The 43,020-nt window shown below is 62.4% G+C and carries 51 protein-coding genes (1 of these 51 cut by a window edge); 33 read left to right on the forward strand and 18 right to left on the reverse strand.

Going from position 1 to position 43,020, the window contains the following annotated elements:
* From QHC67_RS03405 to QHC67_RS03420, 4 genes are all read right to left on the reverse strand, one after another.
* Nucleotides 1-1,260, reverse strand: partial view of a capsule biosynthesis protein gene (locus QHC67_RS03405; protein WP_319290987.1) — the 5' portion only. It extends 372 nt beyond the left edge of the window; the window shows 1,260 of its 1,632 coding nt (coding positions 1-1,260); its start codon is at nt 1,258-1,260; its stop codon lies off the left edge, out of view.
* A 211-nt stretch (nt 1,261-1,471) separates the two neighbouring features.
* A complete protein-coding gene (locus QHC67_RS03410) occupies nt 1,472-2,272 on the reverse strand; it encodes a manno-octulosonate cytidylyltransferase (RefSeq protein ID WP_319290990.1) in 801 nt (266 codons plus the stop codon).
* A gap of 28 nt (nt 2,273-2,300) precedes the next feature.
* On the reverse strand, nt 2,301-3,269 hold the full coding sequence (locus QHC67_RS03415; RefSeq protein WP_319290993.1) for a KpsF/GutQ family sugar-phosphate isomerase: 969 nt from the start codon (nt 3,267-3,269) through the stop codon (nt 2,301-2,303).
* Nucleotides 3,270-3,436: 167 nt separating this feature from the next.
* Nucleotides 3,437-4,462: a phytanoyl-CoA dioxygenase family protein gene (locus QHC67_RS03420; protein WP_319290996.1), complete on the reverse strand. Its 1,026-nt coding sequence runs from the start codon at nt 4,460-4,462 to the stop codon at nt 3,437-3,439.
* Between the two features lie 164 nt (nt 4,463-4,626).
* Between QHC67_RS03420 and QHC67_RS03425 the strand changes: the two genes are divergently transcribed.
* The 6 genes from QHC67_RS03425 (at nt 4,627) to QHC67_RS03450 (ending at nt 13,840) form a co-directional block, all read left to right on the forward strand.
* Entirely contained in the window at nt 4,627-5,982 is a 1,356-nt protein-coding gene (locus QHC67_RS03425; protein WP_319291113.1) for an exopolysaccharide biosynthesis polyprenyl glycosylphosphotransferase, read from the forward strand.
* Between the two features lie 31 nt (nt 5,983-6,013).
* The gene (locus tag QHC67_RS03430; protein ID WP_319290998.1) at nt 6,014-7,330 is read left to right on the forward strand and encodes a hypothetical protein; all 1,317 of its coding nucleotides are present in this window, start codon (nt 6,014-6,016) and stop codon (nt 7,328-7,330) included.
* Nucleotides 7,327-8,502: a glycosyltransferase gene (locus QHC67_RS03435; protein ID WP_319291000.1), complete on the forward strand. Its 1,176-nt coding sequence runs from the start codon at nt 7,327-7,329 to the stop codon at nt 8,500-8,502. Before QHC67_RS03430 ends, QHC67_RS03435 begins: the two co-directional genes overlap by 4 nt.
* The gene (locus tag QHC67_RS03440; RefSeq protein ID WP_319291002.1) at nt 8,499-9,278 is read left to right on the forward strand and encodes an FkbM family methyltransferase; all 780 of its coding nucleotides are present in this window, start codon (nt 8,499-8,501) and stop codon (nt 9,276-9,278) included. The genes QHC67_RS03435 and QHC67_RS03440 overlap by 4 nt, the downstream gene beginning before the upstream one ends.
* A gap of 203 nt (nt 9,279-9,481) precedes the next feature.
* Nucleotides 9,482-11,026 carry a hypothetical protein gene (locus tag QHC67_RS03445; protein WP_319291005.1) on the forward strand — a complete coding sequence of 515 codons (1,545 nt, stop codon included), beginning with the start codon at nt 9,482-9,484 and terminating at the stop codon, nt 11,024-11,026.
* Nucleotides 11,027-11,104: 78 nt separating this feature from the next.
* Complete coding sequence (locus QHC67_RS03450; protein ID WP_319291008.1) at nt 11,105-13,840, forward strand: TonB-dependent receptor domain-containing protein; 2,736 nt, start codon at nt 11,105-11,107, stop codon at nt 13,838-13,840.
* Between the two features lie 22 nt (nt 13,841-13,862).
* Here the strand turns inward: QHC67_RS03450 and QHC67_RS03455 are convergent, their stop codons facing one another.
* Nucleotides 13,863-14,513: a 2OG-Fe(II) oxygenase gene (locus QHC67_RS03455; RefSeq protein ID WP_319291010.1), complete on the reverse strand. Its 651-nt coding sequence runs from the start codon at nt 14,511-14,513 to the stop codon at nt 13,863-13,865.
* Between the two features lie 203 nt (nt 14,514-14,716).
* Between QHC67_RS03455 and QHC67_RS03460 the strand changes: the two genes are divergently transcribed.
* The 13 genes from QHC67_RS03460 to QHC67_RS03520 are packed head-to-tail and all read left to right on the forward strand — an operon-like array spanning nt 14,717 to nt 26,617.
* Nucleotides 14,717-15,526, forward strand: a complete 810-nt coding sequence (locus QHC67_RS03460; protein ID WP_319291115.1) for a type II secretion system protein N — start codon at nt 14,717-14,719, stop codon at nt 15,524-15,526.
* Nucleotides 15,523-17,748, forward strand: a complete 2,226-nt coding sequence (gspD, locus tag QHC67_RS03465; protein ID WP_319291013.1) for a type II secretion system secretin GspD — start codon at nt 15,523-15,525, stop codon at nt 17,746-17,748. Before QHC67_RS03460 ends, gspD begins: the two co-directional genes overlap by 4 nt.
* A 31-nt stretch (nt 17,749-17,779) precedes the next feature.
* Entirely contained in the window at nt 17,780-19,378 is a 1,599-nt protein-coding gene (gene gspE, locus QHC67_RS03470) for a type II secretion system ATPase GspE (protein WP_319291016.1), read from the forward strand.
* Nucleotides 19,371-20,591 carry a type II secretion system inner membrane protein GspF gene (gspF, locus tag QHC67_RS03475; RefSeq protein WP_319291018.1) on the forward strand — a complete coding sequence of 407 codons (1,221 nt, stop codon included), beginning with the start codon at nt 19,371-19,373 and terminating at the stop codon, nt 20,589-20,591. The genes gspE and gspF overlap by 8 nt, the downstream gene beginning before the upstream one ends.
* A 4-nt stretch (nt 20,592-20,595) precedes the next feature.
* The gene (gene gspG, locus QHC67_RS03480; protein WP_319291021.1) at nt 20,596-21,105 is read left to right on the forward strand and encodes a type II secretion system major pseudopilin GspG; all 510 of its coding nucleotides are present in this window, start codon (nt 20,596-20,598) and stop codon (nt 21,103-21,105) included.
* 19 nt (nt 21,106-21,124) lie between these two features.
* Nucleotides 21,125-21,571, forward strand: coding sequence for a GspH/FimT family pseudopilin (locus tag QHC67_RS03485; RefSeq protein WP_319291024.1), 447 nt, complete (start codon nt 21,125-21,127; stop codon nt 21,569-21,571).
* The gene (gene gspI, locus QHC67_RS03490) at nt 21,564-21,932 is read left to right on the forward strand and encodes a type II secretion system minor pseudopilin GspI (RefSeq protein ID WP_319291027.1); all 369 of its coding nucleotides are present in this window, start codon (nt 21,564-21,566) and stop codon (nt 21,930-21,932) included. The genes QHC67_RS03485 and gspI overlap by 8 nt, the downstream gene beginning before the upstream one ends.
* On the forward strand, nt 21,929-22,564 hold the full coding sequence (gene gspJ, locus QHC67_RS03495) for a type II secretion system minor pseudopilin GspJ (protein ID WP_319291030.1): 636 nt from the start codon (nt 21,929-21,931) through the stop codon (nt 22,562-22,564). Before gspI ends, gspJ begins: the two co-directional genes overlap by 4 nt.
* The gene (gene gspK / locus QHC67_RS03500) at nt 22,557-23,546 is read left to right on the forward strand and encodes a type II secretion system minor pseudopilin GspK (protein ID WP_319291032.1); all 990 of its coding nucleotides are present in this window, start codon (nt 22,557-22,559) and stop codon (nt 23,544-23,546) included. Before gspJ ends, gspK begins: the two co-directional genes overlap by 8 nt.
* On the forward strand, nt 23,543-24,661 hold the full coding sequence (gene gspL, locus QHC67_RS03505; protein ID WP_319291035.1) for a type II secretion system protein GspL: 1,119 nt from the start codon (nt 23,543-23,545) through the stop codon (nt 24,659-24,661). The genes gspK and gspL overlap by 4 nt, the downstream gene beginning before the upstream one ends.
* Nucleotides 24,658-25,137, forward strand: coding sequence for a type II secretion system protein M (locus QHC67_RS03510; protein ID WP_319291038.1), 480 nt, complete (start codon nt 24,658-24,660; stop codon nt 25,135-25,137). Before gspL ends, QHC67_RS03510 begins: the two co-directional genes overlap by 4 nt.
* On the forward strand, nt 25,134-25,856 hold the full coding sequence (gspN, locus tag QHC67_RS03515) for a type II secretion system protein N (RefSeq protein WP_319291040.1): 723 nt from the start codon (nt 25,134-25,136) through the stop codon (nt 25,854-25,856). Before QHC67_RS03510 ends, gspN begins: the two co-directional genes overlap by 4 nt.
* The gene (locus QHC67_RS03520) at nt 25,853-26,617 is read left to right on the forward strand and encodes an A24 family peptidase (protein ID WP_319291043.1); all 765 of its coding nucleotides are present in this window, start codon (nt 25,853-25,855) and stop codon (nt 26,615-26,617) included. The genes gspN and QHC67_RS03520 overlap by 4 nt, the downstream gene beginning before the upstream one ends.
* Before the next feature lie 12 nt (nt 26,618-26,629).
* Here the strand turns inward: QHC67_RS03520 and QHC67_RS03525 are convergent, their stop codons facing one another.
* The 13 genes from QHC67_RS03525 to QHC67_RS19175 all read right to left on the reverse strand — a co-directional run bounded on the left by QHC67_RS03525 (nt 26,630) and on the right by QHC67_RS19175 (nt 35,441).
* Nucleotides 26,630-28,204: a recombinase family protein gene (locus QHC67_RS03525; RefSeq protein ID WP_319291045.1), complete on the reverse strand. Its 1,575-nt coding sequence runs from the start codon at nt 28,202-28,204 to the stop codon at nt 26,630-26,632.
* Nucleotides 28,135-28,311, reverse strand: a complete 177-nt coding sequence (locus QHC67_RS03530; protein ID WP_319291048.1) for a hypothetical protein — start codon at nt 28,309-28,311, stop codon at nt 28,135-28,137. The genes QHC67_RS03525 and QHC67_RS03530 overlap by 70 nt, the downstream gene beginning before the upstream one ends.
* An 82-nt stretch (nt 28,312-28,393) precedes the next feature.
* Nucleotides 28,394-30,058: a hypothetical protein gene (locus tag QHC67_RS03535; protein ID WP_319291051.1), complete on the reverse strand. Its 1,665-nt coding sequence runs from the start codon at nt 30,056-30,058 to the stop codon at nt 28,394-28,396.
* Complete coding sequence (locus QHC67_RS03540; RefSeq protein ID WP_319291053.1) at nt 30,055-30,429, reverse strand: hypothetical protein; 375 nt, start codon at nt 30,427-30,429, stop codon at nt 30,055-30,057. Before QHC67_RS03540 ends, QHC67_RS03535 begins: the two co-directional genes overlap by 4 nt.
* Nucleotides 30,426-30,743: a hypothetical protein gene (locus tag QHC67_RS03545; RefSeq protein ID WP_319291056.1), complete on the reverse strand. Its 318-nt coding sequence runs from the start codon at nt 30,741-30,743 to the stop codon at nt 30,426-30,428. Before QHC67_RS03545 ends, QHC67_RS03540 begins: the two co-directional genes overlap by 4 nt.
* Nucleotides 30,740-32,851, reverse strand: coding sequence for a ParB/RepB/Spo0J family partition protein (locus tag QHC67_RS03550; protein ID WP_319291058.1), 2,112 nt, complete (start codon nt 32,849-32,851; stop codon nt 30,740-30,742). Before QHC67_RS03550 ends, QHC67_RS03545 begins: the two co-directional genes overlap by 4 nt.
* Nucleotides 32,852-32,956: 105 nt before the next feature.
* The gene (locus QHC67_RS03555) at nt 32,957-33,232 is read right to left on the reverse strand and encodes a hypothetical protein (RefSeq protein WP_319291060.1); all 276 of its coding nucleotides are present in this window, start codon (nt 33,230-33,232) and stop codon (nt 32,957-32,959) included.
* Entirely contained in the window at nt 33,225-33,557 is a 333-nt protein-coding gene (locus QHC67_RS03560) for a hypothetical protein (protein ID WP_319291062.1), read from the reverse strand. The genes QHC67_RS03555 and QHC67_RS03560 overlap by 8 nt, the downstream gene beginning before the upstream one ends.
* Nucleotides 33,557-33,799 carry a DUF2312 domain-containing protein gene (locus tag QHC67_RS03565; protein ID WP_319291064.1) on the reverse strand — a complete coding sequence of 81 codons (243 nt, stop codon included), beginning with the start codon at nt 33,797-33,799 and terminating at the stop codon, nt 33,557-33,559. The genes QHC67_RS03560 and QHC67_RS03565 overlap by 1 nt, the downstream gene beginning before the upstream one ends.
* Nucleotides 33,796-33,960: a hypothetical protein gene (locus QHC67_RS03570; RefSeq protein ID WP_319291066.1), complete on the reverse strand. Its 165-nt coding sequence runs from the start codon at nt 33,958-33,960 to the stop codon at nt 33,796-33,798. The genes QHC67_RS03565 and QHC67_RS03570 overlap by 4 nt, the downstream gene beginning before the upstream one ends.
* A complete protein-coding gene (locus QHC67_RS03575) occupies nt 33,957-34,334 on the reverse strand; it encodes an XRE family transcriptional regulator (RefSeq protein ID WP_319291068.1) in 378 nt (125 codons plus the stop codon). Before QHC67_RS03575 ends, QHC67_RS03570 begins: the two co-directional genes overlap by 4 nt.
* Before the next feature lie 104 nt (nt 34,335-34,438).
* Nucleotides 34,439-34,867, reverse strand: a complete 429-nt coding sequence (locus QHC67_RS03580) for a hypothetical protein (RefSeq protein ID WP_319291071.1) — start codon at nt 34,865-34,867, stop codon at nt 34,439-34,441.
* A 298-nt stretch (nt 34,868-35,165) separates the two neighbouring features.
* Nucleotides 35,166-35,441 carry a DNA-binding protein gene (locus QHC67_RS19175; RefSeq protein WP_413818481.1) on the reverse strand — a complete coding sequence of 92 codons (276 nt, stop codon included), beginning with the start codon at nt 35,439-35,441 and terminating at the stop codon, nt 35,166-35,168.
* Between the two features lie 140 nt (nt 35,442-35,581).
* Between QHC67_RS19175 and QHC67_RS03585 the strand changes: the two genes are divergently transcribed.
* From QHC67_RS03585 to QHC67_RS03650, 14 genes are all read left to right on the forward strand, one after another.
* Nucleotides 35,582-35,866, forward strand: coding sequence for a hypothetical protein (locus QHC67_RS03585; protein ID WP_319291073.1), 285 nt, complete (start codon nt 35,582-35,584; stop codon nt 35,864-35,866).
* 61 nt (nt 35,867-35,927) lie between these two features.
* Nucleotides 35,928-36,425 carry a hypothetical protein gene (locus tag QHC67_RS03590; protein ID WP_319291075.1) on the forward strand — a complete coding sequence of 166 codons (498 nt, stop codon included), beginning with the start codon at nt 35,928-35,930 and terminating at the stop codon, nt 36,423-36,425.
* Between the two features lie 162 nt (nt 36,426-36,587).
* The gene (locus QHC67_RS03595; protein WP_319291077.1) at nt 36,588-37,028 is read left to right on the forward strand and encodes a hypothetical protein; all 441 of its coding nucleotides are present in this window, start codon (nt 36,588-36,590) and stop codon (nt 37,026-37,028) included.
* Nucleotides 36,997-37,683 (forward strand): hypothetical protein, encoded by a 687-nt coding sequence (locus QHC67_RS03600; protein WP_319291080.1) that lies wholly within the window; start codon nt 36,997-36,999, stop codon nt 37,681-37,683. The genes QHC67_RS03595 and QHC67_RS03600 overlap by 32 nt, the downstream gene beginning before the upstream one ends.
* 76 nt (nt 37,684-37,759) lie before the next feature.
* The gene (locus QHC67_RS03605) at nt 37,760-38,035 is read left to right on the forward strand and encodes a BrnT family toxin (protein ID WP_319291083.1); all 276 of its coding nucleotides are present in this window, start codon (nt 37,760-37,762) and stop codon (nt 38,033-38,035) included.
* Nucleotides 38,019-38,261: a BrnA antitoxin family protein gene (locus QHC67_RS03610; protein WP_319291085.1), complete on the forward strand. Its 243-nt coding sequence runs from the start codon at nt 38,019-38,021 to the stop codon at nt 38,259-38,261. The genes QHC67_RS03605 and QHC67_RS03610 overlap by 17 nt, the downstream gene beginning before the upstream one ends.
* A gap of 152 nt (nt 38,262-38,413) precedes the next feature.
* A complete protein-coding gene (locus QHC67_RS03615) occupies nt 38,414-38,647 on the forward strand; it encodes a hypothetical protein (RefSeq protein WP_319291087.1) in 234 nt (77 codons plus the stop codon).
* A 12-nt stretch (nt 38,648-38,659) separates the two neighbouring features.
* On the forward strand, nt 38,660-38,833 hold the full coding sequence (locus tag QHC67_RS03620) for a hypothetical protein (RefSeq protein ID WP_319291089.1): 174 nt from the start codon (nt 38,660-38,662) through the stop codon (nt 38,831-38,833).
* Nucleotides 38,833-39,402: a host-nuclease inhibitor Gam family protein gene (locus QHC67_RS03625; RefSeq protein WP_319291092.1), complete on the forward strand. Its 570-nt coding sequence runs from the start codon at nt 38,833-38,835 to the stop codon at nt 39,400-39,402. The genes QHC67_RS03620 and QHC67_RS03625 overlap by 1 nt, the downstream gene beginning before the upstream one ends.
* 25 nt (nt 39,403-39,427) lie before the next feature.
* Nucleotides 39,428-39,850 carry a DUF1190 domain-containing protein gene (locus QHC67_RS03630; RefSeq protein ID WP_319291095.1) on the forward strand — a complete coding sequence of 141 codons (423 nt, stop codon included), beginning with the start codon at nt 39,428-39,430 and terminating at the stop codon, nt 39,848-39,850.
* The gene (locus QHC67_RS03635) at nt 39,850-40,182 is read left to right on the forward strand and encodes an HNH endonuclease signature motif containing protein (RefSeq protein ID WP_319291098.1); all 333 of its coding nucleotides are present in this window, start codon (nt 39,850-39,852) and stop codon (nt 40,180-40,182) included. Before QHC67_RS03630 ends, QHC67_RS03635 begins: the two co-directional genes overlap by 1 nt.
* Nucleotides 40,183-40,459: 277 nt before the next feature.
* Nucleotides 40,460-40,816: a P27 family phage terminase small subunit gene (locus tag QHC67_RS03640; RefSeq protein ID WP_319291100.1), complete on the forward strand. Its 357-nt coding sequence runs from the start codon at nt 40,460-40,462 to the stop codon at nt 40,814-40,816.
* Nucleotides 40,817-40,820: 4 nt separating this feature from the next.
* Nucleotides 40,821-42,590: a terminase large subunit gene (locus QHC67_RS03645; protein WP_319291103.1), complete on the forward strand. Its 1,770-nt coding sequence runs from the start codon at nt 40,821-40,823 to the stop codon at nt 42,588-42,590.
* Nucleotides 42,587-43,000 carry a phage portal protein gene (locus QHC67_RS03650; protein ID WP_319291106.1) on the forward strand — a complete coding sequence of 138 codons (414 nt, stop codon included), beginning with the start codon at nt 42,587-42,589 and terminating at the stop codon, nt 42,998-43,000. Before QHC67_RS03645 ends, QHC67_RS03650 begins: the two co-directional genes overlap by 4 nt.
* Nucleotides 43,001-43,020 lie beyond the last annotated feature (20 nt).

The raw sequence follows: 43,020 nt of genomic DNA on the forward strand, positions 1-43,020 counted from the left end.
CGAAATAGGCGTGCCCCGGTCTATCGCGTCGGCATATTCCAGAGCGACGTCATCGGGCACGTGTCCCTTGCGATGGCCAGCATCTACATCGGGATGGGGACGATAGAGGATGTAGGCTTGCCGCTCGGCCCTGCGCGCGCGCCGCAGCAGGTCGAGGTTGCCACGCACCTCGCCACGTGCCGCCAGAACGGAACGATCATCCTCGACCTGCCCCGTCACCAGAACATGCCGCCTTTCACCTCCGGGGCGTGCCATGCTATCGCCACCGAGGCCGTACTTCGATAGTCCCGAGGATATGATCAGCGTGCGTATTGCTTCTGCACGCGCCAATTGATCAGGACTGAAATTTCCGGTGTTGAGCAGTCGCTCAAGCCCGCTCTCGCCTGCGGGATCGAAGTGGACGCCGATCGCGTCCACCGTGATCGAGAGCGGCGGCACACAGTCCGCACCAAGCCCGATCGAGCGGATGAAACCATCCTCCACTTCATGCAAGAGTGTAGGGTTGTTGGCCGCGCGCCTCTCTATGGCCGCAAGCAGTTCGGGAGGCGTCTTGGCTTTCCATACGGCCACCGCATCATCATCGCGCAATTCTTCAAGCGCACGGACCGTGCTGATATGCCGCACCGGCTCGCCGCCGCCCCAAAGCAGCGGTTCCACTGTTTCGCGCTTCCAGAAAGCCATGCCGGCAGCTGCGACGATAGGGCGATTGGCATCGATCAGCCCACGCCAGAAGGCGAGCAGTTCGATGGTTCGTGCCGCAGTCGTTCGCTCGCCGCTGAAGGGATCGATGTAGTCACAATGGCTTAAAAGGGCATTCTGCACCTGATCTGAAAGCCTCGGGAGACGCGCGCCATCCATTACCTCGACTTCGCGCCCTGTTATGCGGGCGATGAGCAGACGTTCATCATCTTCCCTGCCCCAAAACGCCTTTGCGTTTGCGGCGACGTGCCAAGGATCTGCCGGACCGACAATGCAGGAATGCGGCACCGGCTGCGTTTTCCTGTCGGTGATCCAGAAGACCACTGTATCGCCAGAGGCTGCAGCGCGCTCTGCCATCGCTTTGGCGCTGGCGTCGTCCCACGGGCATGCGATGATTGCATCTTTGGCTATCGGTGGCTGCTTTGCCCAGAAATGACCGCCAACCCTGTGCGCCCGCAGGAGTGCAAGAACGGCTGTCGTGTCCTCGTTCGCCTGTCCCGCGCGGGAGAGCGCGACAGGCTTGCCGCCAGGAAAAGGGGGCGTACGCAGGAAGGGAGTCACGGCTGACGCGTACCTTCTGGCACTCGGGTAATCGACTGCAGCGAGAGACTGTCGACAGTATCGGGCGTGGCCGTGAGCAGCAGTAACGGTAAAGCGTACGCTCGCATCCGTTCAGCTCCCGAAGTGGGGAGCGCTCCCGGATGAGATCCGCTGATGAACGGGCATAGTCACCCCCACACCCCCGGCTGTTCCAAGTTCTTCATGAGCGGAGCTATACTATTCCGCGTGCCGTCAGGATAGCCTCAATAGGTTGCACATCGGACGCGTTATTGAGTTCGATCGCGTCCCAGTCCGGTGGATCGGCCGTTACGACGGCCACGGGCAGCCCGTAAAACAGGAATCGCAACTGCTCCAGCCCTTCGATCGTTTCCAGCTCCGTGGCCGGAAGCGCTGCATAGTGGTCAAGCGCTTCGCGGCGATAGGCATAGAGCCCGAGATGCAGCAGGACCGGAGGCGCATTCTCCAGAGGGCTGCCGGGCGCGATATGGGGCAACACGCGCTTGGAGAAATACAGGGCGTTCCCGTCCGCGCCACACACGGCGGTTGTGCCGCCCACCCGGCCTTGCGCCTGGTCGGCAACAAGGTGCGCATAGGCCGTCGCCGAGCAGCGCACGGCCACTGTCGCGACCTTACAGTCCGGATTTTCGCGCATATGAGCCGCAAGCGCGGTCACCAGATCAGGCGGCGTAAGCAGCGCATCGCCCTGGAAGTTGATGATGATGTCAGCATCATCGGGCAAGGCAGGCAGTGCAGCGGCGACGCGCTCCGTGCCATTGGCGCACTCGGAAGGAGTCATGGCGACCTCGGCGCCGCATTCTTTTGCCGCGTCTGCAATGCGCAGGTCATCGGTGGCTACGAACAGATGCGCCACGTCCGACACCTGACGCGCCGCTTCAATGCTGCGCTGGACCAGAGGCTTGGCGACTCCCGTCGCGCCCTTTATCAATGCCAGCGGCTTGCCGGGATATCGGGATGAGGCGTATCTTGCCGGTATGACTATCGCTGTCGTCATGGCAATGTCGTTGTAGCAGGCAAAGCGATCAGAGGCCCGCCGCCATATTGTGGATATGCAGCAAGCCTATGGGCTGACGCGGGTTATGGCCGCTCATCACGAAAACCACGGTAATCGCGGCTTCGGCCAGCAAGGTCAGTGCATCTTCTATAGCCGTGCCGCTTGGAACCGTGATCGGATTGCGCGTCATGACGTCGCCCGCTGTGGCGATCAGCATCTGGTCGAACGAACGGCGCAAGTCGCCGTCCGTGATGATCCCGATCAGATGGCCGTCATCGTCGACCACGCCAGCGGCACCCTTGCCAGTAGACGTCATCTCAAGCACGACATCGCGCATGCCGGTATGCGGCCGCACTAACGGCAGGGCTTCATCATCGCGCAACAGGCTATCCACCGGCAGCAGTTTCCAGCCGATATTTCCTCCCGGATGCAGGCGCATGAGATCGGCGCGCGAAATGCCACGCACTTCCATGGCTGCGATCGCGAGCGCATCTCCCAGCGCCAACATCATCGTCGTGGACGTCGTCGGCGCAATCTTGACCGGGCAAGCCTCCGCCACGCGGGGCAGGGTGAGTGCTACGGTGGATTGCTGCGCTATTGGCGAATCCGCCTTCGATGCAATGGAGATTATGGGAATGCCTGCCTGACGCGCATGAGCGATAATCGCCCTCAGTTCCAATGTTGCGCCGGAATTGGAAAGCACGACCAGGCTGTCGGCGGGCATCACCATGCCCAGATCGCCATGCGCAGCTTCAGCGGGGTGGACGAAAAACGCGGGCGAACCTGTGGCCGCGAGAGTGGCGGCAATCTTGCGACCTATGTGGCCAGACTTGCCGATGCCGGTGACGATCACACGGCCAGCGGTGGCAGTGATGATCCGTACTGCTACCGCGAAATTTTCATCTATGATGGAGTTAAGTGCAGCTAGACCCAACGCTTCCTGCTCGATGACGCGCCGGCCGCTTTCGATCGGGCAAAGGCCAGTATAAGTGGTCATACGCATCATCCCTGCACAAAACTATTATGTTTTCTGTCCCTTTATTGGGCACTTCATTAGCCAAAGGTATTACGATTGCAAGCTTGATCATGCGGCGCACAATGGCTAGCCGCCAAACTCTGCGCACAAATGTGAAAACATTCCATAATGATACAGGTTACTGCGCGTTAAGGGTCGGCCGGTCGTTTCGCACCCACATCATTCCACGGCTGACCGATCCAGCCTGACAACCTGTCGCGTAATTTCCACATCAGTGCCACGCGGGAAGACGCTATCATGGAGTGTGAAAGCGGATCGAGGCCTGTCCAGGGATAAAATGGGTTTCGGCGGCCATAGGCCCATATCTCGATCCGCGTTGTCGGTCTGGCTGATCGGCCCCGCGCATGAAATCCCGATGTGTCAGCAACCACCAGCGTATTTGCCTTTACCGCCAAACCTACGGGAGCCGGTAAGCCCAGCTGCGCCAGTTCTTCCTCCTGAACCCGCATGGATCCACGAGCGGAGAGGTGATCCACACCCTCTGGTGCAGCAAGGCTGCGCGCCTTTTCCCAAGCTCGCCTTGCCACGGTCAGCTTGTGTGAGCCGGGAACATAGGTGAACGGCCCTTCGTCTTCTGCGACATCCGTCAGGAAAAACCACGCCTTCATCGTGGGATGGAAGGTATCCGCGTGAAGCGCCTCCTGAGGATCGGGCGGTGCGTCGGCACGGTGGGAAAGAATGGTCTGAATATAGTATAAAGGCTCGCTGGCGTAGCTGGCGACGTACTGCATCAGCCCACGCCAGCGCGGCATCTTCAGTAATGCGGCAAGCGCGGGAATGTCGCGCAACATCCGGGCGTCGATAGCGATGCGACGCGTGATCGTATCCCCCTGCAACATTTCGCGTGCAGGCGACGCTCTCTCCAGCAGGCTGGCACGCAGGGTTTCGAACTCCGCCGGGTCGAGCAGGTCGGGAATGGCGACATAGCCCTGCGCGTCGAACTGAATGCGGTCTTCGGCCGAGAGCAGGTGCGCCAATCGCCTCCTTCGCGACGCGGCCATAGTATGCGCCAGCGACTTCCGCTTTTCATGAAGTCCCCACGCGTTCAGCCGCTTCGATCCGATCAGCGGATTGTCTTTGAAGGACTTGGCGCCGGTCGCCAGCTGAAGAAAATACCATGGCGCAGCCACGAATGTGCGAATGGAGCGCTTCATGATCGGGCTTTTGCCGGGCGGAGATGCACATGTAAAGCGTCTCGGGTATGCCCCTAAGCGCAGTTGCGTGCTCCCCTTCCGCTATAGCCATTCACCTGTTAGAGACGCTCTCACTTTCGCAGGCGACAGACAGCGTGAATGCACCAGTTCATCCCACGGTCCAGATGACCAGCGGCCCCAGCCTCTCGGCGCTGCGGCTGCGGCTGTATGTGCTCAGCCTGATTGCGGACCTTACTGTCCTGTTCGGCGCCTTTGCACTCGCCAATCTTCTGGTGATCGGGCGGCTGGTGGGGGAGCCGGCCAAGCCGCATGGCCTCGTCATGTTCGCGATGATTGCACCGGTCTATGCGCTGCTCGCCATTCAGGCAGGCGTATATGGCATACGCAGCCTGGGCAATGTGCGCGCGACGGTGCTGCGGGCCTGCTGGTCCTTTGCCCAGGCCGTGATGCTGATGCTTGTCATCGTCTATTTCGGGAAAATCGCGGAGCAGCTTTCGCGTCTGACGTTCCTTGTCGGCGTAGGATTTGGCGTAACGGGGCTGATCCTGTTGCGGCCGCTGTTGGCTCGCGTGGTCCCGGCCCTGATCGGCGAGATGCCCGCCATTGCGGTGGTGATGGCGGATGGCGTCGCCTTTGTTCCTCCGCCCGGCACGGCACTGCTCGACGCCGTCGCCCTTGGCATCGACCCCACTCGGCATGACGCTGAAATGGCAGCGCGCCTGGCTGCCGCTGTCGGTCATGCGGAGCGTGTGATCGTCGCTTGCCCAAGTGAGCGCATCAATGACTGGTCGATCGCCCTCAAATCGCTGGAGGCGCGTGGCGAGATCCTGGTGCCCGAGCTGATGCGTTTTGCGCCTGCCAGGCTCGATGAATATGACCATCATCCGACCCTCGTGGTAGCGGGCGGACCGCTGCAATATCGGGAGCGGATCATCAAGCGGCTTTTCGACGTGGCCGTGGCTGGCACCGCGACGCTGCTACTGTCTCCCATCCTGCTTCTGACGGCGATGGCGATCAAGCTCACCAGCGCCGGTCCCGTGCTGTTCCGCCAGCAACGGCTTGGCCGCGACGCGCGGTTGTTCTCGATCTATAAATTCCGCACGATGCGCACGGACATGACCGATCATGCCGCTGCTCAACTGACGCAGCGTAGTGATCCGCGCGTCACGCGGGTTGGTGGTTTTCTCCGCCGGACGAGCATGGATGAACTGCCGCAGATCCTCAATGTCCTGAAAGGCGACATGAGTATCGTCGGCCCACGTCCCCATGCGCCCGCAGCCCGCGCCGCTGACAAGCTATATTGGGAAGTGGACGATCGCTATTGGGAGCGGCACTGCATCAAGCCGGGGATCACTGGGCTCGCGCAGGTGCGGGGGCATCGCGGCGCGACCAATGCGCATCAGGACCTGATCGATCGGCTGCAGTCGGACCTCGAATATGTCACCAACTGGTCCGTGTGGCGCGACATCCGCATCGTTCTCGCGACGCTTCGCGTGCTGGTGCACGACAAAGCCTATTGAGTTGAGGCTTCCCGACCTGACCGCCTCCCGAATGTCCATTGTTGCCCGGTTCGAAGACTCGGCGCGCCTGCTTGCGCTGGTGAAGCTCGGCAATGTGGCGCTCGGCATGCTGTGGGGCTTTGCCGTCACCTATGTCTTCGTGCGACTGCTTCCCCTGCATGAATTTCGTGCGTTCCTGTTGCTGGTGGCGTTCGGCAACTTCACTGTCTCGGCGGAGCTTGGGCTCACCAGCATCGCCTATAATCGTCTGCGCCGTCACTGGCTCGCGGCGCGAGGGGAGGGGGAAGCGAGCGACTTTCGGCCGGAGGAACTGGGCGTGCTTGTCGTGCTTCTGTGCGGGTTGATGGTGGCTGGCACGGTGCTGATGGCGAGTGCGATCCTCACCGGGATCATCGCCACGAGTTATCCCTGGCTCTTCCTGTTGTTCTTCGTCACGGCCTGCCTGAACCTGTTCGCAACCCTGGCTAAGCGGACGCTTGCCGCCGTCGACCGCAACATGCTGTGGGAAGGGCTGGACATTGTGCGGCGTCTGGCTTCGCTCTTGCTACTTGCCGCAGCGTTGCGCGGGATGGACATCACGCTATCTGTCCTGCTCCAGCTTCTGCTCAGCATGACTGCGATCGGCGCGGCCCTTTTCATGCTAGATCGCCGCCTCTCGCTGAAACCCCGTCACTGGATCGCCATGCGCGTGGGGGGAGGGCATGTCCGGCGGAGTTACCTCGCAGACTTTGGCGCATCTGCCGCGCTGACGCTCTCCGAGGTTGCAGCCTACAACGCGCCTTATTTCCTCATTGCGCTGGCGACCCATGATCCGCGACCGCTGTTGCTCTTCGACTTCCTGTTCAAGATAAGCCGCGCACTCAGCGCCCTGGTCCGCGCAACGATCGAAGCTGCTTTGCCACGGATCACCGCCGCCTGGTATCGCGGCGACGCGCATCGCTTCCCCCAGTTGATCGGGCGCGGCGTGGCGGTGGCGAGCATCATGGCGCTGGGCATTGGCTCGGCTCTGATGATCTTCGGTCCGCAATTGGTAAATGCCTTGTTCGACCGTAAGCTTGCTGTCGACCGAGTAGACCTCGCCTTGATCGCTCTGCTCCTGTTCGGCCTCGGCGTCACTTGTGTATCGGTTTATGTACAGGCAGCGCTCGGACGTTTTCGCCTGCTGTTGAGGCAGTCGCTGCCGTTTCTCGCCGGGTCGCTCCTATGCGTGCCAATCGCGGCTTTCCTTGCCACCCCGAGCATGTCCTTTCCGACGATTTTCCTGCTCCTCGTGGTCACCACCTATCTCGGCACGGGTATGCTACATGCCTTTGCCCTTGGCCGACTTTCGAGCGGTGTCCGGCCATGAAAGTCGCGATGGTCGACCCGTCGCTGTTCACCGGCCGCTATGATGACAGCCTGTGCTCGGCTATCGGCGCGCAGGGGCATGAGGTGACGTTGCTTGGTCGCCCGCTGCGGCATACCGACGCCATTCATCCTCAGGCTTACCGCTATTCCAAGAGGTACTTCAGGCTGGGAGAGACCCTTCGCCCCCTGATCGGTGAAGGCGCGCCGTTTCGCGCAATGAAGGCAGCCGAGTATCTTGCGGATAGCTTGATCGGTCCGCTGCCGAACGCCGACGTAGTGCACTATCAATGGCTGCCCTTTGCGCCGGCCGACCGCCATATTCTGCGTCGCCTCAGTGGATCGGCTGTGCCGCTCGTCCACACTGTCCATAATGCGAGCGCCTATCATGGCGACGCCGCTTTGCAGGGACGGGGCTATGCCGCACTGCTCGAGATGTTCGACCGCCTGATCGTACATGGCGACACGACGCGGGAGGCGCTCGTCGCGGCCGGGGTGAGGGCGGACCGCATCTCCATCATCCCACATCCCCCGATGCAGCTTGCTCCGGCCACTAAGGAAAGCCGCGCCGCCGTGCCGGAACCGCGCCTGCCGCGCCTGCTCTTCTTCGGCACCATTCGGCCCTATAAAGGTCTCGATCTGCTGGTCGATGCTTGCGTAAAGCTGTGGAAGCAAGGCGCAGACTTCGAACTCGCTATCGCGGGCAAGCCGTTCATGGACATTACGCCTATGCTAACGGCGGTGGCCAAGGCAGGGTTCGGTGAGCGGCTTCACACTGACCTAGGTTTTCTAGAGGAAAGTCGCCTCACTGCCTGGCTGGAAAGTGCCGATATCCTCGTCTTCCCATATCGGCACATCGACTCCAGCGGAGCATTCCTCTCGACATTGCAGCACGGCAAGGCGACGCTCTGCACCGATACAGGGCTCTTTGCTTCGCTCCCCGCCGGCGCGGAAGGCAAGGCGCCCGTCATTCTCGTGCCCAGTGAAGATGCACCAGCTCTGTCGAAGGGGCTCTTGCCGCTGATCGAGAGCGCTGCCATCAGGCGCGACATGGGCGAGCGTGCCCGCACGCTGGGGCGGCGGCTCGGCGATTGGGATAAGGCAGGATCATTGACCGTGGACATATACAGGCAGGCGCAGGCAGAAGCCGCACGTCGCAAGGCGGCGCACGCATGAGCCCCCGCGTCAAACGCGAACTTCGCGACCGCTGGCTGGCGCTGCGCCTGTCGGTGCGGGGCCGCGTGCACGAATATCCTGAGATCCTGCAATTGCGGCGCTTTGTCGCGGCCTTCGACATCGACTGCATCATCGATGTCGGCGCTAACGCAGGGCAGCACGCCCAGATGCTGCGCCGCGATGTCGGCTTCAAAGGCACGATCCTCTCGTTCGAGCCAAATCCGGAAGTGTTCCCGGCGTTGGAGCGCAATGCCTCGCGCGACCCTCACTGGCACGCCTTCAATATCGCGCTGTCGAATGCGGACGGGACGGCGCAGTTCAACGTCATGGCCGCCGATCAGTTCAGCTCGCTGGAGATCCCTGCCGAGGCGATGGATCCGATATTCCACGAACGAAATCGCGTGGATCGCACCGTCGACGTGGAATGCCGCCGCCTGGATGGTCTCTATCCGCAGCTTCAGGCGAAGCATGGCTTCTCATGCACATTGCTCAAAATGGATACGCAGGGCCATGATCGGCTGGTGTGCGAAGGCGCGGGCGCGGCGTTGGAGGGCATGGTCGGCGTCCAGACGGAATTGGCCATCCGCCCTCTTTATCAAGGCGGCACTGGCTATCGCGCCATGATCGACCTGCTGGACAGCCACGGCTTCGTTCCAAGTGCATTCTTCGCGAACAACAAAGGGCATTTCCCACGGCTGATCGAGATGGATGGCCTGTTCGTGAGTCGTAGAGTTCTAACCAATCCCGCGGATTATCCTGCGGTTTCCGGGGCGTAACTGCCGCATGTAACGTCAGCGTAATAACTGACGCACAAACGTAACATAATAGTCTCCAAAACGTCATCCAAGTTCAATCAACCTGTCATGACCGCCGCCTAGTCGCCGCTTCGAGGGCGCCAGGGGGCCGCTGATTCGCAATAAACATCCCCGTGACGCTCCGTTGATATTCACAACCCGGTCAGGGCCGGAGCGGAGACGATATGTCCTATTTTTCCAGCATTTCGAAGATTTTGCTCGGCGGCTGTGCCGTTGCGGCGCTGAGCGCCTGCGGTGCTGACGATGTCGCTTCTCCTGGCGATGGCGTCATCATTGTTCCTACGCCTACGCCGAGCCCTACGCCAACTCCCGGACCCGCCCCTACGCCGGGTTCTCCGTATAGCGGCCCCATTCCCGCCGGCTTCATCGACCGGGGTGTCGTCAACAACCGCCGCGTGTTGGAAATGCCGACCCGTTTCACGCAGGACACGACGCTGCAGAACCTTCCTGGCGCCGTATATTCGCTGGCTGGACCAGTTAACGTGGGCACCGACATGGGTGGCGCGGGCAACGCTGCAGGCGGCCAGGCAGTGACCTTGACCATCCAGCCAGGCGTCGTTGTTATTGCTTCGTCCGGTAACGACTACCTGATCGTCAATCGCGGTTCACGTCTGAACGCGGTCGGTACTGCCAGCCAGCCAATCATATTCACCGCACGGGCAAACCTTGAAGGCACCACGACCGACAGCAGCCAAGGGCTATGGGGCGGCATCATCGTTCTGGGCCGCGCGCCAATCAGCGATTGCAACACCAACGTTCCTGGCGGCGATGTCGCCTGCCAAAACGTTATCGAAGGCACCACCAGCGCACTTTACGGCGGCGCGACGGCCAACGACAACAGCGGCAATATTCAATATGTCCAGATCCGCTATTCAGGCTTCGCCATCGCACCCGGCAACGAGCTTCAGGGACTTACCCTCGGCGGCGTCGGCAGCGGCACCACGATCAACAACATCCAGGTGCACAACAGCTCTGACGACGGCATCGAAATCTTTGGCGGTCGCGCAAATCTGAAGAACCTGGTCGTAACGGGCGCGGATGACGATGGCCTCGACACCGACCTTGGCTATCAGGGGTTCATCCAGTTCCTCATCGCCGTGCAGCGCGACGCGAACAACGGCGACTCGATGGTTGAAGCGGACTCGAACGGCAACGAAGATGCCCTGCCACGCCAGAACACCCGCCTCGCCAACTTCACTTTCGTTCAGCGCAGCACCGTACAGGGTCTGAACGCGATCCTGATGCGCGGTGGAGCCGACTACACGATGGTCAACGGCGTTGTCGTCGCTCCTCGCGTCTGCCTCGATATCGATGCAACTGGTGGCACGACAACTCGCGCGCCTGATACGACGCTGCAGGATGCCGGCCCGCCGCGCTTCAACTCGGTAGTGTTCTCCTGCCAGACGCCGTTCCTCGAAGAGACGAACGTGCCTGCCGCGACGATCCAGACGATCTTCACTACGGCGCCCAGCTCGGGCAATAACGCGAACTTCACGTCGTCGCTGGTTAACGTGTTCACGAACGGCGCGAACGAAAGCGCGGTCGCGGCGTTCAATGCGTCGACGCTGAGCCCGTTCTTCGTGAACACCAGCTACATCGGCGCTGTCCGCGACGCAGCCGACACTTGGTACGCCGGTTGGACCTGCAACGCCAGCTATGTGAGCTTCGGCAGCACCAGCGCAAACTGCACGGCGCTTCCCACAACCTGATTGATACCGCGCTAGTTGGGGGGCGGCGGCAAAGGTGTCGACGCCCCCCGATCCTGTATATTCCCTGGGGGAAACGCCATGACCAAGCCCATCGCCTTTGGCAGCCTGCTTCTGCTGACCACTGCGCTCGTTCCACCAGCGTTCGCGCAAACCGATCCCGCAGCGCCAGCCGGTTCAGCCGCGACTGCAACGCCCGCTGCGACCGACGCCAGTCCGCCTGCTTCGCCCAGCGCCGCCCAAGCGCAGCCCACTGACGCGGCGCCTCAGGAACAGGTTGAAGTTTCGACACCCGGCGGCGACGTCGGCGGCGATATCGTCGTGGTCGGTCGTTATATTCCCGAACCCGTGCGTGCCACGCCAGAAATCGTAAGTGTTCTGTCCAGCGCGGATATCGCAAGAACCGGAGAAGGCGACATTGCCGGCGCTCTCCAGCGCGTCACGGGGCTGAGCGTCGTCGGAAATGGCTTCGTCTTTGTTCGCGGATTGGGTGACCGCTACTCACTGGCGCTGCTGAATGGATCACCGCTGCCAAGCCCTGAGCCGCTCCGCCGCGTCGTGCCTCTCGACATCTTCCCGACCAGCGTCATCGCTTCGTCCCTGGTCCAAAAAAGCTATTCGGCAAATTATCCCGGCGAGTTCGGCGGTGGCGTCATCAACTTGACCACCAAGGCCATTCCGAAGGAAACGTTCCTGGACATCGGCACCTCCATCAGTGGAAATTCGGAAACTACAGCTCGGCTGGGTTATACTTACGACGGCAGCGATCTCGATTTTCTGGGCTTTGATAATGGTCTCCGCGACTTCCCGAAGGGGCTGCGCGACGCAGTAGTCGGCGGCAAGTTGGCCAGCACCCCTTTTGCCGATCGGCAGGCATTTGCCGCAAGCCTGGTCAACGCGGAAACGACCCTGTTGCAGCGGAACTTCGACATCCCCGCGAATTTCTCTGCGGACGTGAGTTTTGGTACAGCTTCCGACCTGTCCGATGGCCGGATCGGCATCATCGCTGCCGCTGGCTACAGCAGCACATGGCGGACCCGTGATATCCGTCAGCAGTTCTCGACGGATCCCGATCTCGCAACGGTAAACATCGATCGTCAGACCGTGATCACCGACAATCGCGTGGTCGTAAACGGCCTCGTCGGTGTTGCAGCAGAGTTCGGCGAGCACAAGGTCCGCTGGACGAACCTCTACATCCGCGACACGGTGAAGCAGGGTCGTCTATCAGTGGGCTACACGGACAGCATCGGCGGTGCCGATCCTGTGCCTAATCCCGATTTCTACGGTACGCCGCCGGTGATCGAGCAGAACACAAACTGGTTCGAGCGTCAGCTCATCAACACGCAGCTGGTGGGAGAATTCAAGTTCGACGATCTCAGCATCGACTTGCGCGGCGCTTATGCGAACACCCAGCGTGAATCGCCCTATGAGCGCACTTTCGTGTACACGTACAACAGCGGCGTCAAAGACTACATCAACTCGCTGACGAGCAGCGGTGGGCAGGAAGCCAGCGTCGCGTTTTCGGACCTGAACGAAGATCTGTACTCGGGTGCTGCCGATCTATCATACAGCATCCCCGGCGATCGCAAGATTACGGTCTCTGGCGGCTATGCCTATACGAAGACCCAGCGTCAGTCGTCCCGGTATCTGCTGTCCTATATAGCGAGCAATACCCTGCCGCTGGGCGTCGCACAGGAGCGGCCGGACTATCTGGTTTCCGACTATAACATATATACTTATGGGATCGGCCTGCGCGATGACTCAGGCGCACAGGGTGCCGCCGTCTACAATGCCGACCTGGAAATCCATGCCGGATATGGTCAGGCGGAAATCGAAATTGCCGATGGCCTGCGGTTTACCGGCGGCGTCCGCTATGAAGACGCGACACAGTCGGTGGTTACGGGCGGTGCAACGGAGGAAACGAACCTTTCCAATAACTACTGGTTGCCTTCCGCAACGCTTACTTGGAATTTCGCTCCTGATTGGCAATTCCGCGTGGCAGGATCCAAGACGATCGCGCGTCCGCAGTTCCGCGAACTGGCGCGGCAAATCTATCAGGATTTCGAAGCCGACCGTGAGTTCCGCGGTAACCCCGCGCTGACGGACAGCGAACTCTTGAACGCCGAAGCCCGTTTTGAATGGTATATCGGTCGCGATCAGCGGATTTCGCTCGCGGGCTTCTATAAGAAGATCGATAATCCGATCGAACAAGTGTCCTTCCTTGCAAGCGGAGCGCAGCTTTCGACCGGCTTCGCCAATGCTCCGGAAGCAACCCTGTACGGCGCGGAACTGGAACTCCAGAAGTACGTGCCGCTGGACGGATTGGGTGCCGGGTTCGAATCCAAGCGTCTCGTCCTGATCGGCAACTACACCTACACGCAGTCGGAATTGAAGATCGATAACAGCCAGGTTATCGGCCCGAATGGAGAAGCGGTGACAGCCAATGTGCTGTTCCGCGACGGCCAGCCGTTAACCGGCCAGTCCGATCACATCGCCAACGTCCAGATCGGCCTGGAAGATACGGATCACCTGCTTCAGTTTACGGTGCTCGGTAATTATTCCAGCGAGCGTGTCACCAGCCGCGGCCTGAACAGCGTGCAGCAGCCGGATATCATCGAGAAACCTGGCTTCCGCCTGGATCTGGTCATGCGCGCGGGCGCAGATTTCCTGGGTATTCCCGTGGAGTTCAAGGCAGAAGCCCGCAACCTCACGCGGACCAAGTATCAGGAGTTCCAGCAGAGCGGCAGAAACCGGATCGACATCAACCGGTACGAACTGGGCCGCAGCTTCTCGCTGGGGGCGAGCGTTAAATTCTGACCATTCGGGAGCGGCCTGGGGTCTAAACCCAGGGCCGCTCCCGATACCATTTCGTGATCACATGCTTGACCCCGCTGCGAACCTTCATGCCATGATGGATCGTCGCGGGGTTCAGTGCGCCGTCAGGTCGCCGGTTGTCCCATGCGAGCAACTTGCCGCTTTCCGGCTGGATGGTCTTCCCGACTTTCGTGAACCGCGTCGCGCCACCTGCCTGCGGCTCGTTCAAGTAGATCATGAGCGTCCACGTACGGTTGCCCGCGACGGAGCAATATCGCTGGAAATCCTGTCCGTCGGGCTCGAAATAGTCCGTATGCGCCTTGAACTCCTGACCAACGGCATAGCGTTGACCCTGTAACGGTTCGCCGTACATCGGATCGATCCCTGCGTACTCCGCTATCGCCCGGTCGATGCTGGCGATGAAGGGGTCGAGCGGGTCCAGGTCGCAGGTTTCGCTGGTCCGGAAATATCCGTCGCCATTGTCGTCGGCGATCGTCGAGGGGCGGCGATTAGCCTCTATTCGCGCGATCAGCTCGGCACACTGGGCATCGGACAGGAATTTCTTGTGGATGAACAAAGTGAGGTCGCGGCTTGGAAACCGCTGAACTCCGGGGTGGGCGGCAATGCGGGCAGCATCGCCGTCGGCCCCCAAGCTCGAAGATGAAGGTGCGTGCATCGCCGATCTCTAACCAATTTATCCGGCGTCGCCAATCGCTTGATGCGGTGCAATAAAACTGTCGCAATTGCGTCACGTAACGGTAAGAATGCGCGCCTAATCGAACCTGCATCAGGGTATTCAGGCCCGGGGGAACCGCAAGCAATATGCCCAGCGCCATCACGGACAGCATACGCGCACGCGCCGCATTGCTCGCCCGGCGAATGCCACGCGCAGCCGTGCCTAGGCTCAATGGCTTTGCTGCGCTCGAATGGCTGGTGCTTGCGCTTCTTGCTGTTCAGATCGCGCGTTTGATCTGGGCCGTGGTCACTCCGGTGTCCAGCTATGGAGCCTGGACCGGGCGGCAGGCGGTTATTCCCTCCGTTGCCGAACGCCTTGCGCTGTTTACCCGCTTCGATCCCTTTTTTCGGACGCCCGATGCGGCGACGGGCGGGAGCCCAGTGGTCACGTCGCTGGCGTTGACCGTCTATGGCATTCGCGTCAATGAAGGTTCGGGCTTGGGAAGCGCCATCGTCGCCACGCCCGACGGCATCCAGAACAGTTTCGCCGTGGGCGATGAAATCCTGCCTGGCGTGAAGCTGAAAGCCGTTGCCTTCGACCACATAGTCATCGAACGCGGCGGAGCCGAGGAAACGGTGTTTCTCGACCAGTCGCAAGCCGCGCCCGTCGCGGCCTCCGACGCGCAACCTGCTTCTGGTCCGGGGCAGACAGTGCCCCAGAACATCGTCCCCCAAAGCCTGACGCCCGCGGCAATCAAGTCCGACATCGGCTTTAGTCCCCGCACCGAAGGCGGCCGTGTGACCGGGCTCGTGCTCTCGCCGAAGGGACCTGCCTTCCAGAGCGCGGGTTTTCAGCCGGGCGACATCGTGGCGCAGATCAACGGCCGTGCGATTACCTCGCTAGCCGATCTGCAGGCGCTGCAAAGCCAGATCGCGCCCGGCGCCCGCATTTCCATGATGGTGGAACGCGGCGCCACCACCGTTCCTATTGCCCTGACATTGCAAGGATCATGAAAATCCAGTTTCTCCTTCGCAGCGCCGCTCTTGCGCTGGTGCTTTCCGCGCCGCTTTCGACGTCCGCCAGGGCTCAGCAGACGCTTAACGTTCGCGACGCCGATATCCGCGCCTTCATTCAGGATGCCGCTCGCGTAACCGGACGGACCTTCATCATCGACAGCCGCGTGCAGGGCAAGGTGTCGGTCGTCACCGACCGGCCGCTCTCCCGGTCAGAGTATTTCGAGATATTCCTCTCCACCTTGCGCGCCAACGGCCTTGTCGCAGTGCCTTCCGCGGGCGGCGCTTATCGTATTCAGCCTGCAGACGGCGCTGCCGGGCAACCGAGCAGCGTCGGCCGGGCCGCCAGCCGCAACCAGTTCGTGACGGAAGTCTTCCGCCTCCGGTCCATTGACGCCGCATCGGCACTTGAGACGCTGCGTCCGCTGGTCAGCCGCGACGGGTCGGTGACGGCCAACCGGAGCGGTAACAGCGTGGTCGTGGCGGACTATGCCGACAACATCCAGCGTATCCGGCAGGTCATCGCCCGCATTGATCGCGATACCTCCGCCACACAGATGGTGATGCTGAAGAACGCAGGTGCGCGCGAGATTGCGGCGTCACTGCAGGCGCTGGTCGGCAGCGGCGGCGGGGGTGGAGAAGGCGCACCTGCGGCTGGCGTCGCCGCCACTGTCGTTCCCATAGACAGCAGCAACGCGATTGCCATTCGAGGGGACGCATCGACCGTTGCGCGGCTTGCCAGCATGGCGCGCGAACTGGATCAGCGCGCCGCCAGCGGCACGGAAATACGCGTCTACTGGCTTGAACATGCGGACGCCGAGAAACTTCTCCCTGTCTTGCAGCAACTGGTGGGTCAGGGCGGCGGCACCCAGGCGATCGAGGCAGCCGCTACGGTGGCCCGGGGCGGGAGCAATGCTCCCCCACCAGCGGCTGCGCCCGCATCCGCTCCTTCGGTTTCCAGCAATGCAGGTTCCGGCACCAGCATTTCAACGCGCGGGCCCGCAATCGTCACGCGCTATGAGGGTGCGAACGCCATCATCGTTGCCGCCAATAGCGACGTGCAGCGAATGCTCGGCGAAACCATCCGCCAGATCGACACCCGCCGCGAGCAGGTCCTGGTGGAGGCGATAATCGTCGAAATCGGCGACAATGCTGCGCGCCAGCTTGGCGTACAGTTCCTGATCGGCAGCACGAAGACGGGATTTGCCGTCACCAATTATAGCAACACCAACCCCAATATCCTGACACTGGCTGGCGCCTATGCCGCGACCAGACTGAACCAGTCGACGACCACGGTCAACGGCACCACGACAGTCACGCAGAACACGAGCCAACTTGGAAATACGCTTCAGGAAGCGGCGGTCAGTTCCTTGCTGAACGCAACCGGCGGATTTGGCGGTATAGCCACCCGACTGGGTGACAATGGAGCGCTTGGCGCAATCATCAATGCGGTTCGCAGCGACACGGACAGCAACATCCTGTCCACGCCTTCGGTGATGACGCTGGATAACCAGAAGGCGAGCATCCTCGTCGGGCAGGAAGTCCCCGTGACCACGGGAGAGGCGCTGAGCCAGAACTTCGACAATCAGTTCCGCACCGTCCAGCGGCAGAATGTCGGCGTCCAGCTGGAAGTGAAACCGCAGATCAATGCGGGCGGCGCGATCAAGCTTTTCCTGCGGCAGGAAGTCAGCAGCATCGCCGGTCCCGTCTCCAGCAACAGCAGCGACCTCATCATCAACAAACGTGAGATAGAGACGACCGTCACCGTGGACGATGGCGAGATCCTCGCGCTTGGTGGGCTGCTCGACGACAATGAGCGCCGAACCATCGAGCGCATCCCGCTCCTGAGCGACATCCCGCTTGTCGGCGAACTCTTTAAATCGCGCAGCAAGTCGCGGGCGAAGACGAACCTCATGGTGTTCATCCGCCCGACGATCCTGCGCAGCAAGGAAGATGCCCAGCGGCTTACCGCTCAACGCTATGGATATATTCGCGGCCAGCAGCTGCTGAGCAATCCGAAGGAAGAGCCGAGCCTGGACGAACTGTTGCGTGACTATATGGGCACGACACCGCCTGTCGCGCCTCAGCCGGGCGATGTGACCGCGAGCGGGGGCGTCATCACAGCAGCGCCGGGCGAGCCTGTCGTCGTGACACCTGAAGTCCGCTCTTCCACTAGCGTCGTGCGGCCGGTCCAGGTTCCGCCCAGCGAACCGAAGCGATGACTCGCCGGGCATCTTTTCAGGAGCGTGCTCGATGAAGATCGATCGTGGCACCAATCTCACGGAGCAGGATGCGGTCCCGCCGCTTGCGGAAAATCCGCTGGCGATCTCTCCGCACATCGCCCCGCGTCTGATCGACATCCCCTATGGTTTCGCTCGCAAGTTCGGCGTGGTCATGTTGGGCGCAGAGGAAGGCACGCGGCTGGCCGTTGCATTCCGGGAGGGCGGCGATCCCCGTATTCTGCTCGAAGTGCGTCGTCATCTCGCGCAGAGCTTCGACGTTCGTTTCGTCGATCCGGTGCAGTTCGACAGGCATCTTTCCGATCATTACGCGATGGACGGCAGCGCCGCCGCCATGGCCGGATCGATGGAAGTGGGTGCTGACGAACTCGACCTGATAGCGGGTGACATCCCGACAGCCGATGATTTGCTCGACAGCGCGGATGATGCGCCGGCGATCCGCCTGATCAACGGCATCATCGCCGAAGCCGCGCGACAGGGCGTGTCGGACATCCACATCGAACCCTATGAAACCGGCCTTGTGGTGCGGATGCGCATAGACGGCGTATTGCGGGAAACGCTGCGGATGCCCCCGCATGTCGCTCCCGTGGTCGTCAGTCGCGTCAAGGTCATGGCCCGCCTCGATATCGCCGAACGCCGCGTGCCGCAGGATGGCCGTATTGGTCTGACTCTAGGCGGCAAGCTGCTCGACGTGCGTGTCTCGACCCTGCCCAGCCGTGCGGGCGAGCGCGTCGTGCTGCGTATCCTCGACAAGGAAAATGCCGGACTGTCACTCGATGTGCTTGGCATGACCGGCAATGCCGATCGCATCTTCCGCGAAGCCCTGGCGGAACCCAATGGCATCATCCTGGTCACAGGTCCGACAGGGTCGGGCAAGACCACCACGCTCTATGGCGGTCTGCGCCAATTGAACGATGGCAGCCGCAATATCCTGACGGTCGAAGACCCGGTGGAATACGCCATCGACGGGGTAGGGCAGACGCAGGTCAATCCGAAGGTCGGCCTAACCTTCGCGGCAGGCTTGCGCGCGATCCTGCGGCAGGATCCCGATGTTGTTATGGTCGGCGAAATTCGTGACCGGGAGACTGCCGAGATCGCGGTGCAGGCGTCGCTAACGGGTCACCTCGTCCTGTCCACCGTCCACACCAACGATGCAGTCGGCGCCATCACCCGGATGCGCGACATGCGAGTCGAGCCGTTCCTGCTGGCGTCGACCTTGCGCGCCGTCATTGCCCAGCGCCTCGTCCGCCGTCTTTGCCAGCATTGCCGGGAGCCGGTGCAGGCCGACAAGTCGGTGTCGGCTCTGCTCGGCTTCGATCTTGGCACCATCGTCTACAAGGCGAAAGGGTGCCCGGAGTGCAGCGAAACCGGGTTCAAGGGCCGCATCGGTGTGTTCGAGGCGATCCGGATCGACGATACGATCCGCCGCCTCATCAACGATGGCGGCGACGAGTCGCTGATTGCCCGCCACGCCTTTCTGAACGCGCCCAACCTTGGCTCCGCTGCGCGCGCACTGGTCCGCGACGGGCAGACCACGGCTGAGGAAGCTATCCGCATTTCGCGCCGCGAAGTTGAGCCCGAACCGGCCGCTGTAATTCCTGCCGATGCCTGATTTCGACTATCTTGCCATCGATACAGCCGGACGCGAAAAGCGTGGCAAAATGCGCGCCGACAGCATCGACGATGCCAGGGCACGGCTGGACGCGCGCAAGCTGTTCGTGGTCAAGGTCGACGCCGGGATCACCGCGACGGCACCTGCGGGCCGCGCCTTGCTGGCGCGCCGTGGCAAGAAGCTGTCTCCCAAGGAACTGACACTGTTCACGCGCCAGCTTTCAACGCTGGTGCAAGTCAGCCCACTGGAGGAATCGCTCCGCACGATTTCCCGCCAGAGCGAGCAGGATCATGTCCGCGCTGTTATTGGCCGCGTTCATGCGGGCGTGATGGAGGGCCGCCGCCTTTCCGACTCCCTGGGAGGCGATCCCCGCAGTTTCCCGCCGCTCTATCGGGCGATGATTTCCGCAGGCGAAAGTTCGGGCAGCCTTCCCACGATCATGGAGCGCCTTGCCGACCTGATGGAGCGCCAGGCGGCGATCCGCTCGAAGGTGATAACGGCGGTGGCCTATCCCTCTGTACTTGCGGTGTTCGCCGTAACGGTGGTCATAGCACTCATGATGTTCGTGGTGCCCAAGATCGTCGAGCAATTCGATAACATCGGCCAGCAATTGCCGTTGCTTACCCGCATAATTATCGGCATTTCCAATATGCTGGTGGGCTACTGGTATATCTTCCTGATCATAGGTTTCATGCTAGGCTTAGGAGCGTGGTATGCGCTGCGCCAGCCTGCCATCCGTTACCGCTTCGATGGCTTGCTCCTGCGTCTGCCGGTGATCGGGCGTCTGATCCGCGATCTTCATGCGGCGCGCATGGCTCGTACCTTGTCCACGATGATCGCCAGCCGCTTGCCGCTTATGGAAGGGCTCGCGCTGACAGCCAACACGGTCCACAATCGGGTTCTGCGCCGCGCGTCCGACGACATCGTCGAAGCCATTCGCGGTGGCGGCAGCCTCTCCGCGGCCCTGCGCCGCGCCGGAGTCTTTCCGCCGCTGCTGGTGTACCTCACCGCCAGCGGTGAGGCGGCGGGGCGGCTCGACACCATGCTCGAACGCGCGGCCGATTATCTCGAACGCGAATTCGACAGCTTTACTTCCACGGCGCTGGCGATGCTTGAGCCGATCATCATCATATTGATGGGTGGCATCGTTGCCGTCATCATCCTCTCCATTCTCCTCCCCATCCTGCAATTGCAAAGCCTCACAGGTGTTTAAGTTCATGAAGTCCCCTTTCACTCGCCGCGAAGTCGAACAGAACTTCGATTGCTCGAGGCGTTCCGCCGAACACGGCTTCGGGTCTGCCAGACGTTCCGCCGAGCACGGCTTCACGTTGGTCGAACTGCTGGTCGTGATCGTCATCATCGGCCTGCTGGCGACGATCGTTGCCATCAATGTCATCCCGGCAACCGACAAGGCGCGCGTCGAAAAGGCGAAGGCCGACGTTGCCACGATCGAACAGGCGCTTGATCAATATCGGCTCGACAACCTGAATTATCCCGGCGCTACCGAGGGTCTGCAGGCGCTTCTTTCTCCTCCAGCGACGCTTGCGCAGCCGGGCCGTTATCGACGTGGCGGCTACATCAAGAAACTGCCCGAGGATCCATGGGGTCGCGGGTATAAATACACTGTGCCGGGCAAGAACGGCCCCTTCGACATCTACTCGCTAGGCGCGGATGGCCAGCCGGGCGGCGAGGGTGACAATGCCGACATCTACTCCAGCGAGATATAAGGCTGGCCACGAGTCTTCGGTGCGCTGCGCCGAACACGGCTTTACGCTTGTCGAGCTTATGGTGGTGATCGCGATCATCGGCCTGACCTCTGCGGCTGTCATCCTTGCGATACCCGATCCGCGCGGACGGGTGATGGACGACGCGGAACGCTTTGCTGCGCGAACCCTTGCGGCGCGCGACAACGCCGTGATCCTTGCGCAGCCCTTCTCCGTCTGGGTCTCCGCCTCCGGTTACGGTTTTGAGCAGCGCCGGGAGGGGCAGTGGGTGCCGTTGGAGGACAAGCCCTTCATCACCACCAACTGGCGCGAAGGCACGACTGCCCTTGTGGGCGACACAGGCCGTGCGCAGGTGACTTTCGACAGCACGGGGCTTCCCGAGGATCCGCTCGCCGTGAAACTCATTCGCGAAGGCGAGGCCGTGACGGTCCGGGTAGACATGGCAGGCAAGGTCAACGTCGATGGCTGACAGGCATCGCCAGGCAGGCTTCACATTGCTGGAGATGCTGGTCGCGCTCGCGGTGTTCAGCCTTGCCGCGCTCGCCCTGATCCGCCTGCAAAGCGTGACCATCCGCACGGCAGCCGATCTTGATACCAAGGTTTCGGCGCAAATTGTCGCAAGAAACCTGATGGTAGGCTGGCAGACCGATCCCGAGCCGCCAAGCCTCGGCGAGGCCGAAGGCGACGTGGAAAATGCCGGGCAGCGTTGGCACTGGACCCGCGAGGCGACCAAGCTGGATGATCCGCGCCTGATCCGCGTGGACGTGCGGGTAGAGGGCGAGAAAAGCCCCGCGCCAGCCATGCTGACATTCGTGCGAGCCATCCCATGATAGCGGCGCCACGCAATGGCTTTACGCTGATCGAGCTTCTTGTCGCGCTCACCATTTTCGCCATGTTGGCGGGAGCGGGCGTGCTGCTGCTGGGCAACAGTGTCTCGGCGCAGGGTGCTATCAAGGTACGGCTGGATGACATGGCGACGCTGGAGCGAATGGATGGCGCGCTGTCAGCCGATCTCGGTCAGGCCGTATCGCGCATCAGCCGCACGGACACCGGCACTCTGGCGCCTGCCTTTTTCGCCAATCCGCAGGGGGAGAACACACCCGCCCTCCAGTTCGTGCGAGCGGGCCGCAGCAACTTCAGCGACGCGCCTCGGTCCTCCCTTCAAAAGGTGGAATATTGGGTGCGGCAGGGCAGACTGGAGCGGCGCACCTATGATCACGTCGATGGCGGGGCAGCAGCCGAACCGGCGGCCTTGCTGGAGGGGGTGCAATCCGTGGCATGGCGCTTCCGTGATGCGAAGGGCGATTGGCTGAACGTCTGGACGCCACAGCAACCCGACCTCCTCCCAAGGGCGGTCGAGATGATCATGGCCCGCAGTGGCAATCCCCCGCTGACCCTGATTTTCGGCGTTGGCCCGGGACCAGAGCCTCAAGCCGCCTCGACAGGAGCAGCCGGTGGCTGATCCGCGGCGTCCCAGTGAACGCGGAGCCGCGCTGCTGACCGTCCTGCTGCTGGTCGCGGTGATGGCCGTAGTTGCTGCGTCCGCGCTTGAGCGCGTGACGTTGGCGACGCGTCTCACCGGCAATGCCGGCGTTCAGGCGCAAGCTCGCGCCTATGCGGAGGCAGCCGAAACTATAGCGCGCCTGCGGATCGCGGATCTTGTTGCGGCGCAGCCCGGCAAGACCACGCTCGCGGGAGGCTGGCTCGGCACACCGCAGCAATTGCCGGTTCCTGGCGGAACAGCCACTGCGCGCGTGACGGACAGCGGCAACTGCTTCAACCTCAACAGCGTCGTGGCGGGCACCGGATCGTCCAACCTTGCGATGCGGCCGATCGCGATCAGCCAATTCCAAGCGTTGATGCAGGCGCTCGCGATCGATCCGCGCCAGGCACAGTTCATCGCCACCTCGCTCGCCGACTGGATCGACAGCGATAGCATACCACTTCCCGGGGGGGGCGAGGATGAAGCCTATCTGCGGTTGCCGCAGCCTTATCGTACCGCCAATCGCATGATGACCGACGCTAGCGAACTGCGAGCCGTTCAGGGCGTCACGCCCGCCATCTACGGCCTGCTGCGGCCCTGGGTATGCGCGCTGCCGGTCAGCGATTTGTCCCCGATCAACGTCAACACCCTGCTGCCTCAGCAGGCTCCTTTGTTCGCCATGCTGTTTCCGGGGCAGGCGAGCGTGGAGCAGGCGCGGCAATGGCTGGCGCAACGTCCGGCAGATGGCTATGGGAGCCTCAATGACTTCTGGGCGGCGCCTCAGCGGGCGGGGTTTACGCCTCCGGGCGAGGTCGGCACGCAGACCAAGCTGACGAGCCGCTGGTTTCGCGTGGACATCAATGTGGAAGTGGGGGGCATCGGCATGAGCGAGACGGCGTTGATCGACGCACAAGCCGCGCCTGCAAAGCTAATCTATCGGCATTGGGGTGAGAATATATGAGCGCCCGTGATGCTCTCATCGTGATCCTTGCGGCAGGCGATAGCGCGCCGACATGGTTGCGAGTGATCGACGGTGACATCGTCCAGCGCGGCACGGGCACCGATTGGCTCCCCGCCTGCGGATTGCGGGAATGGTCTGCGGACGACACCGTGATGCTGGTCGTGCCAGTCGAGGCAACCACGTTGCACTGGATCTCCCTTCCGGATCTGCCAGTGCGGCAGGGCAGGGCGGCGGCCCGCCTCGCCGCGCTGGATGCCAGTATCGGCCAGAGCGACACGATGCTCGCCGTCACTGATCAACAGGATGACCCCGCCGCCGCTCATCTCGTCGCGGTGGTTTCGCGGGCCGACATACAGCACTGGTTGCTTTGGGCACAGCATCACGGGATTGATCCCGACATCATCATTCCCTCGGCGCTGGTCCTGCCTGCCCCTGCAGAGGGGATTGTGAGGGCCGTGCTGGGAACGGAGGCTGTCCTCCGCGGCGGCGACCTTGCGCTGGCTGCCGCCGATGCCATTGCGCCTATTCTCATCGATAGCGACAACGTCGTCGACCTTCCGGACGCGGCAGTGGCCCAGGCACTGGTCGCTGCCTTGGATGCGCCGGCAATCAATCTGCGGCAAGGCGACTTCGCCAAGCGGACGCGCACCACTCTCGACACGCGTCAACTCGCGCGTATCGCGATGTGGTGTGGTTTCATCGCACTGGTGAGCCTGGTGATTGCCCTCATCATGATATTGAAGCTGAATGCCGATGCGCGCCGGCTGGATGCCCAAAGTGTTGAAGTTGCGCAGAAAGTGCTTCCCAGCGCCAATGACGCGGTGATGGCCGAGCAGGAACTGGACAGCAAATTGCGTGTCGCAGGGACCGGCGCTTATGGTTTCTCCGGGTCGACGGCCGGGATATTGGCCGCAATGCGCAGCGCGCCCTCGGTCGCCCTGACGTTGCTTGACCGCGCACCTGACGGAACGTTGAAAGCTACGCTGGCTGCGCCGAAAGCCGATGACATCAACGTGGTCCTTATCGCACTGCAGGCGTCAGGCTTCACGATCACCGCGACCTCGTCTGCAGATCCCAGCGGGCGTGTGCTCGCCGACATAACGGTGCGGCCATGAGTGCTTTTAGAACATGGTGGATCGGCCTGAGTACGCGCGAGCGCGTGTTGGTAGCGATCATGGGCGTGCTGCTGGCGATCGTGATCGTCTGGCTAGGCATTGCACGTCCTGTCGAGGGTGCGCTGGAGACGGCGCGGACGCGACAAGCAGAAGCGCTGGATCGCAATGTCGCCATCCGGGCAAAGGTGAAGGTTTTGCAGGCCATGCCCGCGCAAGCCTCAAGGCCCACCGCGGGGCCGCTGGACCAGTCCGTCGGGCAGAGCGCAGGCGAGGAAGGCTTCACGCTGGAGCGGACGCAAGCGCAGGGCGAAGGGCGGGTTGAAATTGCCATTGCATCCGCCCGACCAACGGCGCTGTTTGGATGGCTGGCCAAACTGGAAGCGCAAGGCGTCATCGTCGACACGCTCACGGTGCAGCCTGCACCTGCCGCTGGAACCATCTCCATACGCGCAGTCCTGAAAAGGGCAGGGCAGTGATGGGCCTCGCTCTTTCTCGACGGGCCAAGCTTGGCCTGCTGCTGGCGCTGCTCCTCGGCCTGATCGCGTTTCTGCCGCTTCGGCTGGCGCTGGGCGCATTCGGCCTAGATCGGATCGGCGTGAGTGCGCGGTCGGTTCAGGGAAGCGTCTGGTTCGGCAAAGCTGCGCAATTGAACATCGGCAATCTGCCTGTCGGTACCGTCAGCGTCGGGCTCTCGCCCGTGCAATTGCTGGTAGGCCGCGCGCGTCTGGACATCTGGAGGAAAGCCGGTGCACCGGACGATATCGAGGGCGCGGTGACGGCGGGGGTCAACCGCATGGGCATAGACGATGTGACCGGCAATATCCCTCTGGGTCCGATTTTCGCGCCCTTGCCCATAAATGCTATCCAGTTCAGTGACGTCAGCGCCTATTTCGCGAACGGCGCGTGCGGACACGCCGAAGGGCGCGTGAGAGTCTATATCGGTGGCGAATTGCCGGGCCTCAACCTCAGTCAGGGACTGACGGGCGAGGTCCGCTGCGACGGCGAGGCCGTTCTCTTGCCTCTTGTTAGCCAGTCCGGCCTCGAAAAGTTCAATCTGCGCATCATGGCAAATGGTCGTTACACCACTGAAATGCTTGTGCAGAGCAGCGATCCTGCGCTCGGACAGGGCTTAGACCCAGTCGGGTTTCGCCGGGCCGGGAATGGCTACACTCTGAGGATCGACGGCACACTGTGACGCCGGCGATTACGGCGGGGCTCGGTGCAGTCGCGGGCGCAATCATCGGCAGCTTTCTCGCGACATTGATCCTGCGGTGGCCGGAGGGCCGGTCGGTGGCCTCCGGCCGGTCCGTCTGCGATCATTGCGGAACGGTTCTCGGTCCCCTCGACCTTGTCCCCTTGGCGAGTTTCCTGGCTCGGCGCGGACGTTGTGCGCACTGCAGCGGCAGGATCTATGGCCTTCATTTCTCGGTGGAACTTGCCTGCGCAGTCATTGGCGGGATCGCATTAGGGCAGGCGTCAGGACTGGAAGGCGCCGGATGGGCCGTGCTGGGCTGGGGTTTGTTGACGTTGGCGATTTTGGACTGGCGGCATTTCTGGCTGCCCGATGCACTGACCCTGCCGCTTATCTTCCTCGGAATGACATTGGGCATGTGGACCACCGATGTTTCGCTGCTGGATCGCGCAATAGGCGCCGCAGGTGGCTACGGCACTTTACTGGTCGTGTCCTTGGCCTATCGCGCGTGGCGCGGCCGCGAGGGACTGGGATTGGGCGATGCCAAATTGCTGGGCGCGATCGGCGCTTGGCTAGGGTGGCAGGCGCTGCCGTTCGTGCTGCTGATCGCGAGCCTATCGGCGTTGCTGGTCGTAGGCATCGGTTTCGTGCGAGGCGCGAAGTTGGATGCGAAAACCCAAATTCCGCTCGGCACGTTCCTGTGCATTGCTGCCGTTCCGGGATGGCTGTTGATGCTGATCTTGATGAATCATGGTGCCGGCTGACCGGCACATACTTTAAGAGCCGTTCCGTATCTGACCTGCTAGGTTGATGATTTGGGCCATGCGGCCCTCCAGGCGGATATCCACACCCCGGCCGTTTCCCTTTGGGATCAGGATCAAGGTGTCGATCAGTGAGCGGATCGCGGCGATCGCCTGCGCACGCGCGGGGCCGTCGTCTGCCAAAGCGACGTCGAGCTCATTCACGTAGGCGCGGTATCGATCACCGAGATCCGGCGATGCTTCGATCAGCTGGCCGGTCGCTAAACCGTCCAGCTGCAGTTCCAGAGCTTGCAGCTCATGGCGCGCGTCGCGCAGCCGATCCTTGACCTCCGCGAATTCGCCAGCGCCTTCCGCGATCGCGTCGATAAGTCGGCCGACGCGTGCTCGCGCCTTGGCTAGCTTCGCTTCCAGCGGCTGCCTGGTGGAGGACGCCTCCGCGAGACGCCGCGCCATGCCGGCGTTGTAATGTTCGATGAAATGCGCGACCGCGTTCGTGTCGAGCATTGTGGCCTTGAGCTGGCCCAAGACGCGGCGCTCAAATTCACGCGTCGAGATCGTCCTGGTGTTGGTGCAGCCCAAACGGCTCTTGCAGTTGGAGCAGCCCCACTTTTCGGTGCTGACCACGATCCAGTTGCCCGAGCAGATGCCGCACTTGCCAAGACCCGACAGGAGCCGCTTGGGTTTGCGCTGCCTTGATGCAATCACGCCATCGAAAGCGGCGTAGCGTCGTTCGACGGCTTCCCAATCTGAATCGCTGACGATCCGCAAATGGGGGACATCGACCGATCGCCATTCGCTCGGCGGATTGGGCCTCACGACGCGGCGGCGTGTCTTATGATGATACACCCGCTTGGTGCGGTTGTAGATCATCACGCCTCGGTAGAGGTTGTTTCGCAGGATGCCGTTTGCGCGGACGCGATCGCCATGCAGCGCCGTGACGCGCCATTTGCTTCCCGAGGGGCCCGGCACGCCTTCCTCGTTCAACCGCTTGACGATCGCGTAGGCGGAGACGCCGGCGAGCACCTCGGCGAAGATGCGGCGAACGATGTTGGCTTGCTCTTCGTCGATCTCAAGGATGCCGCGGATGATCTCTCCATCGGCGTCAATCGGCTTCACGACCCGGTAGCCGTATGCCCGCCCGCCGGCGTTCAAGCCGCGGCTATGCTGCGAACGCTGCCCACGCCGCACGCGGTCCGCCAAGTCCTTCAGGAACCTAGCATCCATCAGGCCCTTGATGGCGCCGGTGATGTCGTCGACAACGCCATCGGCAAGCGTGAACAGCCGCGCACCATGATATTCAAGATGCTCCCGCACCGCATGCGCGTCGCCGGCGTGCCGCGCGATCCGGTCCGTCGCTTCGGCGAGCACCTGGTCGATATCGCCGCGCTCGATCCGGGCCAGCATGGCATTAAGGCCCGGCCTCTGCAGCTCCCCTATGCCGGCACGACCGCTTATCTCATCGTCGCTGAAGATATCGACGACGGGCCACGCATCACGCTCGGCCCGCTCGTGCAGAATGGCTAGTTGATCTGCCGTGGATCGGGGGTTCTGAAGGTCGCTGGAGTAGCGGGCGTACAAAATTGTTCGCATCGGCTCAGGCTCCCGCGCGCCTGGGCGATGTCGCGGTCGACCATGATGTCGGCGAGCGCCTCCACGATCTTTGCCAAAGCTGGGTCGAGCCTTTCGTGTTTAGCCATTGCTTACTCCTGCTGTTCGTGTGGACGGCACCGCGCAACACCGGGCCGACAAGTGGCAGTTCAGTCGTTCTCGGGCGGTCCATTACTGCGCAGGCCCTCCGAGCAGAGCGGACGAGACGAAGAGCTGGTGCGCGCGTTCTTCGATCAACTCGGCGCGCTTCAGCTCCGTTACGTACCGAATGAATGCGCCGCCCTTGGCGGACATCGATGCGGCGTGGGCGAGCTGGGCGCGGGACATTCCCTGATGCGCGAAAATTAACGGGAGAAGTCGGCCGGCGGCGCCAATGCGGTTCGCCCACCATTCCACCAAGGCGCGCCCCGGTCTCGGTAGCTCGGGTACGTCAGCGCCCGCAGCGACGACGCCAGCCTCCGTCGCAAACCAGCAACGATCGCTCTGCTCAATGAGATTGGCGTCGCAATATCGCTTGCGCTGCCGGATCCATGCCCCGCCTCTCCGCGATCGGCCAGCGCGTGCTGCCCAGGCGGCTTCGGTCAGGCCCGCGGGATAGATCGACGCTAGAACGCCAAGGGACCGATATTCGCGTTCGGGGGCGGCACCCGTCGCTGGTGGCGCCGCCCCCTGCGCTTCCGCTTCGGCGAGGGGGAGGCGAAGCGGGGCGGTCTCGGACGCGTTACCTGTTCCGCTGTCGACGCTCAGCGGTCTGCCGTTGCGGATCGCATCGACCATCTCTTCGATTGCGGCGAGCCCTGCTGAGTAGCGGTCGCATTCCGAATCGATGCCCCGCAGGTGCTCGAGCTCTGCAGTCGCTTCGGCCAACTGCGCCTCCAGCGCCGCAATCCGTCGGTCACGCTCGACGATCATCGTTCCAACGAGGCTACCCTTTTCGCGCGCCGCCTTTGGATCGTCAGGAATCGTATCGTCGGGCAGGTCTGCAGATACAGGCGCGAGCGCCTGGCGCAGTTCATCGACCAGAGCGCTCGACACCGCGATCGGCGCCGGCGGCGCGTCGCCATGGCGCGGCGTACGCGAGCTGTCGAAGGTTGCGTTCTCCGGAAAGGCATGCCGCTCGAGCGTCGCCTTCAGCGGATCCCAGACAAAGCCGGTGCCGGTCGGCAATCCTGCGAGTTCGCCCTCGATGCGCGCGATGTCGCCGGCGTTAGCGGCCAGTTGGTCGCGCATTGCTTTTCGGTCGGCCGTGCCGGTCTGGCGCATGGCGATTACCACCGACGCCATGCCGGCCGCCGACTTGTCGATGCGGCTCAGGCGCTGAGCCGCCATCATAAGGCGGATGCCATTGCCGAGGCCCTGCTCGGCCAGGCGCAGCACCGACCTGAACGCGCCGCCGCCGCCGCCCTGCGGCACCCATGACTGCGCCTCGTCCAGGCCGAGGTGCAATGCGCCGACATTGTGCAGGAACACGGCGTCGGCGAATGCCTCCACCCATTCCAGCTGCTCGTGAGACTTCCACTGGCTGACGTCGAATATCGCCGGTATGTTCCTGGTGACAAACAAACGGCCGAGTTTGTCGCCGTCCGCAGGGGACATAGGAATATGCGCCCGCTTGCCACCGAAGATGATGAAGTCGAGGCCGGGGTTCTGGCCGTCTGCAGAGAGCGTAAGCCCCCAATGGTTGCCGAGCTTGTCGACAGCGCCGACGCGCCGATCGGCGCGGCGTAAGCGCTCGAGGAACCCGCGCTGCTGATAGGTCTTGCCAGCGCGCGTGGTGCCGAGGAGGAGCAGGTGCCCCTCCTCTAGCATTTCAAGAGTGATGGGGTGGCTGTTCACGGGCGAACCGCCCCTCTGTGGCTACAGCCGATGTCCCCTCGCACAGCACATCGCGGGCAGGGCTCGCGATCGAGCGGTTGGAAGTCGTCCGGTAGCGGTAGCGACGCTGCTACGGTGTGGCGGGCGGCTCTCTCTTCCCGCGCTAACTGGAAATTGTTGGCAACGGCGCGTGGCAGCGGCTCATCCGCAAGCAAGGCTTCGACCCGGGCAATCGTCAATGGCGTAGGCCGCTGCGCGATCGCGACCTGGCTCAGCCATTTGCGAGGATCCGAGGACAGGCGCCGGGCCAGCCAATGAACCGAGACGCCTCGCTCCTTCGCGCCCTGCTCAATTGCGGCCACGATGTCAGCGCCGGTTACGAGCGTCGTCATGCATCGACCTTCCCGCGGAATCGCTCCAGGAGCTGCACCCACGCGGCGTCGTCGGCCGCGCTGGTGTCGGGCTTCACTTTTCGGAAGTTGATGGCAGGCCAGTGCTGGCTGCTGGGCTTCTCGCTGAAATGAAGGAAGCGGCCCTCCCAACAGATATCGGTGACGCGCAGAAGATCATTTATCTTCGGATTGTTGCCTGGATCGCTCGGCCAATCCTCGGAAATGCAGATCGCCAGATCGCCTGGCTGCCAATCCTCCCTGGATCGGCGTACGGAGAGCAGCATCATGATGACCACGAAGTCAGTGAAGTTCACGCGCTTGCCTCCTCGTTCTGGCTTTCTGGCTTTCTGGCTTTGCTCGTCGGGGGATCGAAGCGGAGCATCGGGTGGACCCATGCCTTGGCGCGCTTCAGGGCGCGGGCGACGGGCGCGACCAACTCCACGACCTTTAGCTTGTCCCACGTGCGGAAGGAGGCGGCGTCTACGAAGGGCTGCGCATAAGCCAGACGCTGCGCTCTCGGCAGCAACTCGACCATGTCTTCGGTAGGCTCAACCAGTTCCCGAAGCTTTGCGTCGCTTGCGTAGCCTGTCTGTTCGGCCAGTAGATCGTGGAGCGGGACGCGGTAGCCGTCCGCGTTCGCGGAGCGAACCAGCGACAAGCCGGCGACGACCGCGGCGACGGTGTTTCGGAAATATGCGCCTGCGGCCTTGTACTGCCTGAAGGCGGAAACGAGATCCTCTTCCTTCATCGATGCGTGCTCGCGCACCGTTTCGACTGCACGTTTCCACGCGGCGTTCGCCTCGGTCTGGCCGAGCAGAGTAGCGGCCGCGACGCCCGGCACGTTCTCCCGGTCGTGAACCAGGGCGCTGCAGCCGAGCTCGTGCGCCATGCCGCCCCGCAACTCGCGGCGCGCCATGCTCCAGATCAGGTAATCGTTGGCGAGCGTCCCGTTCTCGTCGGCGTTGAACAATAGCGCCGCGCGCAGCATCTGCCGCCGTACCGAGCGCATCGCCTGGATGCCGTCCTGCGTGAGGCCATGATCCAGCTTGATTGCGGCATCGGCCCTTTGCCGTTCCAGGAAGTGATAGGTGCTGTCGATCGCCTTGCCGCCCTGCACCGGGCCGGGACGCAGGGCCTGTTCTGCTGCGCGAGCGTCGACTTTAGGGATCGGCCCCGCAGAGGCTGCGCGGGAGGGTGCCTTGCGGCCTTCAGCTGCGCGCTTCGTCTTTCTGCTGGCCCACCACCAGCGTATCTCGAGTTCGCCGTCCGGTTCGACGATGAGGGTGCCGAATATATCGCCATCCGGTAGGATCAGGTGCTGGCGGGCTTCTAGGGCGGCGAGTTCTTCCTCCATCGGCTCATAGTCGGCATCGATGGTCGCGATCGCGGCGACGCGCGCGGGGGTGTCCGGATCTTCCAGCAGCTTTTCGGCCTTCGCCTCAAGCTCGGCCATCCTTTCGCGGAGATCCTCCATGCGGCGACCGTCGGCGTCCGATCGCGGCTTCAGCTGTGGCGAGATCTCGAGATCCTTCGCCACGCCGCCGAACTCACGGTCGGCCGGGTACTCGGTCGCGAAGCGAAGATCGCGACCGGATTGGCGGCGCAGCTGCTGCCGCATCGCTTCCAGCTTCGCCTCGGCAAGCTGGACGAGGACGCCATCGTCGACGACGCGGCCGCGCTCCTCGCTATCCTCCGCGAACAGATCCAGCTCGTAGCGTCCGCCGGCGTCTCGATAGGTTTGCTCGCCAATGAAACGCAGCAGCTTGCGTTGTTCGCCGTCGCCAACCTTCAGCATCCGACGGATGACTTCGGGACTACGCGCGAAGGCGGAACCGGGCAGGCGCTGCAGCTGCTCGTACACGTGACGCTGCAGGGCATGATCTTCGGTCGCGGCGAAGGCTTTTGCCTGCGCCTGATCGATCAGCCCGTCTTCGAGCGCATTGAAAACGATCGGTTCCAGATTGCCCAGGCGGGCCCAGCGCTGGACGGTCGGGACCGTCTGCCCATTGGTTTCCGCGATCTCCTGGATCGTGCGGCCGCGCTCATGGGCGCGATACACGGCGGCAAAGACTTCGTAAGGGCGCAGCTCTACGCGGACGAGGTTTTCCGCCAGCGACATTTCGACCAGCTGCGCCTCGCTCATGCCCTCGCGGACGATGACCTCGATGGGATGATCGGCGGGGATGCGACCCTGCTCTATCAGCAGCTTGAAGGCGCGGTACCGGCGGCCGCCGGCAAACGCTCCGTAGATCGTCGGCTGTCCCTTGGCGGCGGGCATCGGGTGCACCACCAGCGGGTAAAGCTGTCCTCTTGCGAGGAGCGATTCCGCCATGCCCTGAATGGAGTTGGCGTCGGCGCGGTTCTGGCGAACATTATAGGGCGAAACACATAGCTCGCCGATCGTCATCGTTCTAAAGGACATGGACGTTCTCCGGCTGATGGAGGGCGCCCGCGCCGCCAGCCCCCTGGCGACGCGGGATCGGTCTGCCGGCCGTCAGCCTGGCCGGGCGTACGATGGGGTTCGCTTTCATGACGTGGCGAGAGCCAACTTAGCCGGTTTGAAGGTGCCACCATCGCGAAGCCGCAGCAGTTCGTCAGCGGCGGCGGCTCGCCAATTCTCAGGATGGCTGATCGCAAAGGGGATCAGGAAATGCAGCGCTGCGGCAACTTCACCTTCGTAGCGTTCCGGCACCTCGACGCCGACCTGGCGCAATGCCAGGTATATGACGCAAAGCTCGTGCGGGGGCTGGCCGAGCACCTCGGCAAGCGCGCGTGGAACATGGTCGGGATAACGTTCACCCATGGTCCTGCTCCAGCTGCGCGTCGATCGACACCAAGTCCCGGATCAGGTTGCGCAAGCCTTCGCGCGTCAGCGTCACGGCGACGGCTTCGTCCGTTGGATTGTTCTCATTGCCGCCGACGAAGTTCAGGACGGCGCCGCCCAGCTCAGGTGCTTCAGCCCAGCCCATGGCTAGGCCCGCGCAAATGGTCGTCAGGCGAAAAGCACATGGCATGAACGGATCGGGGAACCACCCCTTGCCATCGCAGGAAATGAGTAATGGGGGTGGCATCGGCGGAAACGCACGGCGCTCAGGCTCCGACGCCTCGACGACTTTCATGAAAGCCATTACTCGATCCCCAGCGCGGCTTTGTACGTCTCGAGGAGCGCTTCGGATTCCTGGCGGACGTGGTTCTCCATCTTGCGCAGGCGGATGATCGCGCGCATCGTCTTGACGTCGAAGCCAGTGGCTTTCCCCTCGCCGTAGACATCCTTGATGTCATCGGCGAGGCCCTTCTTCTCTTCCTCGAGCCGCTCGATACGCTCGATCAGGAGGCGCAGTTGGTCGGCCGCGACGTTGCCTTCGCTCACGACCAGGCCCCGATTATTTCTTTGGCCACCCAGAGGATGCCGACGAGGGCGCTGCCCAATCCGATGCCGACCAGCGTTCCGACCGGGTCGGTCTCGGGGCTGTAGTATTTAGGCGGGGACATGGGCGTCGTGCGCCGGCGGTTGCGATCATCCAGCATCATGCCGCTACCTCCGTCAATTCGAGCGGCGCGCAGGCGGAGCAGACATCGGGGCCGGCCCAGGAGCAAAGCGGTTCGCAGGCGTCGAGTGCGCTACAGCCGCATGTCATGCAGATGCGCGGCGGCTCGACGGGTGGGCCGTAGCTCCTGAAGTCAACGAGCTGGCTCAGCACCAAGCTATCGAATGGCACTACGCAGGATAACGTATGTATTACATCGGGGCTGATCGCCGCGATGTCCTGCTCTAGACGTTCTACCCACGCGCGACGATCGATCTCACCCAGGCGGGGGGCAGTCGATATGCTGGCGGCGACATCGTCGATCGACATGCCGGCTGCGACGCGTCGCCGGGCGAGGTAGGTACCTGGGCTCATCATTCCGATATCTCCGGGCAGCAGAAAAGCCTTCCCGGCGACGCATCATTGCGGCGGGTTGGCGCGAATTAGGCAGGGGCTGAAAGGCGCGGGGGTTGCGCAGCCGATCAGGGCGGCGCGCGCGGCATGCGTACTAGCATCGGCAAGACGCCTTCGATCTTTTGATGCAGCTCCAGCACTTCGCGATGGGCCTCAAGACGATCGCCATCGTCGGCGTCAGGTAGGGCGAGCCTAATCAGCGCAGCTTGAGCCTCTCCCGCTTCGTGCGCAATTTCGCCGGTTTGGCGGAGCAACTCGAACTGATCCGGGAAGCTGTTGGCCACAGCCACTTTAACCAGGAGACCATAAGCGTCGTAAAGCGGACGGCCTTTGCCGCCGTGGACCTGGTACGCAATGTCAAGGTCGATAGCCGCCTTGAGATTGATTTCTTCGTCGGAGTCATCGTCGCCCCATCTGCGGACGGTGCGCGCAGTCTTTCCAACCAGTTCCGCCATTGCTTTCCAGCCACCAGGGATCTGGCCAGCTATGCGCGCCATGGCGTCATCAATGCTTCCGGGCGCGCGCGGCTTCGTCATTCGCCGGCACCGCAGGTCGCGCTGCGGATAGCTCCTGCGCCCGGCCAGGCGTCGAGAGAGCCAGGACGGCCGGCGCGCCCTAGAAGGTGAACCGGCGCCAGCGTGCAGAGGGGGTTACTGGCGCCGGTGCTCCCACGCGCACCGTGGGGAACAAGTATGACAATCGCGACAAAATCTCGCACCGATTGACGGAGACGGGCCGCCGTTGCGCGGATAGCAGCGTGCCGCAGGATCAGGGCAGGGGGACAGAGTGGCGCGATCATGCGCGGACGCCTTCGAGGCGATCGTTATCAGAAGGAGCGTCTGTACCCGGAGGGGCAACGTTTTCCTTGATGCCAAGTGCCACTGCGATGCGGTGAGACTCTCCGCGCCGGCATGGCCGGTCGCCTGCAAGAACGGATTGCACGAGGCTGATCGAGAAGCCGCGTACGCGGGCCCACTCGCTGATGTTGGTGCCGGACGCAGCGAACCGCTCCCGCACGGCATGAGCGCGGGATCTAAGACTATCTGCAGGTGTGACTCCGACCCCCGACATGTGCAATGTGCCAAATTGTTGTAACCGGGGACATTGGTGCACCAATAGTGGTGATTCGTCAAGACTTGAACACCGATTTTGGTGATTGGACAGCGCGACTGCGTGAAAGCAGACGTTTGCTGGGCCTGAAGCAATCCGAAATGGCTGCTTTAGGAAACGTCAGCCTTAATACACAGAACCGATATGAGGGCGGCACGATGCCTTCGGTCGAGTATCTTCTGCGAATCGGCGCAGCAGGGGCGGACTGGTACTGGATCGTCACAGGGCAGCGTATTGCCGACGCGCTTGGCCCAGACGAAAGCCGGGTTGTCGACCTGTTCAAAGCAGCCAGCCATGAGGCGAGGTCCGCCGTTCTGGCGGTTCTGCAGTGCATGGTATCCACCACCCATGCAGGTCCTGCGGGCACCCCCGGCGATGTCATGTAACAACCGATTGCAACAAAGCGCCACCTGTGACAGCTAGCCCCTCACATCGGGGGGTGACGGCATGAAAGTTGAAGAGATCGAGATATTCGCGGGTAAGCCGGACTTTGGCTTCACTCCCATTCGCCGGCTGGAGGTGAAATGCGAGGCCTCCAACGCATTGATGCCTGCGCCCACGATTGAGGAGGCAAATGGCCGACTACGCGCACTGGCTGCAAAGGTCGGCGCAAATGCAATTACAGAGGTCGAATATAATAGCGGCGTCAGCTTCACGTCCTGGAAGAGCCTGAAGGCCAGCGGCTTGGCCGGCATTAAACTGTCCGACGATGCCACTTGTGATGTCTGCGCGGAGACCATCAAGCGCGCCGCGACGAAATGTCGCTATTGCGGTACGGATCGTACGCCTATGGCCGCGGAGCCAATGGTTCCCGCGCAGACAGGAATCGGTCACGTCCACCAGGACGCCCAGGAGCCGCTGCGGGACAATAACAATCCCGCCATAATCATCGGCCTGTGCGTCTTCGCGCTGTTCATTTTCATGATGATCATCGGGAGCGCGTAAATGCCGCTCGTTGAAGAGGGCAGGGCATGGATCACGCCGCTGACCTTTAATGCCGGCCTACTCGTGAGATTTCTTCCACACGCGTCCTGATCTCAGGAGCATAGCTAGCTTTCTTTAGGGTTTCCCCTTATGTTCCTCCTTCGGGAGGCAACCCATCTTTATATGAACGAGCTCGTACGCCTGTCGCCAATCATGGTGAGCCGGAAGCTGCAGGTGCTTGCCTTCATCCAGCAATATTATCTGGCACATGGCGTGGGCCCCAGCCTGGGCGAGATTTCCGCGGCGGTCAGTTGCGGCCGCACCCGCGCCCATGCCGCGGTGCGTCAGCTGCACAAGGAAGGGCGCATTCATCGCACGCCTGGTCAGCACCGCGGCATCCGGCCGATCAGCGTCCGTGAGGAAGCCATACGCGTGCTGGTCGACGAGGGCTGGACGGTCAATCTCGGCCGCTTTCAGCTGATCGCGATGCTCGACCTGCCAGAGGGAACAAATACGAGTCTGCCGCTGCCCCCCGAACTGGATCATATCCCCTCCATCGAGAACTCTGATCGCGGGAATGGGGCAAGCATAGATGGGGCAAAGAGGCGCGGAACCGGCGAGTAAGACCGCCAGCTGGTCAACAAAGCCGAAGCAGGTCCGGCAAAGCGCCGTCGCCAAGCAGCGGGCCAAGGATCAGGCAGCGACCGCGCTCCGTAATAGGGACGCCTGGGCAAAGCGCCATCCCGAGAAGGCCGCGGCCGAGCGCCTGCTTCGCATCGAGCGCGTCAAGGCTATGCGCCAATGGGGGCACAAGAACAACGGCACGCCCGCCACGCATGCCCATGCCACGCGCGTCGGCGCACTGGCTCGTTTGCACCAGTCCGGCGCGATCGATGACGATCAGCTGGCGTCCAGCGCCGAGATCGCGATCGTCGCCGTCCGGATCGGCGCGGACGTCGCCGTGCGCACGGCGCGACTGGAAGCGGGCGTCGACATGTCACGGCACGGCGACGCCTTCTGGGAAGCGCTGGGCGCGGTGCGAGCGGAAGTGGCCTATACGCGCTGGCGCGCACAGCTGCGCGGATGCGCAGCGCCTGTGCTGGACATGATCGTCGGCGACAGCGGCGTGACCGTGGTGGCGAAGCAATATCGGATGCACGTCCGCAAAGCGAAGGCGATGCTGGTCGAGGCGCTGGATATGTGGCCGCGATATCATGCAGAGGCGCGGAAGGAGATCGATCCCGCGACCTTGCTGGCTGCGCAGGCCGGGATCCTGTAGCTCGCCTCCTGCGATTTCCTCCCTGTATATACAATTTGCTATTGCGTTATGCGCTCAGATTGTATATACAATCTGCATGGACATCGAATACGACACCAACAAGGACGCCGCCAACCGCGAAAAGCATGGCGTATCGCTTTCCTTCGGTGCCGAGGTGTTCGGCGACGTCGACCATGTGATCGTATCCTCGAGCCGCCCGATAGACGGCGAGGATCGCTTCAAGGTGATTGGCGAAGTCAGCGGCCGCCTTTGGACGGCTGTTTACGTGCAACGCGAAGCGGCGACCCGCTTCATATCCGTGAGGAAGAGCAATGACGGTGAACAAAGATACTACCGTGGCAATTCCGGCTGATCCTAATGACCCGGAAGATTTCGACGTCAGTGTCGCGGCCCTGGAACAGGGATTGGCGGAGCGCGAGGAGCGGCGGCGACTGCGAGGGGCGCAGAAGGCGCCCATCAAGGAGCTAGTCTCGATCCGGCTGGATGCCGACGTGGTCGAGGCATTGCGGGCGAGCGGCACAGGCTGGCAGGGACGTGTGAACAGCATCCTGCGTAAAAAGCTGCTCGACGCCGCCTGATTTCCTTCGGGTTTCCGGACCCGGTACAAATTCGAGACTGGCGAAATGGCCACCTAACGTGCCAATTCGACCCCGCAATAATTGCGTCTGTCCCCCGAAGACCCCGCCTCTCCCCCGTGGAGGCGGGGTTTTCCCTTTTTGGGAGATCCGCCTTGGCCAAACCGTCCATCGCCGATCAGCTGGAGCGCGCGAGCGATGATCTGGATCAAGTGATCTGCAGCGCACGCCTTGGCGTCCGCAATGCTCGCCAATTCGATGATCTGGAAGAGCAGGCGCAGGGGATCGCCGCGAAGATCGTGGCCGCATTTCGTGGCGAGCAAGCACCGCAGGCAAAGCCTCTCCGCATGGACATCGTTCCAGACGGCAAGAGCAGCGCCTGGTACTGAACGGAGATATCGATGGCGCTGATCAACTTGGACGAGCTTTCCAAAGTCATGGCCGGCAGCGGCGATGATCAGGTGCGAGTCAGCAAGCGATGGCTGCAGGCAGCATGGTGCGAATTGACCAGCGGTCGCGAGAACCCGATCATCAAGCAGCAGCTTGACTATGCTCCTCCACGGCAAACACGATAATGGCGCGCCGCAAGTCGCCGGCGCAGCGTGCGCCGCAGACGCTCCAGGCCGCGACGGTGCTGCTGAACCGCTTTGCCGAGCTTGATGCGGCGTTTGCCGTCATCGAGGAGGAGCGCACGGCCGGCCTCGCGACCATCAATGCCACGGCCGACGCCGCGGTAGTGCCGATCGTTGCCGAGCTTAAGGACATCCAGAAGCAGCTGGAACCATGGTGGGCAGCATCCGTCGATGCTCTGACCGGCGGCAAACGCAAATCGATCGAGCTTGGCGGTTGCCTGATCGGCAATCGCACCAATCCGCCCAAGGTCATGTTCGAGCACGGCAAGGACAAGGAGGCGGTGATAGCGCTGCTGAAGGCGAAGCTCCCCGAGCTGCTGCGCATCACTACGACCTTGGACAAGCCCGCCATCCTGAAGAAGCTGGATGCCGAAGCCGAGGCTTTGGCGGCGACACCAGGGGACGCCGAGACCAAGCCTGTACGCGTGCTCCACGACCTGGGCTTCGGTGCCAAGCAGACGGAAGACTTCTTCGTGGAGCGGGTTGCTCAGGGCGGCACCCTCTCGGCGTGACACGCCCTTCCTGAAGGAGACTTCGATGTTCCGTTACTACCTGATGCTCGGCCTGCTGGCCTGCTCCTCGATGCTTGGTGCCTGCCAGTCGGTGCAGGACCAGTGCGCGAGGGCAAGCAACCCGGCCGAATGCGTGAAGGTGGCCGCTGCAGGCGGCGACGTGAACGACTATCTGCTCTACGGCATGGCAGGCTATATGCTCTCCAGCGCATTGAATGGCGGGCAGCGACAGACCGTCATCGTGCAGGATCCGCACTACCGCGGCTATCGCCGACCGATTGCCAGCTATGCCGCGAGCCGTGACTATGTACGTCAGCGCACCGTGACCACCACGACCAGGCGCAGTCCTTTCGGACAGAGCACGTCGACTACCACCGTATCGCGATCAACCTATCGGCCTAGCAGCTATCGGTCGAGCTCCAGCTCCTTCCGCTCGTCCAGACGCTGATGCCAACGCAGCCGCCGCGGTTCCGGCCGCGCGGCTGGAAGGCACCCGAGCCCTGGCTCACCTCCAAGGGCAAGAGCAGGCAGGCGCGCGGCTATGATGCCGTGCACGACGGCCTGCGCAAGCAGGTGCTCATTGAGGAGCCCTACTGTCGGGAGTGCATCCTGAAGGGCGTGGTGCCACCGCGCAGGACGGAGATCGCGGACCACATCAAGCCCAAGGCTGAAGGTGGGCCCAACGAGAGGTGGAACTACCAGGGCCTGTGCGGCCAGCACAGCAAGGCGAAGACGTCGAAGGAGTCGGCGCGGGCGCGCTGGCGGGCGCGGAGCGAGTGACGAAATCGACCCTTTTGCCCCCTCGGGAGTGCCGATCGGCGCGTCGAAGGGGAGGGGGAGGGTCATTTTGGACCGATATGCCGGCTCAGGACCGCTTCGGTGGGGAAATTTCTGCGCGGGCAAATTCAAAAGGTAAAAAGGTGGGGTCCGGATGGCGAGTGGTGGATCTCGGCCGGGTGCCGGCAGAAAGCGAAAAGCACCCGAATTGAAGGTCGTTACCGGCTCCTATCGAGCAGATCGCGACGCGAAGGTGAATGAGGATGTGCCTCTAGGGCCGATGATTGCTCCGCTGCATTTGTCGGAAATTGCGCGTGGTCACTTCGCCACCGTCGCTGGCATCCTTGAAGAGCAAAAGCGCTCCAGCCCACATTATGCGGAGCACGTTGGCCTTCTGGCGCTACGGCTCGAGCAGGTAGCCCGCTTTCAGGCCGTCCTCGACGACGAGGGCGACACCTATGAAACATTCACCGCCACTGGCGGGCGAATGGTTCGGGCTAGACCGGAGGTAGCTATGCTCGACAATGCATTGCGGCATGCCCAATCCCTGTTGGGCGATCTGATGTTGAACCCGTCTGCCGCCCTGAAGATTGCCACCGGCCATAAACAGGAAGCTGGCGACTTCGACGATTTCTGATGCCGTGGACGGCCGAGATTATGCAGGCATTGCGCGGAAATATGCGGCCGATGTTTGCGCCGGCAAGATCCCGGCCGGCTTACAAATCCGGCTGCAATGCCGCAGGTTCCTGGATGAGCTGAAGCTCAGCAAGAGCCGGACAGCAAAGTTTCCCTATGAATTCGACGTCGACGCGGCGGCGCGTCCGTGCCGGTTCATTGAGAAGCTGCCCCACTCCAAGGGCAAATGGGCGCGTAGCAAAGAGCGCCTGGTGCTGCAGCCTTGGCAGGTTTGGATCATCTGCGTCGGCTACGGCTGGCTGCACAAGAGCGGTTCGCGTAAGGGATTTCGACGGTTTCGTCGGCTGTTCCTGGTGGTGCCGCGGAAAAACGGCAAATCGGCCATTGCCGCCGGTCTCGGCCTGTACATGCTGTGCGCCGATAATGAGTTCGGCGCTGAAGTATACTCCGGTGCGACGAACGAGAAGCAAGCATGGGAGGTCTTCAAGCCTGCCCGGCTGATGGTGGATCGCACGCCGGCGCTGAAGCGTCGGTTTGGAATAGAGCTCACCGCGAAGACGATCAGTCGCATCCAGGACGGATCGAAGTTCGAGACGATCGTCGGGGATCCCGGGGACGGGCAGTCGCCCAGTTGCTCTATCCACGACGAATATCATGAGCATGCCGACGACGGCCAGGTCGATACGATGGTCACCGGGATGGGCGCCCGCGACCAGCCCATGCAGCTGCTCATCACGACGGCCGGCGATAATCTGGCTGGCCCCTGTTACGCGCTGATCCAGGAGGAACGGAAAAAGCTCGCGGGCATCGGCCACAATGGTGGGCCGCCGCTCGACGACGAAACGCTATTCGTCGAATATTCGATCGACGATGCCGACGACTGGAAGTCAGAAGTCGCGCTGCGGAAGGCAAATCCGAATGCCGATGTATCGGTGTCGATGGATTTTCTCCGTGCGCGGCAACGCGACGCGATAGCGACGCCTCGCAAAGCCGGCGTTTTCAAGACAAAGCACCTCAACCTCTGGGTGTCGGCAAAAGCCGCCTATTTCGATGTTGAGGCTTGGCGTAAGTGCGCCGACCCGGAGATCCCGGCGAACGCCCGCGAAGCGCTAGCGCTGCCATGGCTGCTCGGACGCCGCGTCATCCTTGGGCTCGATCTGGCGTCGAAGGTCGACATCGCGGCACTGGAATATTTGTTCCTGCCGATCGGCGAGGTGGCAACGAAGGAGGATCCTTACATCCGGATCGGCCGCTACTTCCTGCCAGCGGATACGGTTGCAGAGGTGCCCGCGTACCAAGGATGGGACGCGCAGGATCTGTTGGATGTCACCAGCGGTAACATAGTCGACTATGACGAGATCGAAGCCGCGATCGAGGAGGCCGTAGAGCGCTTCCAGGTCGAGTTCGTGCCTTACGACCCTTTCCAGGCGACGCAGCTGTCGACGCGCCTCGCCAAAAAGGGCGTCCCAGTTATCGAATATCGGCCGACAGTCCTGAATTTCAGCGAGCCGATGAAGCAGCTGGACGCGACCATGCGGGCGCGGCTGATCATTCATGGCGGGGATCCCGTCATGGAATGGGAAATATCGAATGTCGTCGGCGCACCCGACAAAAAGGACAACGTCTACCCCAACAAACCTGATGGGCAGGCGCATCTCAAAATCGACAACCCGGTCGCGCTGATGAGCGCGATCGGTGTCCACATGGGCGAGGAGAAGGAAGAAGTGCCTGAATCGCCCTGGGATGATCCCAATTACAGCATGGTGCCGAGTTGAGGATCGCTTTTGAATTCTCGCGTGACGGTAGCGCCGAGCACCGCTCGCTGGAAAATCCTGCGATCCCGTTGAGCTCCAATAGCGACGAGCTCCTGCAGCTGCTCGGCGTGATGAGCGGGAACAAGGATCTGCCTGTCGTCACGATCGAGACCGCGCTCGAGGTGCCAGCGGTGTTCGATGCTGTCGGCTTCCTGTCGCGCACCCTCGCATCCCTGCCTATCCACGCCTTCCGCAACGCCGACGGTGAAATGAAGCGCTCGGGCGGCGATCTCCAGATGCTGCTGAATGAAGCGCCGAATCCGGAATGGAGCTCCTACGACTGGCGCAAATACATGTGGTGGACTTGTAACGGTTTTGTGCCGGTCACCTATCTCATTATGCCACCTTGGCTTCGAACGCGAGTGGGCTGATGCCGCCCAGATATGAATGT

Origin of the sequence: Sphingobium sp., assembly GCF_033795625.1 — a bacterium.
In the GTDB taxonomy this organism is placed as follows: domain Bacteria; phylum Pseudomonadota; class Alphaproteobacteria; order Sphingomonadales; family Sphingomonadaceae; genus Sphingobium.

Coding starts and splice junctions, on each gene's coding strand:
- QHC67_RS03410 (WP_319290990.1), bottom strand. CDS start 2,272: ATGACGACAGCGATAGTCATACCGGCAAGATACGCCTCATCCCGATAT.
- QHC67_RS03415 (WP_319290993.1), bottom strand. CDS start 3,269: ATGACCACTTATACTGGCCTTTGCCCGATCGAAAGCGGCCGGCGCGTC.
- QHC67_RS03420 (WP_319290996.1), bottom strand. CDS start 4,462: ATGAAGCGCTCCATTCGCACATTCGTGGCTGCGCCATGGTATTTTCTT.
- QHC67_RS03425 (WP_319291113.1), top strand. CDS start 4,627: ATGACCAGCGGCCCCAGCCTCTCGGCGCTGCGGCTGCGGCTGTATGTG.
- QHC67_RS03430 (WP_319290998.1), top strand. CDS start 6,014: ATGTCCATTGTTGCCCGGTTCGAAGACTCGGCGCGCCTGCTTGCGCTG.
- QHC67_RS03435 (WP_319291000.1), top strand. CDS start 7,327: ATGAAAGTCGCGATGGTCGACCCGTCGCTGTTCACCGGCCGCTATGAT.
- QHC67_RS03440 (WP_319291002.1), top strand. CDS start 8,499: ATGAGCCCCCGCGTCAAACGCGAACTTCGCGACCGCTGGCTGGCGCTG.
- QHC67_RS03445 (WP_319291005.1), top strand. CDS start 9,482: ATGTCCTATTTTTCCAGCATTTCGAAGATTTTGCTCGGCGGCTGTGCC.
- QHC67_RS03450 (WP_319291008.1), top strand. CDS start 11,105: ATGACCAAGCCCATCGCCTTTGGCAGCCTGCTTCTGCTGACCACTGCG.
- QHC67_RS03455 (WP_319291010.1), bottom strand. CDS start 14,513: ATGCACGCACCTTCATCTTCGAGCTTGGGGGCCGACGGCGATGCTGCC.
- QHC67_RS03460 (WP_319291115.1), top strand. CDS start 14,717: ATGCCACGCGCAGCCGTGCCTAGGCTCAATGGCTTTGCTGCGCTCGAA.
- gspD (WP_319291013.1), top strand. CDS start 15,523: ATGAAAATCCAGTTTCTCCTTCGCAGCGCCGCTCTTGCGCTGGTGCTT.
- gspE (WP_319291016.1), top strand. CDS start 17,780: ATGAAGATCGATCGTGGCACCAATCTCACGGAGCAGGATGCGGTCCCG.
- gspF (WP_319291018.1), top strand. CDS start 19,371: ATGCCTGATTTCGACTATCTTGCCATCGATACAGCCGGACGCGAAAAG.
- gspG (WP_319291021.1), top strand. CDS start 20,596: ATGAAGTCCCCTTTCACTCGCCGCGAAGTCGAACAGAACTTCGATTGC.
- gspI (WP_319291027.1), top strand. CDS start 21,564: ATGGCTGACAGGCATCGCCAGGCAGGCTTCACATTGCTGGAGATGCTG.
- gspJ (WP_319291030.1), top strand. CDS start 21,929: ATGATAGCGGCGCCACGCAATGGCTTTACGCTGATCGAGCTTCTTGTC.
- gspL (WP_319291035.1), top strand. CDS start 23,543: ATGAGCGCCCGTGATGCTCTCATCGTGATCCTTGCGGCAGGCGATAGC.
- QHC67_RS03510 (WP_319291038.1), top strand. CDS start 24,658: ATGAGTGCTTTTAGAACATGGTGGATCGGCCTGAGTACGCGCGAGCGC.
- QHC67_RS03525 (WP_319291045.1), bottom strand. CDS start 28,204: ATGCGAACAATTTTGTACGCCCGCTACTCCAGCGACCTTCAGAACCCC.
- QHC67_RS03530 (WP_319291048.1), bottom strand. CDS start 28,311: ATGGCTAAACACGAAAGGCTCGACCCAGCTTTGGCAAAGATCGTGGAG.
- QHC67_RS03540 (WP_319291053.1), bottom strand. CDS start 30,429: ATGACGACGCTCGTAACCGGCGCTGACATCGTGGCCGCAATTGAGCAG.
- QHC67_RS03550 (WP_319291058.1), bottom strand. CDS start 32,851: ATGTCCTTTAGAACGATGACGATCGGCGAGCTATGTGTTTCGCCCTAT.
- QHC67_RS03555 (WP_319291060.1), bottom strand. CDS start 33,232: ATGGGTGAACGTTATCCCGACCATGTTCCACGCGCGCTTGCCGAGGTG.
- QHC67_RS03560 (WP_319291062.1), bottom strand. CDS start 33,557: ATGGCTTTCATGAAAGTCGTCGAGGCGTCGGAGCCTGAGCGCCGTGCG.
- QHC67_RS03570 (WP_319291066.1), bottom strand. CDS start 33,960: ATGATGCTGGATGATCGCAACCGCCGGCGCACGACGCCCATGTCCCCG.
- QHC67_RS03575 (WP_319291068.1), bottom strand. CDS start 34,334: ATGATGAGCCCAGGTACCTACCTCGCCCGGCGACGCGTCGCAGCCGGC.
- QHC67_RS03580 (WP_319291071.1), bottom strand. CDS start 34,867: ATGGCGCGCATAGCTGGCCAGATCCCTGGTGGCTGGAAAGCAATGGCG.
- QHC67_RS19175 (WP_413818481.1), bottom strand. CDS start 35,441: ATGTCGGGGGTCGGAGTCACACCTGCAGATAGTCTTAGATCCCGCGCT.
- QHC67_RS03585 (WP_319291073.1), top strand. CDS start 35,582: ATGGCTGCTTTAGGAAACGTCAGCCTTAATACACAGAACCGATATGAG.
- QHC67_RS03590 (WP_319291075.1), top strand. CDS start 35,928: ATGAAAGTTGAAGAGATCGAGATATTCGCGGGTAAGCCGGACTTTGGC.
- QHC67_RS03595 (WP_319291077.1), top strand. CDS start 36,588: ATGAACGAGCTCGTACGCCTGTCGCCAATCATGGTGAGCCGGAAGCTG.
- QHC67_RS03600 (WP_319291080.1), top strand. CDS start 36,997: ATGGGGCAAAGAGGCGCGGAACCGGCGAGTAAGACCGCCAGCTGGTCA.
- QHC67_RS03605 (WP_319291083.1), top strand. CDS start 37,760: ATGGACATCGAATACGACACCAACAAGGACGCCGCCAACCGCGAAAAG.
- QHC67_RS03620 (WP_319291089.1), top strand. CDS start 38,660: ATGGCGCTGATCAACTTGGACGAGCTTTCCAAAGTCATGGCCGGCAGC.
- QHC67_RS03625 (WP_319291092.1), top strand. CDS start 38,833: ATGGCGCGCCGCAAGTCGCCGGCGCAGCGTGCGCCGCAGACGCTCCAG.
- QHC67_RS03630 (WP_319291095.1), top strand. CDS start 39,428: ATGTTCCGTTACTACCTGATGCTCGGCCTGCTGGCCTGCTCCTCGATG.
- QHC67_RS03635 (WP_319291098.1), top strand. CDS start 39,850: ATGCCAACGCAGCCGCCGCGGTTCCGGCCGCGCGGCTGGAAGGCACCC.
- QHC67_RS03640 (WP_319291100.1), top strand. CDS start 40,460: ATGATTGCTCCGCTGCATTTGTCGGAAATTGCGCGTGGTCACTTCGCC.